The sequence below is a fragment of the Arthrobacter luteolus NBRC 107841 genome (assembly GCF_001552075.1).
Lineage (GTDB): Bacteria > Actinomycetota > Actinomycetes > Actinomycetales > Micrococcaceae > Arthrobacter_B > Arthrobacter_B luteolus.
In genome coordinates this window covers 284,763-340,393 of record NZ_BCQM01000004.1, presented here as the reverse complement: position 1 = coordinate 340,393, position 55,631 = coordinate 284,763, and the positions used below count along the sequence as shown (strand labels likewise).

General features: G+C 66.2%; 59 protein-coding genes and 1 tRNA gene (2 of these 60 cut by a window edge). 15 read left to right on the top strand and 45 right to left on the bottom strand.

The genetic code is table 11. The features are described from left to right. Positions 1-927 carry the 3' end of an alpha-glucan family phosphorylase gene (gene glgP, locus AL3_RS10230; RefSeq protein ID WP_066300178.1) on the top strand. It extends 1,698 nt beyond the left edge of the window, so the window shows 927 of its 2,625 coding nt (coding positions 1,699-2,625); its start codon lies off the left edge, out of view; the stop codon is at positions 925-927. Between the two features lie 66 nt (positions 928-993). Here glgP and glgX read toward each other — a convergent pair whose 3' ends face one another. From glgX to AL3_RS10200, 6 genes are all read right to left on the bottom strand, one after another. After that, the gene (glgX, locus tag AL3_RS10225) at positions 994-3,102 is read right to left on the bottom strand and encodes a glycogen debranching protein GlgX (RefSeq protein WP_066300176.1); all 2,109 of its coding nucleotides are present in this window, start codon (positions 3,100-3,102) and stop codon (positions 994-996) included. A gap of 25 nt (positions 3,103-3,127) precedes the next feature. After that, complete coding sequence (rlmB, locus tag AL3_RS10220; protein ID WP_066300174.1) at positions 3,128-4,114, bottom strand: 23S rRNA (guanosine(2251)-2'-O)-methyltransferase RlmB; 987 nt, start codon at positions 4,112-4,114, stop codon at positions 3,128-3,130. Between the two features lie 98 nt (positions 4,115-4,212). Continuing rightward, positions 4,213-5,655, bottom strand: coding sequence for a cysteine--tRNA ligase (gene cysS, locus AL3_RS10215; RefSeq protein ID WP_066300172.1), 1,443 nt, complete (start codon positions 5,653-5,655; stop codon positions 4,213-4,215). A 43-nt stretch (positions 5,656-5,698) separates the two neighbouring features. Then, complete coding sequence (gene ispF, locus AL3_RS10210; protein ID WP_066300164.1) at positions 5,699-6,196, bottom strand: 2-C-methyl-D-erythritol 2,4-cyclodiphosphate synthase; 498 nt, start codon at positions 6,194-6,196, stop codon at positions 5,699-5,701. 3 nt (positions 6,197-6,199) lie between these two features. Further along, positions 6,200-6,964 carry a 2-C-methyl-D-erythritol 4-phosphate cytidylyltransferase gene (ispD, locus tag AL3_RS10205; RefSeq protein ID WP_066300161.1) on the bottom strand — a complete coding sequence of 255 codons (765 nt, stop codon included), beginning with the start codon at positions 6,962-6,964 and terminating at the stop codon, positions 6,200-6,202. Between the two features lie 97 nt (positions 6,965-7,061). Continuing rightward, on the bottom strand, positions 7,062-7,544 hold the full coding sequence (locus tag AL3_RS10200) for a CarD family transcriptional regulator (protein ID WP_066300159.1): 483 nt from the start codon (positions 7,542-7,544) through the stop codon (positions 7,062-7,064). Between the two features lie 241 nt (positions 7,545-7,785). Here AL3_RS10200 and AL3_RS10195 point away from each other — a divergent pair, with 241 nt between their 5' ends. Then, complete coding sequence (locus AL3_RS10195; RefSeq protein WP_066300157.1) at positions 7,786-8,367, top strand: hypothetical protein; 582 nt, start codon at positions 7,786-7,788, stop codon at positions 8,365-8,367. A gap of 122 nt (positions 8,368-8,489) precedes the next feature. On the opposite strand, the gene AL3_RS10190 is transcribed toward AL3_RS10195, so the two are convergent. Together AL3_RS10190 and AL3_RS10185 are read right to left on the bottom strand one after the other, a co-directional pair. Continuing rightward, complete coding sequence (locus tag AL3_RS10190) at positions 8,490-9,170, bottom strand: response regulator (RefSeq protein WP_066300155.1); 681 nt, start codon at positions 9,168-9,170, stop codon at positions 8,490-8,492. A 4-nt stretch (positions 9,171-9,174) separates the two neighbouring features. Further along, on the bottom strand, positions 9,175-10,368 hold the full coding sequence (locus AL3_RS10185; RefSeq protein ID WP_066300153.1) for a sensor histidine kinase: 1,194 nt from the start codon (positions 10,366-10,368) through the stop codon (positions 9,175-9,177). 174 nt (positions 10,369-10,542) lie between these two features. Between AL3_RS10185 and phoU the strand changes: the two genes are divergently transcribed. Continuing rightward, positions 10,543-11,205, top strand: coding sequence for a phosphate signaling complex protein PhoU (gene phoU / locus AL3_RS10180; RefSeq protein WP_066300149.1), 663 nt, complete (start codon positions 10,543-10,545; stop codon positions 11,203-11,205). Positions 11,206-11,292: 87 nt separating this feature from the next. Here phoU and AL3_RS10175 read toward each other — a convergent pair whose 3' ends face one another. Next, complete coding sequence (locus AL3_RS10175) at positions 11,293-12,048, bottom strand: phosphoglyceromutase (protein WP_066300146.1); 756 nt, start codon at positions 12,046-12,048, stop codon at positions 11,293-11,295. 191 nt (positions 12,049-12,239) lie between these two features. Here AL3_RS10175 and AL3_RS10170 point away from each other — a divergent pair, with 191 nt between their 5' ends. Then, positions 12,240-13,007 carry a methylase gene (locus AL3_RS10170; protein WP_066300144.1) on the top strand — a complete coding sequence of 256 codons (768 nt, stop codon included), beginning with the start codon at positions 12,240-12,242 and terminating at the stop codon, positions 13,005-13,007. Positions 13,008-13,083: 76 nt separating this feature from the next. On the opposite strand, the gene AL3_RS10165 is transcribed toward AL3_RS10170, so the two are convergent. Beyond that, a complete protein-coding gene (locus AL3_RS10165) occupies positions 13,084-13,407 on the bottom strand; it encodes a DUF2516 family protein (RefSeq protein ID WP_066300141.1) in 324 nt (107 codons plus the stop codon). A gap of 9 nt (positions 13,408-13,416) precedes the next feature. Continuing rightward, a complete protein-coding gene (locus AL3_RS10160) occupies positions 13,417-14,571 on the bottom strand; it encodes a trans-sulfuration enzyme family protein (protein ID WP_066300140.1) in 1,155 nt (384 codons plus the stop codon). Between the two features lie 153 nt (positions 14,572-14,724). Here AL3_RS10160 and tmk point away from each other — a divergent pair, with 153 nt between their 5' ends. The 4 genes from tmk (at position 14,725) to AL3_RS10140 (ending at position 18,359) form a co-directional block, all read left to right on the top strand. Further along, positions 14,725-15,360, top strand: coding sequence for a dTMP kinase (gene tmk / locus AL3_RS10155; protein WP_066300271.1), 636 nt, complete (start codon positions 14,725-14,727; stop codon positions 15,358-15,360). Then, complete coding sequence (locus AL3_RS10150) at positions 15,357-16,499, top strand: DNA polymerase III subunit delta' (protein ID WP_066300139.1); 1,143 nt, start codon at positions 15,357-15,359, stop codon at positions 16,497-16,499. Before tmk ends, AL3_RS10150 begins: the two co-directional genes overlap by 4 nt. Before the next feature lie 50 nt (positions 16,500-16,549). Next, positions 16,550-18,121, top strand: coding sequence for an alpha/beta hydrolase (locus AL3_RS10145; protein WP_066300138.1), 1,572 nt, complete (start codon positions 16,550-16,552; stop codon positions 18,119-18,121). 165 nt (positions 18,122-18,286) lie between these two features. Continuing rightward, a tRNA-Thr gene (locus AL3_RS10140) sits at positions 18,287-18,359 on the top strand. Positions 18,360-18,647: 288 nt separating this feature from the next. On the opposite strand, the gene AL3_RS10135 is transcribed toward AL3_RS10140, so the two are convergent. Continuing rightward, complete coding sequence (locus AL3_RS10135; RefSeq protein ID WP_066300132.1) at positions 18,648-19,595, bottom strand: alpha/beta fold hydrolase; 948 nt, start codon at positions 19,593-19,595, stop codon at positions 18,648-18,650. A gap of 432 nt (positions 19,596-20,027) precedes the next feature. Between AL3_RS10135 and AL3_RS10130 the strand changes: the two genes are divergently transcribed. Further along, positions 20,028-21,485, top strand: coding sequence for a benzaldehyde dehydrogenase (locus AL3_RS10130; protein ID WP_066300130.1), 1,458 nt, complete (start codon positions 20,028-20,030; stop codon positions 21,483-21,485). A gap of 233 nt (positions 21,486-21,718) precedes the next feature. Beyond that, a complete protein-coding gene (locus AL3_RS10125) occupies positions 21,719-22,066 on the top strand; it encodes a hypothetical protein (protein ID WP_066300128.1) in 348 nt (115 codons plus the stop codon). Positions 22,067-22,390: 324 nt separating this feature from the next. Here the strand turns inward: AL3_RS10125 and csrA are convergent, their stop codons facing one another. The 25 genes from csrA to AL3_RS10000 all read right to left on the bottom strand — a co-directional run bounded on the left by csrA (position 22,391) and on the right by AL3_RS10000 (position 43,135). After that, on the bottom strand, positions 22,391-22,636 hold the full coding sequence (gene csrA, locus AL3_RS18090; protein ID WP_083521648.1) for a carbon storage regulator CsrA: 246 nt from the start codon (positions 22,634-22,636) through the stop codon (positions 22,391-22,393). 64 nt (positions 22,637-22,700) lie between these two features. Next, entirely contained in the window at positions 22,701-23,681 is a 981-nt protein-coding gene (locus tag AL3_RS10115) for a hypothetical protein (RefSeq protein WP_066300122.1), read from the bottom strand. Next, complete coding sequence (locus tag AL3_RS10110) at positions 23,656-25,710, bottom strand: flagellar biosynthesis protein FlhA (RefSeq protein WP_066300119.1); 2,055 nt, start codon at positions 25,708-25,710, stop codon at positions 23,656-23,658. Before AL3_RS10110 ends, AL3_RS10115 begins: the two co-directional genes overlap by 26 nt. After that, the gene (locus tag AL3_RS10105; protein WP_066300117.1) at positions 25,707-26,840 is read right to left on the bottom strand and encodes an EscU/YscU/HrcU family type III secretion system export apparatus switch protein; all 1,134 of its coding nucleotides are present in this window, start codon (positions 26,838-26,840) and stop codon (positions 25,707-25,709) included. Before AL3_RS10105 ends, AL3_RS10110 begins: the two co-directional genes overlap by 4 nt. Continuing rightward, positions 26,841-27,599 carry a flagellar biosynthetic protein FliR gene (locus AL3_RS10100; RefSeq protein WP_066300115.1) on the bottom strand — a complete coding sequence of 253 codons (759 nt, stop codon included), beginning with the start codon at positions 27,597-27,599 and terminating at the stop codon, positions 26,841-26,843. Position 27,600: 1 nt separating this feature from the next. Then, entirely contained in the window at positions 27,601-27,876 is a 276-nt protein-coding gene (fliQ, locus tag AL3_RS10095; RefSeq protein WP_066300113.1) for a flagellar biosynthesis protein FliQ, read from the bottom strand. Continuing rightward, a complete protein-coding gene (gene fliP / locus AL3_RS10090) occupies positions 27,876-28,766 on the bottom strand; it encodes a flagellar type III secretion system pore protein FliP (protein ID WP_083521647.1) in 891 nt (296 codons plus the stop codon). Before fliP ends, fliQ begins: the two co-directional genes overlap by 1 nt. Then, positions 28,763-29,233: a FliO/MopB family protein gene (locus AL3_RS10085; protein WP_066300111.1), complete on the bottom strand. Its 471-nt coding sequence runs from the start codon at positions 29,231-29,233 to the stop codon at positions 28,763-28,765. Before AL3_RS10085 ends, fliP begins: the two co-directional genes overlap by 4 nt. After that, positions 29,234-29,932 (bottom strand): flagellar motor switch protein FliN, encoded by a 699-nt coding sequence (gene fliN, locus AL3_RS10080; RefSeq protein ID WP_066300109.1) that lies wholly within the window; start codon positions 29,930-29,932, stop codon positions 29,234-29,236. After that, positions 29,929-30,837: a flagellar motor switch protein FliM gene (locus tag AL3_RS10075; protein WP_246168617.1), complete on the bottom strand. Its 909-nt coding sequence runs from the start codon at positions 30,835-30,837 to the stop codon at positions 29,929-29,931. Before AL3_RS10075 ends, fliN begins: the two co-directional genes overlap by 4 nt. A gap of 32 nt (positions 30,838-30,869) precedes the next feature. Continuing rightward, positions 30,870-31,751: an OmpA/MotB family protein gene (locus AL3_RS10070; RefSeq protein WP_255220894.1), complete on the bottom strand. Its 882-nt coding sequence runs from the start codon at positions 31,749-31,751 to the stop codon at positions 30,870-30,872. Beyond that, complete coding sequence (locus AL3_RS10065; protein WP_066300106.1) at positions 31,748-32,533, bottom strand: motility protein A; 786 nt, start codon at positions 32,531-32,533, stop codon at positions 31,748-31,750. Before AL3_RS10065 ends, AL3_RS10070 begins: the two co-directional genes overlap by 4 nt. Further along, positions 32,533-32,850, bottom strand: coding sequence for a flagellar FlbD family protein (locus AL3_RS10060; RefSeq protein ID WP_083521646.1), 318 nt, complete (start codon positions 32,848-32,850; stop codon positions 32,533-32,535). Before AL3_RS10060 ends, AL3_RS10065 begins: the two co-directional genes overlap by 1 nt. A 209-nt stretch (positions 32,851-33,059) precedes the next feature. Next, positions 33,060-34,256 carry a flagellar hook protein FlgE gene (locus tag AL3_RS10055; RefSeq protein ID WP_066300103.1) on the bottom strand — a complete coding sequence of 399 codons (1,197 nt, stop codon included), beginning with the start codon at positions 34,254-34,256 and terminating at the stop codon, positions 33,060-33,062. Positions 34,257-34,346: 90 nt separating this feature from the next. Beyond that, positions 34,347-34,838: a flagellar hook capping FlgD N-terminal domain-containing protein gene (locus tag AL3_RS10050; protein WP_066300100.1), complete on the bottom strand. Its 492-nt coding sequence runs from the start codon at positions 34,836-34,838 to the stop codon at positions 34,347-34,349. A 15-nt stretch (positions 34,839-34,853) separates the two neighbouring features. Further along, positions 34,854-36,212 carry a flagellar hook-length control protein FliK gene (locus tag AL3_RS10045; protein ID WP_066300097.1) on the bottom strand — a complete coding sequence of 453 codons (1,359 nt, stop codon included), beginning with the start codon at positions 36,210-36,212 and terminating at the stop codon, positions 34,854-34,856. Next, the gene (locus AL3_RS10040; RefSeq protein ID WP_083521645.1) at positions 36,209-36,880 is read right to left on the bottom strand and encodes a C40 family peptidase; all 672 of its coding nucleotides are present in this window, start codon (positions 36,878-36,880) and stop codon (positions 36,209-36,211) included. Before AL3_RS10040 ends, AL3_RS10045 begins: the two co-directional genes overlap by 4 nt. Next, the gene (locus AL3_RS10035) at positions 36,877-37,311 is read right to left on the bottom strand and encodes a flagellar FliJ family protein (RefSeq protein WP_066300095.1); all 435 of its coding nucleotides are present in this window, start codon (positions 37,309-37,311) and stop codon (positions 36,877-36,879) included. Before AL3_RS10035 ends, AL3_RS10040 begins: the two co-directional genes overlap by 4 nt. A 2-nt stretch (positions 37,312-37,313) precedes the next feature. Beyond that, entirely contained in the window at positions 37,314-38,750 is a 1,437-nt protein-coding gene (locus AL3_RS10030) for a FliI/YscN family ATPase (RefSeq protein ID WP_083521644.1), read from the bottom strand. Further along, positions 38,747-39,367: a FliH/SctL family protein gene (locus AL3_RS10025; protein WP_083521643.1), complete on the bottom strand. Its 621-nt coding sequence runs from the start codon at positions 39,365-39,367 to the stop codon at positions 38,747-38,749. The genes AL3_RS10030 and AL3_RS10025 overlap by 4 nt, the downstream gene beginning before the upstream one ends. Then, complete coding sequence (gene fliG, locus AL3_RS10020) at positions 39,357-40,355, bottom strand: flagellar motor switch protein FliG (RefSeq protein WP_066300259.1); 999 nt, start codon at positions 40,353-40,355, stop codon at positions 39,357-39,359. The genes AL3_RS10025 and fliG overlap by 11 nt, the downstream gene beginning before the upstream one ends. A 128-nt stretch (positions 40,356-40,483) precedes the next feature. After that, complete coding sequence (fliF, locus tag AL3_RS10015) at positions 40,484-42,091, bottom strand: flagellar basal-body MS-ring/collar protein FliF (RefSeq protein ID WP_066300091.1); 1,608 nt, start codon at positions 42,089-42,091, stop codon at positions 40,484-40,486. Then, on the bottom strand, positions 42,091-42,399 hold the full coding sequence (fliE, locus tag AL3_RS10010; protein WP_066300088.1) for a flagellar hook-basal body complex protein FliE: 309 nt from the start codon (positions 42,397-42,399) through the stop codon (positions 42,091-42,093). The genes fliF and fliE overlap by 1 nt, the downstream gene beginning before the upstream one ends. Further along, complete coding sequence (locus AL3_RS10005; RefSeq protein ID WP_066300085.1) at positions 42,399-42,791, bottom strand: flagellar basal body rod protein FlgC; 393 nt, start codon at positions 42,789-42,791, stop codon at positions 42,399-42,401. Before AL3_RS10005 ends, fliE begins: the two co-directional genes overlap by 1 nt. Further along, positions 42,791-43,135, bottom strand: a complete 345-nt coding sequence (locus AL3_RS10000) for a flagellar basal body rod protein FlgB (protein WP_066300256.1) — start codon at positions 43,133-43,135, stop codon at positions 42,791-42,793. Before AL3_RS10000 ends, AL3_RS10005 begins: the two co-directional genes overlap by 1 nt. A gap of 301 nt (positions 43,136-43,436) precedes the next feature. Here AL3_RS10000 and AL3_RS09995 point away from each other — a divergent pair, with 301 nt between their 5' ends. Next, positions 43,437-45,827 (top strand): ATP-binding cassette domain-containing protein, encoded by a 2,391-nt coding sequence (locus tag AL3_RS09995; protein WP_066300084.1) that lies wholly within the window; start codon positions 43,437-43,439, stop codon positions 45,825-45,827. Between the two features lie 566 nt (positions 45,828-46,393). On the opposite strand, the gene AL3_RS09990 is transcribed toward AL3_RS09995, so the two are convergent. From AL3_RS09990 to AL3_RS09970, 5 genes are all read right to left on the bottom strand, one after another. After that, entirely contained in the window at positions 46,394-46,729 is a 336-nt protein-coding gene (locus tag AL3_RS09990) for a hypothetical protein (protein WP_151723980.1), read from the bottom strand. A 4-nt stretch (positions 46,730-46,733) separates the two neighbouring features. Further along, positions 46,734-47,168 (bottom strand): flagellar export chaperone FliS, encoded by a 435-nt coding sequence (gene fliS, locus AL3_RS09985; protein ID WP_246168618.1) that lies wholly within the window; start codon positions 47,166-47,168, stop codon positions 46,734-46,736. A 2-nt stretch (positions 47,169-47,170) separates the two neighbouring features. Next, a complete protein-coding gene (gene fliD, locus AL3_RS09980) occupies positions 47,171-48,511 on the bottom strand; it encodes a flagellar filament capping protein FliD (RefSeq protein WP_066300080.1) in 1,341 nt (446 codons plus the stop codon). A gap of 192 nt (positions 48,512-48,703) precedes the next feature. Beyond that, positions 48,704-49,528, bottom strand: coding sequence for a flagellin N-terminal helical domain-containing protein (locus AL3_RS09975; RefSeq protein WP_066300077.1), 825 nt, complete (start codon positions 49,526-49,528; stop codon positions 48,704-48,706). Between the two features lie 140 nt (positions 49,529-49,668). After that, positions 49,669-50,517: a sigma-70 family RNA polymerase sigma factor gene (locus AL3_RS09970; protein ID WP_083521642.1), complete on the bottom strand. Its 849-nt coding sequence runs from the start codon at positions 50,515-50,517 to the stop codon at positions 49,669-49,671. A 262-nt stretch (positions 50,518-50,779) separates the two neighbouring features. Here AL3_RS09970 and AL3_RS09965 point away from each other — a divergent pair, with 262 nt between their 5' ends. The 4 genes from AL3_RS09965 to AL3_RS09950 are packed head-to-tail and all read left to right on the top strand — an operon-like array spanning position 50,780 to position 53,983. Next, positions 50,780-51,265, top strand: a complete 486-nt coding sequence (locus AL3_RS09965; RefSeq protein ID WP_066300076.1) for a flagellar protein FlgN — start codon at positions 50,780-50,782, stop codon at positions 51,263-51,265. A 28-nt stretch (positions 51,266-51,293) separates the two neighbouring features. Next, positions 51,294-52,694: a flagellar hook-associated protein FlgK gene (flgK, locus tag AL3_RS09960; protein ID WP_066300074.1), complete on the top strand. Its 1,401-nt coding sequence runs from the start codon at positions 51,294-51,296 to the stop codon at positions 52,692-52,694. Between the two features lie 3 nt (positions 52,695-52,697). Next, entirely contained in the window at positions 52,698-53,588 is an 891-nt protein-coding gene (gene flgL / locus AL3_RS09955; RefSeq protein WP_066300071.1) for a flagellar hook-associated protein FlgL, read from the top strand. Further along, the gene (locus AL3_RS09950) at positions 53,585-53,983 is read left to right on the top strand and encodes a flagellar assembly protein FliW (RefSeq protein ID WP_174522130.1); all 399 of its coding nucleotides are present in this window, start codon (positions 53,585-53,587) and stop codon (positions 53,981-53,983) included. Before flgL ends, AL3_RS09950 begins: the two co-directional genes overlap by 4 nt. 116 nt (positions 53,984-54,099) lie before the next feature. On the opposite strand, the gene AL3_RS09945 is transcribed toward AL3_RS09950, so the two are convergent. The 3 genes from AL3_RS09945 to AL3_RS09935 all read right to left on the bottom strand — a co-directional run. Further along, positions 54,100-54,936 (bottom strand): aldo/keto reductase, encoded by an 837-nt coding sequence (locus AL3_RS09945; RefSeq protein ID WP_066300069.1) that lies wholly within the window; start codon positions 54,934-54,936, stop codon positions 54,100-54,102. Positions 54,937-55,050: 114 nt separating this feature from the next. After that, complete coding sequence (locus AL3_RS09940; protein WP_066300067.1) at positions 55,051-55,524, bottom strand: hypothetical protein; 474 nt, start codon at positions 55,522-55,524, stop codon at positions 55,051-55,053. 13 nt (positions 55,525-55,537) lie between these two features. Next, positions 55,538-55,631, bottom strand: partial view of a bacterial proteasome activator family protein gene (locus tag AL3_RS09935; RefSeq protein ID WP_066300065.1) — the final stretch only. Its footprint extends 653 nt past the window's final position; 94 of the gene's 747 nt are visible here — the last part of the coding sequence; its start codon lies beyond the right edge, outside the window; the stop codon is at positions 55,538-55,540.

The window sequence follows — 55,631 nt, the reverse complement described above, 5'->3', positions numbered from 1 at the left end:
CACCGGATCGTTTTCCTGCCGAACTACGACATCGCCATGGCCCGCACCCTGTTCCCCGGCTGCGACGTTTGGCTGAACAACCCGATCAGGCCATTGGAGGCCTCCGGCACCTCGGGCATGAAGTCCGCGATCAACGGCGGCCTGAACGTCTCGATCATGGACGGCTGGTGGGACGAGATGTACGACGGCGCCAATGGCTGGGCGATTCCCTCGGCGAATCCCCGGGAAGGCACCCAGACCAGGGAAGTGCATACCGCCGACCAGCGCGACGATATTGAAGCCGCTGCCCTCTATGACCTGCTGGAGAACACCGTGACCCCGTTGTTCTACGGCGCGGAGCTGCCGGGCGCTGCCGGCGCGGCCGGGCCCTCCGAAGCACCGGCGGATTCCCTGCCGCACGAATGGCTGGAGATGGTCAAGCACACTCTGGCGGAGCTGGGACCGGAGGTGTCCGCCTCCAGGATGCTGCGGGATTACGTTAACCGGCTTTACCGTCCGGCCTGCCAATCCGGCCGGGCCGCGGCCGCCAACCAGTACCAGGCTGCCAAGGAACTTGCCGCCTGGATCCAGAAGGTGCGGGATGGCTGGTCCGGTGTTTCCGTGGAACACGTGGATTCCATCGGAATCAGCGATGCGCCGCAGATCGGTGACAGCCTTAATATTCAGGCCTATGTGAACCTGGGGTCGCTGAAGCCCACGGATGTGGTGGTGGAAGTCGCCTACGGGAAGGTCTCCGAAACTGACCGGCTCAGCGATTACCAGTTCCAGGATCTTTCCGTCAGTGAGGATCTGGGCTCGGGCAGGTACCTGTACGCGGGCAGCATCCGGATTGAGCAGGCAGGACCATTTGGCTACACGGCGCGGGTCCTGCCGGAGCATCCCGGCCTGGCCTCGAAGGCCGAGCTGGGGCTGGTGGTGAACGCCTGACGGTCCTCCGGCGCTGACCGGCTGGCTGGCTAGCTGGCTGGCTGTCTGTCTGAGTGGGCTGGCTGGCTAGGCGCGGTAAACGCTGATCGAGTCCGCCGCCACCCGGTCCGTCTCGCCGCCGGCCAGCCGCGCGCCGCTGCGGCGGCCGTCCGGGTCGGCCGTGGCAGCCAGGAGTTCGTACAGCCGGCCGTCGTCGGTGTCGACGCCGGTCGCGTGCAGGGTCTCCCGGTCCGGCAGGACCACGTCCACCGGCTCGTTCTGGCCGTTGATAACCACCAGGCCCGCGCGTTCGCCCTTTGCCGAGCCGAGCAGCAGCTGCAGCACCCGGCAGCCGGGATCGTGCCAGTCGGCTGCTGTCATGGGCTCCCCCGTGGCGCTGAACCACAGTAGGAACGCGTCGCGGGAGTCCGAGGGGAAGGCATAAGGCTGCAGGGCCAGGAACTCACGGCGGATGCGCAGCAGCCGCCGTGTGGCTTCCAGCATGCGCCGGGCGTCGTCGTCGAGCTCCCAGGACAGCCAGCTGATCCGGTTGTCCTGGCAGTAGGAATTGTTGTTCCCGTGCTGGCTCCGGCCGGTTTCGTCGCCGGCCGTGATCATGGGGACCCCGACGGAGAACAGCAGGGTTGCCATCAGATTCCGCGCGGTCTGGGCCCGCCGCACCAGAATAGCCGGATCTTCGGAGGGCCCTTCCATACCGTGGTTCCAGCTGCGGTTGTGGTTGGAGCCGTCCCGGTTGTCTTCGCCGTTGGCTTCGTTGTGCTTGTGGTTGTAGGCGGTGAGGTCCGCCATGGTGAACCCGTCGTGGGCCGTCACCAGGTTGACGGAAGACAGCGGTGTGCGGTCGGAGCGGGCGAACAGTTCCGCGGAACCGGACAGTGCGCCGCCGAGCCGGGCGAGGGATCCGGCCGGTTCTCCGGCGGCCAGGGCAGCCTGGTCCACCAGCCAGAAGTCCCGGACGGTATCCCGGAAATGGTCATTCCAGTCGGCCCAGCCCGGCGGGAAGTTCCCGGTCTGCCAGCCATCGGGCCCCAGGTCCCACGGCTCGGCGATCAGTTTGATGCCCTGCATCCCCGGATCGACGGCCAGGGCGACCAGCAGCGGGTGCCTGCGGTCGTAATGGTTCTCGGCGTCGCGGGCCAGCGTTGGAGCCAGGTCGAACCGGAAACCGTCCACATGGAACTCGCTGACCCAGTAGCGCAGGGAGTCCAGCGCCAGCTGGATCACCCGCGGTTCGCTGAAGTCCAGGGTGTTTCCGCACCCGGTGGTATCCAGGTAACGGCCGTCAGCGGTGTGCCGGTAGTAGACCTGGTCCCCGAGCCCGCGCCAGCAGAGGGCCGGTTCGTCCTGCGCGCCTTCCGCCGTGTGGTTGTACACGACGTCGAGGATCACTTCGATGCCTGCCTGGTGCAGGGCCCTCACCATGGCCTTGACTTCGTCCTGCACGGCCTGCGGGCCGGCTGCCTGCGCTGCTGCGGTGGCGTACCCGGCATGCGGGCTGAAGAACCCGAGGGTGTTGTAACCCCAGTAATTGCTCAGCCCCAGGTCCTGCAGGTGCGGCTCATCGATGTGGAAGTGCACCGGAAGCAGCTCGACCGCGCTGATGCCGAGCTCCAGGAGGTAACGGATGACCGCCGGATGGCCCATGCCGGCGTAGGTTCCGCGCAGCTCCTCCGGGAGGCCGGGGTGAAGCATGGTCAGCCCGCGGACATGTGCTTCATAAACGACGGTGTCCCGCCACGGCACATGCGGATGCTGGTCGTTCCCCCAGTCGAAGCCGGACTCCGTGGCGACGGAGAAGTACAGCGGCTGGCCGGTGTCGCCGTAGACCGTGTCGATCCCGCGGCCGTACGGGTCCAGCAGCAGCTGGAACGTACCCGGCTCGGCGGGCAGCGGAGCCCCGTGCTGCCAAAACCCGTAGCGGATTCCAGGCGCGAAACCGTCCACCCGGCCATGGTGGATGCCGGCGGAGCGGCGCTCCAGGAGGGCAGCGGTCCACCGGCCCGGCGTCCGTTCGAACCAGATATCCACCGCGTCCAGGCCGGGAGCGTACACCGAAACGTTGACGGCTCCCGGCACGTCCGGGACACCGGCAACACTGTCGTGCACTCCCAGCGGGAAGGCCCGCGAGATCCGCTCAGACGGAGTCAGTCTGCCCGGCGTGACGAGGTGTGCCATGGTGCCTCCCGGCGTCCCGTTCGGCTTAGGCGGAACGCTGCCGTGAAACTTCGTAGAGGGTAATCCCCACGGCCATGGAAGCGTTCAGGGATTCCATGGCGGAGTCGATGGGGATGGAGACAATCTGGTCGCAGTTTTCCCGGACCAGCCGGGAAAGCCCCTTGCCTTCCGAGCCGACGACGATGCAGACCGGTTCCTTGGCAAGCGCCAGATCGGGCAGGGAAACGTCGCCGTCGCCGTCGAGACCCAGAACGAAGATACCCATCTTCTTGAAAGTCTTCAGCGTGTTGTTCAGGTTGCTGGCGCGTGCCACCGGCACGCGGACAGCCGCACCGGCGCTGGTCTTCCAGGCGGCGGCAGTAACTCCTACCGAACGCCGCTCCGGAACGACCACGCCGTGGGCGCTGAACGCGGATGCGGAACGGATAATGGCACCGAGGTTACGCGGATCGGTGATGCCGTCCAGGGCTACGAACAGCGGGGCATTTTTGATGTGCCCCTTCTTCCAGGCTGCGAGGGTTTCCTCGGCAAGGTCCATGGGATCGGCGTATTCGTACGGCGGGATCTGCAGGACCAGGCCCTGGTGCACGGCCTCGTTGGTCATGCGGTCCAGCTCCGGCTTGTGTGTCTCCATCACCGGCAGCCCGCGCTCGGTGGCCATCTTCAGGGATTCCCGCACCCGGTCATCCATGTCGATCCGCACTGCCACGTGCAGGGCCTTGGCCGGAATACCGGCGCGCAGCGCCTCCACGACGGAGTTGCGCCCGGTGACCACTTCTTCGGCAACCTTGCCCCGGGCCGGAGCGTTCCGGCCACCCGCGCGCTGTCCGCCGTGCTTGGCGGCAGAGCGCTCGGAAAGCTGCTTGTTCTTGTAGGCCTTGTGGTAGGGGCGGTCCTCGGCCTTGGGCGTGGGGCCCTTGCCTTCAAGAGCCTTGCGTCCTAGGCCTCCGGTGCCCTGGCTGGGGCCCTTTTTGGCTTTGCGCATTGCGCCGGGTCGTCCGTTATTGGCCATGGGTTACACCTTAAGTAGAAGAAAGCACTACTTCTAGTTTACGCAGCCCGCTCCCCGGCCGCGTTCCATGCCCAGCGTGCGCCGCCGGAACAGGCCGTCTAGCCCGCGTCCAGGGACCAAAACGCGCCGTCGGGCGTGTCCTCAACCACCACTCCGGCTGCTGCCAGCGCGTCTCGGATGGCATCCGCCCGTGCCCAGTCCCTGGCGCTGCGTGCCTCGCTGCGTTCCCGCAGCCGATCCTGGATCAGGCTGTCCAGCGCCTGGTGCTCAGGGCCGGATGCCCGCGGTCCTGCCTGCACCGCGTCCAGGCCGAGGACTTCTGTCATCGCGCGGACCTGGGCCAGGGCGGTACGGACGGTTTCGAGGTCCGACGCCGCCAGGGCCGTATTGCCGGTGCGCACCGTCTCGTGCAGCACGGCCAGGGCCTGCGGAACATTCAGGTCATCGTCCATGGCTGCGCCGAAAGCTTCCGGCAGATCCGCCGGAGTTCCCTGCACACCCTCGCCCAGTTTGGCTGCGGCCTTGGCGATGAAACCATCGATCCGTTCCACGGCGGAAGCTGCTTCCTGCAGCGAGGTGGGCCGGTAGTCCAGCACGGACCGGTAGTGGGCCTGGCCCAGGTAATACCGGACGACCCGCGGAGAGGCCTCAGCGAGCATCTGCTCAGGGCTGATGGTGTTCCCGATCGATTTGGACATCTTCTCGCCCTCGAAGGTGACCATGCCGTTGTGCATCCAGAAGTTGGCGAAGCCGTCTCCGGCTGCGCGGGACTGCGCCATTTCGTTTTCGTGGTGCGGGAACCGCAGGTCCAGTCCGCCGCCGTGGATATCGAAGCGCGGGCCGAGGTATTTGGTGACCATTGCGGAGCATTCCAGGTGCCAGCCAGGCCGGCCGCGGCCCCAGGGACTGTCCCAGGCGGCTGTTTCGGGGTCGGTGTCCTTGTGGCCCTTCCACAGTGCGAAGTCCCGCGGATCGCGCTTACCCCGGGGATCGGCGTCGGGCGCTGCCTGCATGTCGTCGATGTTCTGCCGGGTCAGCGAGCCGTATTCGGGCCAGGAGCGGACATCGAAGTAGACGTCGCCGGAGCCATCCGGGGCGGGATAGGCGTGGCCGGCCTCGATGAGCCGCTGGATGAGCGTGTGCATTTCCGGAATATGGCCGGTGGCCCGGGGTTCGTAAGTGGGCCGCTGCACGCCCAGGGTGTCGTAGGCGCGGGAGAATTCCTGCTCGTAGCGGTAGGCCAGGGCCCACCACGGTTCGTCCGGAATGACTCCGGGAGCCGGCTCGGCGCCGGCGGATGCCTCCGCCTTGGCAAGGATTTTGTCATCGATGTCGGTGACGTTGCGGACTGTGGTCACGCGGAAGCCGCGGGCCTGGAGCCAGCGGGTGAGCTGGTCGAAGGCAATCGCGGAGCGGATGTGCCCCACATGCGGCAGGCCCTGCACGGTGGCACCGCAGTAGTACAGGCTCACCTGTCCCGGAATCAGCGGTTCGAAGTCCCGGACCTGCGCGGTTGCTGTGTCATAGAATCTCAGGCTCACTGCTCTAGGCTACCGCCTGCCGCTCCCCGCCCCGGCAGCTTCGTTACGGCTGGTCCGCGGCGACGACGGCGGTGGCCACCGCGGCGAGGCCCTCGCCCCGTCCGGTGAAGCCAAGCCCGTCGGTGGTGGTGGCCGAAACGCTGACCGGCGCTCCCGCGGCCTCGCTGAGGACGGCCTCGGCTTCGGCACGCCGGGGACTGAACTTGGGGCGGTTGCCGATCAGCTGCACTGAAATGTTCCCGATCCGGAATCCCGCTGCCCGCACCAGCCGTGCCGCTTCGGCGAGGAGGACAGTTCCCGCCGCTCCGGCATACTCGGGCCGGTCGGTGCCGAAATGGGTGCCGAGGTCCCCGATGCCCGCCGCGGAGAACAGGGCGTCCGCGGCCGCATGCGCCACCACATCTCCGTCCGAATGCCCGGCCAGGCCGCGCTCATTCTCCCAGTGCAGGCCTGCCACCCACAGGGGCCGGGGCGCATCAGCGGGGGCGAAGGCATGGACGTCGGTCCCGATGCCGGTACGGGGAAGGGAAGCGGATCCCATGGGTCAGTCCTCCTGCATGCTGGTGCCGTTGGAAAGCACGGCTTCAGCGAGCAGCAGGTCCAGCGGAGTGGTGATCTTCAGGGACATTTCGGAACCTTCCACCACGTGCACCGTGGCTCCAAGGCTCTCGGCCAGCATCGCGTCGTCGGTGATCGCCGCTGCCCGCTGCTCGTCAAACTCCGCCGCAGCAGCATGCGCCCGGCGCAGCAGCCCGGCGTCGAACCCCTGCGGCGTCTGCACGGCCCGCAGCGAGGAACGATCCGGAGTTCCGGTGACACGGAAGGGCGCAAGCGCCGCTTCATCGCCGTCCGTGGCCTCCACCGACTTGACCGTGTCAACCACGGGCACCGCTGGAATCACGGCCTCCGCTCCGGCAGCCAGGGCTGAGGCCACCCGGTGGAACACCTGCGCCGGGGCCAGGGCCCGGGCGGCATCGTGGACCAGGACGGCGTGAAGATCCTCCGGAAGGGCATTCAGCGCCGCGCGGACAGAATCTGAACGGGTGGCACCGCCGTCAACGACGGTAACGGGACACCCCAGGCGGATGGCGGTGCACAGAGCCCGAAGGGCCGCATCGGCTGCCGGAACCGCAACGCTGATGTGGGACGCGACGCCGGAGGCGTCCACCCCGCGCAGGGCGTGCGCCAGGAGCATCTCGCCTGCGAGGGGAACCTGCGCCTTCGGCATACCGTAGCCAAGGCGCTGGCCGGAGCCGCCGGCGACCAGGATGACGCCCACGCGGTACGGGCCGGGAATGGATTCAGACACATCCCAAGCCTAGTGGCCCGCGGTGCCGCCCGGCGCCGGCAGGGCCGTTAAACGGCGATTGCCGCCCCAATAGGAGCGGCAATCATCAACCGGGTGCCTAGCTGGCCAGGACTTCGTCCAGTACAGCGGCCGCCTGGTCTTCGTCAGTCTTTTCGGCCAGGGCAAGCTCCGAAATGAGAATCTGGCGGGCCTTTGCAAGCATGCGCTTCTCGCCTGCGGAAAGGCCGCGGTCGTGGTCGCGGCGCCACAGGTCGCGGACGACCTCGGCAACCTTGACGACGTCGCCCGAGGCGAGCTTCTCCAGATTTGCCTTGTATCGGCGGGACCAGTTTGTGGGCTCTTCAGTCAGTTCGGCGCGGAGGACATCGAAAACGTGCTCGAGACCTTCCTTGCCCACGACGTCGCGCACCCCAACGAGGTCAACGTTTTCAGCCGGTACTTCAATGGTCAGATCACCCTGTGCCACCTTGAGCTTGAGATACATCTTCTCTTCGCCCTTGATGGTCCGCATCTTGATCTCTTCGATCTTCGCGGCACCGTGGTGAGGGTAAACAACTGTTTCGCCAACCTCAAAAACCATGTGGACTTTCCCCTTTCCCGAACCTCAGTTTAGCATGCAAGCGACACGCCGAGAAGAGTTTGTGCAGGTCAGCGGCACGGGCCTGAAAACTGAGTAGTATTCGGCCTCGCACAGGTGCCGATCTGAGTAGTTCCGGCGGGCCCCCGTTGTCTCTAAATCCATGTTTTAAGGGGAATGCCGATAGGCTATGAAGCAAACGTTCCCCCGGTCCCCCGACCGCCACACTTCAGGAGTTTGTGCTGTGAGATTCACACCCAAGAACCGGACGCGGACCGCTGCCGCCGCCGGTGTTATCGCGCTGTCGCTGCTGGGCGCCACCGGCTGCAGTGCCGTGAACGATCAGGCAACCACCCTGGAGTACTCCCCGTCCGACGGCATCGTCCAGGACATCGGCGATCTGGAACTGCGGAACATCGTGGTGATCAGCGACGGCGACGGCGAGCCCGGCCGCCTGCTGGGCACCGTGGCCAACGCTTCCTCGGACCCCATCAACCTTGAACTGTCGATTGGCGGATCACAGCTCACCTGGAACATCCCGGCCGGCGGCAAGGTTGTCTACGACGACGCTCCCCAGTCCGAGGTCCTCGTCCAGACCGTCAACGTGGTTCCCGGCACCGGTATCCGGGCCGAAGCCACCGCCGGTTCCGAAACCGCAACGCTGAACATTCCCGTTGTTGATGGCCAGGTCCCGTACTACAAGGACTACCTGCCCACGCCGGAGGCCACCCCCACCAGCGAAGCAACCAGCGACGCTTCCGGTGAAGCCACGGCACCCGCTGCAGGCGAGGCAACCGGCACCCCCACCGGCACCGCCGCTCCGTAACCGGGCCGCAAACAAAGAACCAGCAAAAAGCAGGCCCCGTCCGAGGACGGGGCCTGCTTTTGCTTAAGGATCGTTCCCGCACCGGCAGCCAGCCTGCTGAGGCCAGGCGCCGACGGGCCGCCTCAGGCCTCGAACTTGTAGCCGAGCCCGCGGACAGTCACCAGGTGCCGGGGTGCTGAGGGATCGGGCTCGAGCTTTGCCCGCAGGCGTTTGACGTGCACGTCAAGGGTCTTGGTGTCCCCCACGTAGTCGGCGCCCCAGACCCGTTCAATCAGCTGGCCCCGGGTCATGACGCGGCCGGAGTTCCGCAGCAGCATTTCCAGCAGCTCAAACTCCTTCAGCGGCATGGACACCGCCTGGCCGTCCACACTCACCACATGCCGTTCGACGTCCATGCGGACGGGACCAGCCTGCACCGTCGCGGCATTAAAGTCCCCGGCGTCGCTCCGGCGCCGCAGGACTGCCCGGACCCGGGCCAGGAGCTCGCGGGACGAGTACGGCTTCGTCACGTAGTCATCGGCCCCAAGTTCCAGGCCAACCACCTTGTCGATTTCGGCGTCCCGGGCGGTCAGCATGATGATGGGGACGTCCGAACGCTGGCGGAGCTGCCGGCAGACCTCCGTTCCGGACAGGCCCGGAAGCATCAGGTCCAGCAGCACCAGGTCCGCTCCGGAGCGGTCAAATTCCACAACGGCGTCGATGCCGTTGTCCACGACGGCGACGTCGAACCCCTCACGTTCGAGCAGGTAGGACAGCGGGTCGCTAAAGGACTCTTCGTCCTCGACAATCAGGATCCTGCTCAAGCACTTACTCCTTGTTGGCCGGCGCAGGCGCGCCGGTGGTTCGTGGCGGCAGTTCCGCCTGTTCTTCTGGATCGGCGGTGTCCATCTCCGGAAGCCGCACGGTGAAGGTCGACCCCTGGCCCGGCTGGGACCAAAGGCTGATTTCTCCGCCGTGGTTGGAGACAACGTGCTTCACAATGCTCAGTCCCAGGCCGTTGCCGCCCGTATTTCTGGACCGTGCCGAGTCCAGTCGGTAGAACCGTTCGAAGACCCGTTCCTGGTCCTCGGCCGGAATACCCGGGCCCCGGTCAGTGACCGTGATTTGGGCCAGGCCGTCACGGGACCGGATCCCGACGCCCACCTGGCTGCCCTCGGGGGAATAGCGGATCGCGTTATCGATCAGGTTGCGGAACGCGGTGGTGAGCATGGGCCCGTCAGCGTAGACGGGGTTCTCGGCCGTTCCACCCACCACCAGGGTGATGTTCCGGTTCTCCGCCGGGAGCCGGTTGGCCTCCACGGCATGGGAAACAAGTTCGTTGATGTCCACCGGCTCGGCGTGGTCGGCCATGTCTGCGCCCTGCAGCCGGGACAGTTCGATGATGTCCTGCACCAGCGCCGCGAGCCGGACGGCTTCCTTGTTCATCCGCTTGGCGAAGCGCCGGACTGCTTCCTCATCCGCCGCCGCGCCGTCGATTGCCTCGGCCAGCAGCGAAATGGCACCGACCGGCGTCTTCAGTTCATGCGAAACGTTGGCGACGAAGTCGTTGCGCATCTCCTCGGTGCGGGTGGCTTCGGTGCGGTCGTCGGCAAGGATCAGGATGTATTCCTCGGCGATCGGCGCGACCCGCAGCTGGAGTATCAGGCTGCCCTGGCCGAGCAGGCCCCGGTGCAGTTCAACGTTTTTGTCCTCGATCACCCCGTCCCGGCGGACCCGGGCGGTGAGTGCGAGCACCTCGTCCTGCATCAGGGTGTGCCCGCGGACCAGCCCGAAAGCGTAGGCGCCGGGGCTTGCCCGGACCACACCGTCAATACCGTCCACGACGATGTACGCCCGGCCGAGGACGCCAAGGATCTCCGCGGCCCCTTCGGAGAGCGCAGGCTCATCCACTTCGGCCAGGTCGCGGCGGTGCCGCTGGCTGGACATATAGGCGACAACACCGAAGACGCCGACGGCCAAGCCAAGGATGCCGGACAGCAGTCCCAGCAGTACAGGATTCACAGTCCTAGCTTAGGCGGACGGAACGGTGCCGAACTGCGCTCCGGTGGCATTCACCCAAGCGTTAAACTAACGTTCACTTCAAGGGGGCCGTTCGTTCACCGGGTACTGGCAGCATAAACGGAGCCGTACCAGCTGGATGCCGGCTGTATAAATGTTCATCGAAAGGACGCATCAGTGCGCAAGGTTTTCCAGGCCGAGCTTCACCAGATCGGAGAGGAGCTGACCCAGATTTCCCAGCTCGTCACCGAGGCGATGAAGAAGGCCACTCTGGCGTTCGAGACCGCAGACACCGAGCTCGCCCAGGACGTGATCGCCGCCGATGCCCGCATTGATTTCCTGCAGAACGATCTTGACGAGCGGGCTATCGACATCCTGGCCCTTCAGGGCCCGGTTGCCAGCGACCTGCGGATGATTGTCGGGTCCCTGCGGATGAGCGCCTCACTTGAGCGGATGGGCGATCTGGCCCGGCACATCGCCCAGCTCGCCCGCCTGCGCTACCCGGCCAACGTGGCTCCCGATTCCATGGTCGAGACGTTCAAGGAGATGGCGCGCCTGGACATTGCCATCTCTGAACTCCTGACCGAGCTCCTGGAGACCCGCAACCTGGAGCTCAGCAAGGACATCTACGCACACAACACCCGGATCAATGAGCTGCACGTGAGCGTGTTCAAGGCTGTGGCCTCCCCGGAATGGAACAACTCCCCCGTCACCACCGTGGACCTGACGCTGGCCAGCCGCTACTTCGAGCGGTTCGCCGATCACGGTGTGTCGGTGACCCGCAAGGTCAATTACCTCGTGACCGGCGAATGGCAGCCGATTTCCGAGAGCCCGCTCTAAGTCAGCTGACTCCGGCCGGCAGGCCGGCACAGCAGCCAAAAGGCGCCCCTCCCGCGACGGGAGGGGCGCCTTTTGCGTGAAAACTACTTACTTCTTCTGCTTGCCCTGGTTTGCCACGGCCTGGATGGAAGCCGCTGCGGCCTCCGGATCCAGGTAGGTGCCGCCGGCCTTGACCGGGACCAGGTTCTCGTCCAGTTCGTACACCAGCGGGATGCCGGTGGGAATGTTCACGGCGGCGATGTCGGCGTCGGAAATCCCGTCGAGGTGCTTGACCAGGGCACGGAGCGAGTTGCCGTGCGCGGCGATCAGGACCGTCTTACCGGCCTTGATGTCCTGCGTGATCTCCGTTTCCCAGTAGGGCAGGAAGCGTTCCAGGACGTCCTTGAGGCACTCGGTCCGCGGCAGTTCATCGGCGCTGAGGTCCGCGTAGCGCGGGTCGTGCGCCTGGGAGAAGTCGCTGTCATCCGGCAGGGGCGGCGGCGGGGTGTCGTAGGAACGGCGCCAGAGCATGAACTGCTCCTCGCCGTACTCGGCCAGGGTCTGTGCCTTGTCCTTGCCCTGCAGCGCTCCGTAGTGCCGCTCGTTCAGGCGCCAGCTGCGCTTGACGTCAATCCAGATGCGGTCCGCAGCACCCAGTGCAATGTTGGCCGTGTTGATGGCCCGCTGCAGTCTGGAGGTGTAGAGAACATCCGGCAGAATACCGTTCTCCACCAGCAGCTCCCCGCCGCGGAGCGCTTCGGCCCGGCCCAGGTCCGTGAGGTCTACATCCACCCAGCCGGTGAAGAGGTTCTTTTCATTCCATTCACTCTGGCCGTGGCGCAGAAGGATCACTTTGTAGGTCATAAAATCATCGTATCGGAGAGGGCTGGCGGCGGGCAGGGCGGCAGCGTAACCATGGCGGTACAAGGCGTGCGGCGGCTGCTCCGGCCCCCGCGGTACCCGCTCCCGGCGGTTCCCGCTCCCGGCGGTTCGGAGCACACCCCGCGGGCCAGTAACATTGTTTGGTGAATTTTCCCCTCAAACCCGTTGGAAATATGACCCGGGGCACTACGAACCCCAACCGGCTGCGCCGGGTGGACCGCTGGCTGGCCGGTCCGGAAGCGTGGCGTCTGCGCCGGGCGGCCGATCCGCTGGTCATCGACCTTGGCTATGGGGCCACCCCGACGACGGCGGTGGAACTGCACAGCCGGATGGGCAGTGTGCGGCGGGACGTGAACGTGGTCGGCATCGAGATCGACCCGGGCCGGGTGCTGGCGGCGAAGCCGCTTGAACGCTCCGGCCTGAGCTTCCGCCAGGGCGGATTCGAGCTGCCCGTCGACGGACGGCGTCCGGTGATGGTTCGGGCCTTCAACGTGCTGCGCCAGTACAGCGAAGATGAATATGGTGCCCACTGGGACATGGTCCGCAGCCGTCTCGCGGACGGCGGGATTTTCGTTGACGGCACATGTGACGAAATTGGACGGCGTTCCACCTGGGTGGTGCTGGACCCCGCGGGTCCGGTCTCGCTGAGCATCTCGCTGCGGTTCGGCGCGTTTGAGCGGCCCTCCGACGTGGCCGAGCGCCTGCCCAAGGCCCTGATCCACCGCAATGTGCCCGGGGAACGGGTGCATACCTTCCTGCAGGCCATGGACAAGGCCTGGCTGGACGCCGCGCCGATGGCTTCCTACGGCACCCGGCAGCGCTGGATCTCCATGTGCCGGTCCCTGCGCAGCCAGGGCTGGCCGCTGCTGACCGGCCCGGCCCGGTGGCGGCTGGGGGAAATCACGGTCGCCTGGAACGCCGTCGCGCCTTCAGGGTCCTAGCGCGCCTTCAGGGTTCGAGGGCGCCGTCAGGGTCCTAGCGGCAGGCTGCCGCCCGGGGCCCGGAGGTTCCGGACGGCTACCAGGAACCGTAGGCTCCGCCGCGTCCCTTGGACTCGTTCAGTGCCGGGCGGACATCCGCCAGGTAAACCGACGCGGCGACCACGGCTGCCAGTTCAAAGAGCAGCAGGGCCAGCGGGCCGAACAGCAGGACGGAGAGCAGGCCCACCGCGGCGGCGCCGCCGGTGAGGCCCATCCAGAACCCCTTGGTCCGCTTGTAGGCACGCTCGAAATCCGCGGGCTTGCGCCGCGCGCAGTCCGCGAAGGCCCACAGCTCGATTCCCAGGGCCACGAGACCCAGGGCCAGGTAAAGCAGGTTCTGCAGCTCGAAGACTAAGATCACTGAGCCAGCCTACCGCGTCAGCGCCTGCTCAAGGTCGTTCCAGAGGTCCTCGATGTTTTCGATTCCCACCGACAGCCGCAGCAGGTTCTCCGGGACGGATACCGGTTCAGCCGGCTGCCGGCGCCGCCGCTCGATCAGCGATTCCACGCCGCCCAGTGAGGTGGCCGGCAGCCAGAGGTCCACCTTCTCGGTCACGGCGTCCGCCGCCGCTGCCCCGCCGGCGACTTCAATGCAGAGGATCGAGCCGAAGCCGTTCATCTGCGCCGCTGCCCTGGCGTGCCCCGGGTCGCCGGGGAGTCCCGGGTAGCGGACGTTTTCCACGGCGGGATGCTCCTGCAGCCGTATTGCCAGTTCCAGGGCCGTAGCCATCGACCGTTCCACCCGCAGGGCAAGCGTGCGCAGGCCGCGCAGAGCCAGCCACACCTCAAACGGGCCGCCCACAGCCCCGTGCAGCGACCGGTAGGTCAGCAGGCGGGCACGGAGCCCCGGGTCGGAGGTAACCGCCGCACCCAGGACGACGTCGGAATGGCCGGACAGGTATTTGGTCACGGAGTGGACGACGACGTCGGCACCCAGGTCCAACGGCCGGGTCACCAGCGGCGTGGAGAAGGTGTTGTCCGCAACCACGATGGCTCCGGCAGCGTGGGCCGCAGCGCTCACTGCCTGGATGTCGGCGACTTCCAGCATGGGGTTGGTGGGGCTTTCCAGCCACAGCATGGCAGCTCCGTCGAGCGCTTCGATCACCTCGGCGGTGTTGGCGATGTCCACTGTCCGGACGCTGATCCGGCCGTTCTGCGCGTCTTCGGCGGCCAACAGGAGGGAACCCTGGTAGCTGTGCCGCGGCATCACGAGGGTTCCGCCGGTGGGGATCAGGGACAGCGCGGCGATCACCGCGGCCAGTCCGGAGGAGTAGACCAGGGCGGGCAGCCCGGCGTTCTCGAGGGCGCCCAGCGCCTCCTCGAACGGCTCCCAGGTGGGGTTGGCGTACCTGCCGTAAACGCGGTCTCCGTCCCGGGTTTCGCCGGTCCCGTAGAACGTGGAGGTCAGGACTATCGGCGGGTTGACCGCCGCGTCCGCGGTGCGTTCCGGGCGCCCGGCGGACACCACGAGGGTTTCAGCTGACAGGTTCGCCGCATGGCGTTTCGGCTCGGTGGCTGTGCTCATGGGTTTCAGCCTAGACCTGCCCCGCGCCGCACCGCCGAACGTTTCGCTATGCTCCGTCATGTTTCGCCCGGCTCCCTGGCGCACCCCCTGGGACCCGTTGCCAGCGGCCGGCGCGGTGTTCCCAGCCTGACTGGGTAGGCTATGCGGGTGAGTATTTCGAAACCTTCCACCGGCCTCTTTATCGCCTTCGAAGGCGGCGACGGCGCCGGCAAGTCGACACAGGCTTCGCTGCTCACGGAAGCCCTGGAGCAGGCCGGCCGTCGGGTTGTCCGCACCCGCGAGCCCGGCGGAACTCCGGTGGGCGAGAAGCTGCGGGGGCTGGTGCTGGAACACGGCCACGGGGACATTGATCCCCGCACGGAAGCCCTGATCTTTGCGGCGTCCCGCGCCGCCCACGTCCAACAGGTGATCCGGCCGGCGCTGGAACGCGGCGACGTCGTCGTCTGCGATCGCTATATCGATTCCTCCGTCGCTTACCAGGGCGCCGGACGCGCGCTGGGCCAGGACTCCGTCCGGGGAATCAATGAATGGGCCACGGAGGGATTGGTCCCCGACCTCACCGTGCTGCTGGATGTTGATCCCGGCGCGGGCAGGAGCCGCCGAACGGCCTCCGCTGACGCCGAGGACCGGCTGGAATCCGAACCCGACGAATTCCACGGCAGCATCCGGAACGCTTTTTTGACGCTGGCAGAGGAATCCCCCGACCGTTACCTGGTGCTCGATGCCGGGCTCCCGGTTCCCGTGCTGGCCGGAAAAATCCTGGCCCGGATCGGCGGGCTGCTGCCGTGAGCGTCTGGGATGACCTGCAGGGGCAGGCGCCGGTAGTCGAGCAGCTGCGCCGTGCGGCTGCGGAAGAACGCCCTACCCATGCCTGGCTGTTCACCGGCCCGCCCGGATCCGGCCGGTCGAATGCTGCCAGGGCATTTGCCGCCGCCCTGCTGTGTGAAGCTGAGGACCCCTCCGCACGCGGCTGCGGGCAGTGCCGCGCCTGCCGCACCGCGCTGGCCGGTTCCCATGCCGATGTCTCCTCCGTCACCACGGAGAAGGTCACCATCAGCATTGACGAGGCCCGGGAACTGGTGAAGAAGGCGCAGGACAAGCCCTCCACCGGACGCTGGCGGGTGCTGATCGTTGAAGACGCTGACCGGATGCAGGAACGCAGCACCAACGTGCTCCTCAAAGCCATCGAGGAACCGCCGCCGCGGACCATCTGGCTGTTGTGTGCGCCCAGCCCGGGGGATGTGCTGGTGACCATCCGGTCCCGGTGCCGCCCCGTCGGCCTGCGGCTTCCTCCGGCGGCCGACGTCGCTGAACTCCTGGTCCGCCGCGACGGAATCGACCCCACCGTCGCCGAGGAAGCGGCCAGGGCTGCCCAGAGCCACGTTGGTGTGGCGAAGCGGCTTGCCACCGACGAAGGCGCCAGGGCCCGGCGGGAGAAGATCGTGCGCCTTCCCCTGTCCCTGCGCAGCGTTTCGGGTGCCATGAAGGTGGCCGCGGACCTGGTGGCCCTGGCCGAGGCGGAAGCCACCAGCTCCTTTGAACAGCGGAACGCCGAGGAGAAGGCCGCCCTGCTGGCGTCGCTCGGCGCACCGGAGACCGGCACCCTGCCGCCGTCCATGCGCAGCCAGGTCAAACGGCTGGAAGATGACCAGCTGCGCCGGGCCAAGCGGTCCAAGAACGACTACTTCGACCGGGCACTGACGGATCTGCTGTCTTTCTACCGCGATGCCCTGGTGCTTCAGCTGGATTCCGGAACCGATCTGGTCAATGAGGCGCTCCGCCCCGAGCTTGAGGCCTTCGCCGCGCGCGGCACGGCCGAAGCGACCCTGGCGCGCATGGAGGAAATCAACGCAGTCCGGCGCCGCTTGGTCACCACCAACGTCGCCCCGCTGCTCGCCATCGAAGCGATGGCAGTCAGCCTTTTGTGATTCACCCCCGCCACAGCGCCAGAACCCCTATGGACTCAGGAGCCGCACCAATGCCCCCAGTACGACGCCGCCCCCGGACTTACGTCCGCACCCTGCGCCGCGCCGCGGCAGCCGCCGGCTCCGCCGCCGTCGTACTGGCCTCGCTGGTTGCCTGCACACCGGACGATTCGCACGGTCCGGAGGAAGGCACACAGTCCGCGGCACCGGAGGTCATTGGCGATGTCCCTGCGGAACTTGAGGCGTACTACACGCAGGAAGTCGTGTGGGAACCCTGCGAAGAGGACTTCCTCTGCGCCAGCGTTGAGGTGCCCATGGACTACTCCGATCCCGGCGGCAGCAGCATCGGACTCGAAGTGATCCTGGCCGAATCCGGCGGCACACCGGAAGGGACCATCCTGCTGAACCCGGGCGGACCCGGCGGCTCGGGCTATGACACGGTGCTGGAATCCCTGGAAGGGGTCACCACCGACCGGCTGCGCGGCAGCTTCAACGTGCTGGGCTTCGATCCGCGCGGCGTGGGCCGTTCCACCCCGGTGGACTGCCTGAGCGATGCAGAACTCGATGAAGCACGGGCAGAAACGATCGATCCGTCCACGGATGCCGGTTTCGAGGAAGCCCGGGAAAGCGCCCGGACCTACGCCGAACAGTGCGCCAAGGAATCCGGAGACCTCCTGGGCTTCGTGGACACCGAAAGCGCCGCACGGGACATGGACATCCTCCGCGCCGTCGCCAATGATCCGAAACTGAACTATCTGGGCTTCTCCTACGGCACATTCCTGGGCGCGACCTATGCAGAGCTGTTCCCGGAGAACGTTGGGCGGATGGTGCTGGACGGCGGAATCGATCCCTCCGCCAGCAATGAAGAGATCACCCTGGGCCAGGCCCGCGCCTTCGAAACGGCCATCCGGTCCTACGTCGAAGACTGCCAGTCCTCCACCAACTGTCCGCTCGACGGCAGCGTCGACGACGGGGTGCAGACCATCCGCGATCTCATCAGCTCCGTTGAAGCGAGCCCCCTGACCGCGGCGGACGGCCGGCTGGTCAACGCCTCGACATTCGTCAGCGGGTTCATCCTTCCCCTGTACAACGACGCCAACTGGCCGGCGCTGACCCAGGCCCTCAGCTCTGCACTCCGCGGCGACCCCACGACCATGCTGATGCTCGCGGACCTCGGCGCGGAGCGGAACGAGGACGGCACTTACGCCTCCAACTCCTCCGAAGTGTTCAGCGCTGTGAACTGCCTCGACTACCCGATGGAAACCGACCGCGGGGCAATGGCCCTTGATGCCGAGGAACTTGAAGAAGCCTCTCCGACGCTGGGCCGGTTCCTTGCCTACGGCGGCCTGACCTGCGAGGCATGGCCGCACGCCCCGGTCAACGAACCGCACCGGATTACCGCTGAGGGCGCTGCCCCGCTGCTGGTCATCGGCACCACCGGAGACCCCGCCACCCCTTACGAGTGGTCGCAGGCACTGGCAGACCAGCTGGACTCGGCTGTCCTCCTCACCTGGGAGGCTGAGGGCCACACCGCGTACGGCCGCGGAAACCAGTGCATCGCCGATGCTGTGGACAATTACTTCATTGAGGGGACAGTGCCGGAGGACGGTTTGGTCTGTTCCTAGGTTCCGTTCGTGATTCCGGGAATCCATTCGTGGATCTGCCCCTGAAACTGGCCCGGTGCCGCTGGGGCGCATGTGCTTCCCAGCGGCGCTTTTGACCCGGGGTCTCCCGGCGTATAAAGTTATTCCTTGTGGATTCTGGCCGGTAGCCCGGTGCAGAGGAAGCCCGCCTCCTTAGCTCAGTTGGTAGAGCGTCTCACTCGTAATGAGAAGGTCGCCAGTTCGATTCTGGCAGGAGGCTCCCTATCGAAGCCCCCGGAGCCCATGGTTCCGGGGGCTTCGCTGCAGCAGGAGCCCGGCAACATTTGGGAGCAATCATCACCACCCTCACCACCGCCGTCCGGAGGCGCCCCGAATCCGTACGGGCAGCCGGGTACTGCCTCCACATCTTTTTCGGGGTAGGCATCCTGCTGATGCTCAGCGATCCGGTGGCGGGGATCATCGCCGTTATGCCCGTGGTGTTTGGCCTCATCGGAATCTTCCGCCAGCTCGGCGCCGCCCTCAGGCGCCGCCGGGCCCGCTCGACGAACTACCAGCCGTCCAGCACCTGGCGCAGCACCCCGGCAAACGCTTCAGGGTCACCGGCTCCCGGCCCAAATTCCGGCCCCAGGAAACCCCCGTGCCCGCCCGGGAAAGTCACCGGCAGCGTCCCCAGCCGGTCAGCGGTGACAGCAGCGGCGCGCGCCGCCATCGTTCCGGCAGAGGCCTCCCCCATCCCCACGACAATGCTCGCCGGACCGTCCCGGAGCCCGTCGAAGTCCGGCTGAAAAAGCGTGCAGGTCCGCAGGTTCCGGCCGAACAGTGGATCGTCTCTGGTGCCGTCGTCGGTTTCCGGGCCAGCGCCGTCGTCGGTTTCCGGGCCAGCGCCGTCGTCGGTTTCCGGGCCAGCGCCGTCGTCGGTTTCCGTGCCAGCGCCGCCGCCGGCGTCCGCTAGGCCGGACTCGGATTGCCCGGTACCGGCCGGAAACTCCCCTTGCCAGCCCGCATATGCCATGAACCGAGCCATGGCCGCGCCCCGGCCGTGCTCCTGATAGGTCTGCAGTATCGCTTCGATGCCGGCGACGGCCGCCTCCTGGTCCGGGAGGATTCGGGCCAGCGGGGGTTCGTGCACTACGAGGATCCGAACCAGGTCCCCCGCCTTTGCGGCGAAGGCCAGCGCATTGACCGCTCCCCCGCTGCTGGCGAACATATCCACCTGTGTACTGCCGAGCTCCGCGGCCAGCGCCTGGAGATCCTGGGCGTGCAGCTCCGGTGAATACTCTCCATCGGAGGATTCACTCCGTCCCGTGCCCCGGGGGTCATAGGTGACGGTGGTGCGGTCGGTGAACCGGGCGGCCAGCGCGCTGAAACCGCTTGCATCGATTGGTGAGCCGAACAGCAGCAGCGGCGGTTCCACGCTCTTCCTGACCTCCGCGACGTCGTAGGCGATGCGGGCTCCGGGGACCTCCAAGACATGGCTGGCAGAGCGGTGGATCATGGTGCTGCTCTCTTCACGTATCGGGCTTCACGTATCGGGCATATTTCCTGGCTGGTTCCGTGCAGTAGTCCGGGCCAACGATGTGGTGGCAGGCCCGCTTACGGGTCTTCTGCGGACTTCAGGCCCGCCCCCGGCTGGGGACAGCCAACCCTCGGAACGCAGATTTGTCAACGCTCCGGTGCGGCAGGCAGCAAGGTGTTCTCACGCCACCACCTGGGGAAACATGCCGTCCGATGAGCCAGCGCCAGCCGGAACCAAGTAGTTTCGGCTCAAAAACCCGTAAGTTCATTCGAAAATCAGGTAGCCCGCTGTCCCCCAGCAGACCCAGTGCGGTCCACCACCTTGGGGCCCCGGCCGCACCCCCGTGTGTGCCCGGACACTGGCAGGGTGGGATAATCAATGGCCTAGGTAACACCAACAGCGAGGATGACCATGGCTTTGCTCGACCCGTCCATCTGGACAGGCAAGATTTACGTAAACGGCTGGCGCGAAGGCGGTGCGGGTACTTCAGACGCGCTGGAACCGGCCACCGGGAACAAGCTGGGAAGCTACGGCGTGGCCTCCGTGGAAGACGTCCTGTCCGCAGCCCGCACTGCGGCGGAAGCCCAGAAGGAATGGGCTGCCCGCCGGCCTGAGGAACGCGCAGCCGTACTGCGCCGGGCAGGTCTCCTGTGGGAAGAGCACGCCGAGGAAATCGGCACCTGGATTACCCGCGAAGCGGGCAGCATTCCGGCGAAAGCCGCTCTTGAAACGCACAGTGCCGCCAACGAATGCTACGACGCTTCCGCCCTTCCCGCCCTGCCGGCCGGCGAAGTGCTGACCAGCAACTCCAACCGCTGGTCGCTGTCGCGGCGCCGGCCCGCCGGCGTCGTCTCTGTCATCGCGCCGTTCAACTTTCCGCTGATCCTTTCCATCCGGGCAGTCGCTCCGGCCCTTGCCCTGGGGAACGCCGTGCTGCTGAAGCCGGACCCCCGCACGGCTGTCTGCGGCGGTGTCGCCCTGATGCGCGTCTTCGAGGAGGCCGGCCTGCCAGCCGGCCTGCTGTCGCTGCTCCCCGGCGGAGCTGAGATCGGTGCCGCGGTTGTTGAGGCCCCCGAGGTCAGGGTCATCGCGTTCACCGGATCCACCGGCGCCGGACGCAAGATCGGCGAGACCGCCGGCCGCCTGCTCAAGCGCGCCCATCTGGAGCTTGGCGGCAACAACGCCATGATCGTGCTGCCCGGAGCGGACCTGGCGAAGGCCGCGTCGGCGGCAGCTTTCGGTTCCTTTATGCATCAGGGACAGATCTGCATGACCACGGGGCGCCATATTGTCCACGAGGATATCTACGACGAATATGTAGCTGCCCTCACCGAGAAGGCCGAGCACCTTCCGGTGGGAGACCCGGCCGGAGGCCAGGCCGCGCTGGGCCCCATCATCGACGAAAACCAGCTCAAGAAGATCAACGGCATTGTGCAGGACGCCGTCGCTGCCGGCGCCCGCCTCACCGCTGGTGGAACCAGCGAAGCGCTCTTCTACCGGCCCACCGTGCTCGCCGATGTCACCCCGGACAACCCGGCCTGGACCCAGGAGATCTTCGGTCCCGTGGCACCGGTCATGAAGTTCTCCAGCATCGATGAGGCTGTGGAACTGGCCAACGCCAGCGACTATGGACTCTCCCTGTCCATCCTCGGCGACGTCGGAATGGCGATGGCAATCGCCGACCGCGTCGAATCCGGCAAGGTCCACATCAACGAACAGACAGTGAACGACGAATCCAACGCCCCCTTCGGCGGTGTCAAGGATTCCGGCAACGGCGGCCGCGTCGGCGGTGCCGCGGCGAACATGGAATCCTTCACGGAAATCCAGTGGCTCACCATGCGGCCGGAAATCGCTTCCTACCCGTTCTAGCCTTCCCGCAGCAGTGGATAAGCGGCGGCCGCCCGGCAGGGCAGCCGCCGCTTTTTCGCTGGCAGAACACCCCGGCTTAAGCTCAAGAATTCCACAAGAAATTCTTGCGGAAACATTGCGTTAACCGCGGGTCGAACTTGAGCGTTTGCCTAGGCAACGCTCTGTATCGTCCTACCCATCAGGCAAAAAGGTCCGAAGAAGTCCACACGGATCGAGACGACATTGGGGGAAACATGAACAGCTGGAACGCAGACACCGAAGTCCTGGTCAAGCGCTACACGGACACCCAGCGGGACAACCATGTTGCAGCCCTGTGCGCCGAATGCCGCCGCCGCCTCGTCCCCGAATGGGCCAATGACAAGCGTGCCACCGACCGGACCGGCTACTGGGTCATCCGCGGCTACCGCTACCCCGGAGTCCGCTGCTCCACCCACGAGCGCCGGCTCCTGCAGGACTACTACGGCACCCGGAACGACAAGGGCCAGGTTGTTCGGCACGTTGCCGGCTCCCGCGGCAAGACCACAGCTCCTGCACGCCGCACCCTGCGCCTCTTCGGCAGCAAGGTCCGCTCGGGCAGCTAACCAAGTCTTTCCCCAAGAAAGAAACCGCAGTATCCCCCAAGGAAAAATACTGCAAAGACGAGCCGCACAGTTGCATGTGCAGTGCTGACCGCCCGTCCGCGGAACGCACGTGGCTCGCCGCCCCGGTATCCACCCCAATGGATGCCGGGGTTTGGCTTTAACGGCCGGGGTTTGGGCAGCGCCGGACCGGCGCGGGCATCACCGCACTGCAATAGCTGCAGCGGACACGGCTGCAGGGCATGGCTGCAGGAAATTATGATGCCGCAGGAAAACAGGATGCTGCAGGAAATTCAGTTCCTGGCCAGCCGGGACCTTCGCCGAATGCTATTCGGCGTCCGGCCGGCGCACGCTGAGCAATGCCTTGATCCGCTCTTCCGCGTCGGGGACGTCGGCGGTGGCTGCCACATTGGCTTCTTCCACGGCGCGCACGACTTCGTTGCGCTGGATTCTTACTCCGCGCGGGGCATCAATGCCGATGCGGACACCGTCACCGCGTGAATCGAGCACGGTAATGACAATGTCATCCCCAATCAGGATCTGTTCTCCTGATTTCCGCGTTAACACGAGCATTTAGTCACTCTATCGCAAGCACCCGCCACACCGGCCGCCCAGGCGGGCCCCAATCCCGGATTTATCACAGCACCGCGGAGGGCGCTTCGGCGCCGTCGAGCCAGCCGACGGGAACACCCAGGCTGTTGACTGTCTGCGGTGTCGCGGTGCCCTCCAGGCCCTCGACGGCGGCAGCATGGACGACGGCGGCGCTGCGCACAGCTCCAACCCAGGCCGATGTGTCCTCGGGCTTCCGCCCCGCGTCCACGGCGACCCACAACTGATCCGGGGCCAGGGCAGCGATCAGCGTGGTGTGCCGTGCCAGTTCGCTGGTGCCCCTGCCGATCCCGTAGGCCAGGAAGACCGGGTGCCCGGCCAGGACGCCGGCGGCCCGGGCGGTTGCCACCGCCCGCCGGTCACCCGCGCGGCCCACACCGCCGCCGTCGACCCCGCCCGCGGCCCGCAGCGCCTGTGCGCTGAAACCGGCGGCGGCAGCCATCGATTCACACACCAGCATGGCGTCCTGCCCCAGCCCCACCACGATCACGAGGTCTCCTGCTCCGGCCAGCGGCACAGGCACTTCCATCCGCCCTGCCCGCGCGGGTGCTCCGCCGTCCGGGCCGGCCGGGGCCAGCTGCGGGAAAGCGAACGGAACAGGCGTGCGCGCGGAGTCCCGCGGCTGCAGCGGTTCCGGGGATCTGGCGGGAGCCCCCGTGTTCTGCGAGAGGTCCTCCATCAGCTCGGCAAACGCGTTGCTGCCCGTGGACACATCGGGCAGTGCCCGGGCCCCGGGCCGCTGGCTGCTTTCGGCCTCCTCGGCCATCGCCAGCAGCGCGCCGATCCCGGCCCGGCTGGGCAGGTCGGCTTCCACGGGAGCAGCCCGTCGTCCGCGCGCCGGCATTTCCACCGTGACCTCGTAGTGGTGCCGGGCCAGGAACCCGCCGATACCACCCACGCTCACTTTTTCGGCGGCGATGATGCGGGCCCGCGGCCCGTGCTCCGCGAGGACTTTCGCCTTCAGCGCGTCAAGGGACGGACCCTCAAGCTGAAATCGTCTCAGTTCCACGGATTACTCCTACAGTTTCAATGGACACGTTCGCTGCCGTGGCTTCCTGGTAGGAGAGCACGGGCAGGCCGTTGGCCTGGGCTGACACGAGGCGTCGGATGGCGGGCCGGAGCGCCGGAGCACACACCAGGACAGCGGTGTGACCTGAGTTCTCCACAGTGGCAACAGTAGTCTTAAGTGAGGAGATAATGTTCTCGATCCTGGCGGGGTCCAGCAGGATCTGGGTGCCCTGGTCCGAGGGCCGGAGCGATTCCAGCATGGACTGCTCCAACGCGGGATCAATCATAATGACGCGCAGCACGCTGCCGGTGACATACTGGGCGGCCAGCGCCGGTCCGAGGGCCTGCCGCGCAGCCTCGATCAGTCCTTCCGGATCGGGGGAAACCTTGGCCTTAAGCAGCAGGGACTCGTAGATGCGCGGCAGGTCATTGATCGGAATCTGCTCCGCCAGGAGACCCTGGAGCACGCGCTGCACCTCGGCCAGGGAGAGCACGTTCGGCACCAGTTCATCCACGGCGGACGGGTTGACCTGCTTAACGCCTTCGGTCAGGACCCGGACGTCCTCCCGGGTGAGCAGCCGGGCCGCGTTGGCCGTGATGATCGCCGAAAGATGCGTGACCAGCACCGATACCCGGTCAATCACGGTGGCTCCGGCCATTTCCGCCGCATGCCGCATTTCTGCGGGCACCCATTTGCCGGCCAGTCCGAAGACGGGTTCCACCGTCGCCATTCCGGGCAGCCCGTCCAGGAAATCCCCGAGAGCCAGGACCTTGCCCGCGGGCGCTTCCCCGCGGCCGGCTTCCACACCGGCAATGCGGATCACGTAGGTGGAGGCGGGCAGGTCCACACTGTCCCGCGTACGGACCGGCGGAACAACGACGCCGAGTTCCAGGGCAATCTTCCGGCGCAGCGCCCGGACCCGGGCCAGGAGATCGTCTGAACCGCCGGTGACAATGTCCACCAGGTCCGGTGAGAGCATCACTTCCAGGGCGTGGACCCGCATCTGCTCGATCAGGTCCTCCGTGGTGTCCGAGGCCGGGGCGCCGGTGAGCTGCGCGACGGCGCTGGACTCCGCGGCCTGGGCCTCGGCCGCCTCCCGGGCCTTGACCCGCTGGCTGGCGAAGATCAGCAGCGCACCGATAACGATGAACGGGATCTTGGGCATCCCCGGAATCAGGGCCATCACAATCGCGGCAGCACCGGCGATCATCAGCGCCATCCGGGACTGTCCCAGTTCCGCCGAGGCAGTGGACGCCATGTCCGATTCGGCGTTGGAGCGGGTGACGATCATGCCGGTGGAAACGGCCATCAGCAGGGCGGGGATCTGCGTGACCAGACCATCGCCGATGGTGAGCAGGGTGTACGTATCGATGGCCTCGCCAACACCCATACCGCGCTGCAGCATGCCGATGGCGATGCCGCCCACAATGTTGATGATGATGATGATCAGGCCGGCGATCGCATCGCCCTTCACAAACTTGGATGCACCGTCCATGGCGCCGTAGAAGTCAGCTTCAGCCGAGACCTCGGCCCGCCGTTCCCGGGCCTGGATATCGGTGATCAGGCCGGCGTTGAGATCCGCGTCGATCGCCATCTGCTTGCCCGGCATGGCATCCAGGGTGAACCGTGCACCAACTTCGGCCACACGTTCAGCACCCTTGGTGACCACCACGAACTGGATCACCACCAGGATCAGGAAGATCACCGCTCCGATGATCAGGGATCCGCCGACGGCGACATGCCCGAAGGCCTCGATCACCTGGCCGGCGTAGCCCTCGCCGAGCACCAGCCGGGTGGAGGCAACGTTCAGGCCGAGCCGGAAGAGGGTGGCGACCAGCAGCATCGAGGGGAACACGGAGAAGTCCAGCGGCTTCTTCACGAACATGGTGGTCAGCAGGATCACCAGCGCCAGCAGGATGTTGATGATGATCAGCACGTCCAGCAGCGGAGCTGGCACGGGGACCACCAGCAGCAGGATAATACCGATCACGCCCACGGGAATGGCGAGCTTCAGGAGGTTGCGGTTCACGGCGCGGCCTTACGGTGTTGTGGGACGGTTGCGGGGACGGTGGCGCCGGGTTCCGGTGCCATGGTGTGGACCCCCGCGGCGGCGCCGCGGTTCTTCAGGGCCATCACGAACGCCAGGACGCGGGCCACGGCGTTATAGAGTTCGAGCGGAATTTCCTGCCCCAGTTCGCAGGCCCCGTGCAGGGCCCGTGCGAGGGGGACGTCCCGGACCATGGGAACGCCCTTGGCCTCGGCTTCCTCACGGATACGCGCGGCGATCACACCGGCGCCCTTGGCCACGACGCGGGGAGCCGACTTTCCCGGCTCATATTTCAGGGCCACCGCCACGTGCGTAGGGTTCAGCAGCACGACGTCGGAATCACCGACGGCGGCCATCATGCGGTTCCGGCTCATCGCCAGTTGGCGGGAGCGGCGCTGGGACTTGATCAGCGGGTCGCCGTCGGTGTTCTTGTTTTCATCCTTGACCTCTTTTTTGGTCATGCGCGTTTTCTTCCGGTTCCGGCGCATCACCACCATGATGTCCGCGGCGGCCAGGGCCAGCCCGGCGGCGACGGCGAACTGCAGCAGGGTGGCGACTCCCCCGCCCGCCTCAACCAGCAGTGCGTTGATGGACATCCCGCCGGCTGTCATCAGGACCGGCATCAGGTTCTGGATAACGGCATAAAGCACCAGTCCAACCACGGCCGTCTTCAGCAGGGCTTTAACCCCGTTCCAGATGGCCTGCATGCCAAAGACCCGTTTCATGCCCTTAACCGGGTCGAACTGTTCGTACTTGCCCTTGAACTTCTTGAAGTGGATCCCGCCCTGCAGGGCGGCGGTGGCCAGCACTGCCGCAACCACCACGGAGAGCATCGGGCCCAGCACGTAAGACAGGGAGCCCAGTCCTTCCTGCAGCATCTGCAGTGCGGCCAGCGGACTCGGGGCCGCGGCAATGGCATCCACACCCATGAGGGTTTCGGCGCCCTTATCCGCGCCGCGGCTGATGGTCAGGGGCATCATCGCGGCGGCTGCACCCACCCCCACCCAGGCGGTGAGGTCATCGGACCGGGAGAGCTGACCCTTTTCCCGGACCTCCTTCATCCGTTTGGGGGTGGCGGCTTCGGACCGTTCCCCGGAGTCCTGGTCCGCCATTTAGCCCACCCCCGCCAGGGTGCGCACAATCTGCTGGACGAGCGCCGAGACAACACGGGGCAGGGCAACAAACACCACCGACACCAGCGTCAGCGTCAGCAAAATCTTCAGCGGGAACCCGAGCGCAAAGGCGTTCAGGGCAGGGGCCACCCGGGTGAGCAGCCCCAGTCCGGCGTCGGCCAGGAACAATACCACCAGCAGCGGTCCGGCGATCTGCACGGAGGCAACGAACATCTGGCTGACCGCGGAGATCATTGCCTGCGCCGGGTCGGAGAGGTCTATCCCGCCGGCCAGCGGCAGGGCGGTGAAGCTGCGTGCCAGCCCGGCGATGATGAGCTGGTAGCCGTCGGAGGCAAACAGCAGGGCCAGTGCCGTGATCTGGAACATCCGGGTGAACTGGGCACCGTTGACCATGGACTGCGGGTCGAACCCCTGGGCCAGCGAAAAACCGCCGAACAGGTCGATCAGCTGCCCGGCGGACTGCACCGCGGAGAACACGATCAGGACCAGGAACCCCAGCACGGCGCCGACCACGAATTCCAGGACCAGGCTGGTGATGTAGGCGGCGGTGCCCAGGTTGGTGTACCCCTCTGAAACCTGGGGCGACACGGCCAGTGCCAGGCCGATGGCCAGCATGGCCTTTACCCGGCCGGGAAAGGCATTGTAGGAAAAGGGCGGGGCGATGATCAGGAAGGCAACCATCCGAACGCCCGCGAGCATCACCGCTTCCAGCCATGCCTGGTCGATGGTGATCGACATGTCATCCCCCGCCGAGCAGGGATGGAATCTTCTCGAACAGCTGCTGTGTGAAGGTCACCATTTCGGTGATCATCCAGTGCCCGCACACCAGCAGGGCGATGCACACTGCCAGAGCCTTCGGCACAAAGGACAGAGTGACTTCCTGGATCTGGGTGATCGACTGCACCAGCGAGACGGAGAACCCGACCACCAGCGCGGTCAGCAGCACCGGTGCGGCAAGTTTGGCCGCAACCCACAGCCCCTGGAGCCCGATGTCCAGGACGGCATTGGTATCCATCAGCCTCCGCCCTGATAACTGTTGACCAGCGAGGTGATGATCAGGCCCCAGCCGTCCACCAACACAAACAGCAGGATTTTGAAGGGCAGGGAAATCATGACCGGCGGGAGCATCATCATGCCCATGGACATCAGTGCCGCGGCCACCACCAGGTCGATGACCAGGAACGGAATGAAGATGACAAAGCCGATGATGAACGCTGCCCGCAGCTCGGAGATCATAAAGGCCGGGATCAGGGTCAGCAGCGGAACGGTCTCCGGGCTTTCCGGGTTCGGCTGGCCCGCTGCCCGGGTCATCAGCGCAATGTCCTCTTCACGGGTATGGGCCAGCATGAACTGCTGCAGCGGCCCGGCGCCGGTGCCGAGGGCGTCGTTAAAGGTGAACTCGCCGTTCAGGTAGGGCTGCACGGCCAGCGTGTTTATCTCCGTCAGGACCGGAGCCATGATGAACAGGGAGAGGAACAGCGCCAGCCCGGCCAGGACCTGGTTCGGCGGAATGGAGGGCAGCGAGAGCGCGTTGCGGGTCATCGCCAGCACCACGAAGATCTTCGTGAAGGACGTCATCATCAGCAGCAGGGCCGGTGCCACCGAGAGCAGCGTAATGCCGATGAGCGTGACGACGGCGGTGGAGGGGGTTCCGTCCAGGCCGTTGATGTCCACGGAAAAACCGCCGGTGTCCTCCGGGGCGTTGGGATCGCCGGGCGCGGTGGGAGCTGTTGGGGGTGCCGGGTCGAACGTAGTCGCGTGCCCGGCGGCTGCGCCGGCCAGCATCAGCAGGACGGTGGCGGCAAGGACCAGGACGGCGCCGAGGATGAACCTGTGCAGCCGGCCGCCGGCGGCGGACGGCGGCAGTGCCTGCTGTGCGCCCGCGGGTGTGGTCACAGTGCTCATTCCCGGCGTCCGCGGCGGAGGAACGCAGCGCTCTGGCGCCAGGTATCGGGTGAAAGGATCGACCCGTTAAGCACTGATGTGCCCTCGGCCGGACCGCTGCGGCGGGTGTCCCGCCGGCGCGGCAGGCCGCCGTCGGGCGCCGGTCCGGATTCCTGCGCAGCGCGGGAGGCATCGTGGAGCGAAGCCGCGAAGACGGTGTCCGGGGCCTCTTCCTCCACTGCCTCGGAAGTGTGCAGGACGTTGACGGACGCTTCCGTGACGCCGAGCAGGAAACGCTGCCCGCCGGTCTCGAGGACAACAACGGAAGCCTTGGGGCTGATGACCTGACGGCTGAGGACGCGGATAGGAGCCTCCGGACCGCTGGAGACGCGGCCTCGGATGAGCCGGCGCTGGAGCCACCACAGGAGCCCCAGAACCACACCGAGCGATACCAGGACCCGCAGCGCCAGGACTGCGGAATCGTCCATTTAGCCCAGTCCCTCAGCTACGTCCAGGATCTTGGTGATGCGCACGGCATAGTCCTGGTCCACAACAACGATCTCGCCGTTGGCGATCAGGCGGCCGTTGAGCAGGATGTCGGCGGGGGCGCCGGCTGAGCGGTCCAGTTCCACCACGCGGCCCGGTTCCAGGTTCAGGACGTCGCGGACCGCCATACGGGTCCGGCCGATCTCCACGGTCAGGGCCATTTCCACGTTGTTGATGCGCCCGAGCTTGCCCACAACCGACTGCTCGGTGCCGGTGCCGGCGGCGCTGCCGGAGCGCAGCCGGACCGCGAACCAGCCGGCGGTGCCTTCCGGGCCACGGAGCTCGAAGACTGAGGAATCCATGTGGCCGAACAGGGACGAAGCGTCATCCGTCCGCGCGTCACCGAGCACGCCGGCGCCCAGGGTGGAGCTCGCGGCTTCCAGCGCCGGGCGCAGGACATCCGCGGCGGAGATCGCCGGGGAGTCGGTGCCGGCAACATCGGAGACGGTCGCGGCGGACAGCAGCACCACAGCGAGGTCAGCGGAAACGGATCCGACGAAGGAGGCCGTGACGGCCTGCCCCATCTGATCCAGCGGCAGGCCCAGCACCGAATGCGGGACCGGCTGCAGCGGGGTGGGAGTGGGCAGCAGCCGGACGAGGGCAGCGGCAGCTTCGGTGTACTGGGCCAGTGTGGTGCTCATGAGTTGTTCTCCTCGGTGCTTACGATGACTCCGGCCAGGCGGGAACCGCTGGCCCCCACCGCGGCTTGGGCCAGCGTCTGGCCATCGACCGTGACGTTCAGCGGCCGGTGCTGCGGGTGTTCAAGATTCAGGACGTCGCCCACGGCAAGGTTCAGGACCATGCCCGGCAACACGCGGATCGGCGTCAGCTGCAGTGAAACGTCCACCGGCAGGTTGGCCAGTTGTTCGGTGATCAGCTCGGCCGGAGTGGCGTCGGAGGTGTTGGGCCGGACCGGGCCGAGCTGGGGCAGGATGGCCTCCGCGGGCAGGGCAACCGTGGCCGGGGCCGATGCGTCCCCAACCACCATGTCGAAGCGGGCCACGATCATCGGCACCGTCGATCCAGCCGCCTGGGCGAACTGCGAGTTGTACTGGATGGACGACGGCGAGAGCGGTGCTGCCAGCAGGCTGCCGAGGGCGTAGTGCAGGTCCTCGAGCGCCTCATCCATGATCCGGCTCAGGAGTGCCTGCTCGATGTGGGTGAGTTTGCGCTCCGGTGTCGGCTCGTTGCCGGTCCCGCCAAGCATGTGCCGCACCCAGGACAGCGCGGCTGCCATCGGGAACTGGATCACTGCTTTGGCCGAAATGTTGGGCATGGAGAACAGCACCATCCCGGTGTGTTCCGGCAGGGCGGCCACATACTCGTCGTAGGTCATGGTCTGGACCTGTTCGGAGGTGACCTGGGAGAGAACCCGGACCTTGGCGGTCAGCTGGGTACCCCACTGCCGGCCGAAGGTTTCGAAGGCCATCTCCAGGACCCGGGCGTGCTCGCGGGCAAGCGTCGTCGGACGGCGGAAGTCATAAACTTCGACCAGCCGGGAGGCTTTTGGGGGCGCGCCAAGAGGCGAATGTTGCTGGACCGTCACAGGGAAAACTATCGGCTGCGGCGGCCCCGCCGTTAGTGGTTGGAGGCGGGCAAAACTTCCTCGTCCCGGCTGGCCTCGGTGGCTGGTTCGGCGGACGGCTCCGGGAAGATGATCTGGCCGTCGACGATCGCGGGCATCAGCTGCCGGACAGCTTCGGACTGCCCCGAAAGCACCACAATGTCCACACGCCGGTTCTGGGCCCGTTCCTCGGCCGTGGCACCGGCCGTCAGCGGCCGGGATTCGCCGTAGCCCACAGCCTTGATGCGGCTGAAGTCGATGCCGCCGGGATCCATCAGGTAGCGCAGCACGTGGACTGACCGTGAGGAGGAGAGCTCCCAGTCCAGGGCGGAATCAGTGAACTGGCGGACCTGGGCGGTGTGGCCTTCCACCGAAATGTCGTAGGCGGTGGGCTCCAGGATCGGGCCGATCACGTTCAGCACGCCGCGGGCCTGCGTGGTCAGGTCCGCAAGGTCCGGTTCGAAGAACATTTCCGAGCTGACCAGGCGGATGGTCAGCCCTCGCTCGTCAATTTCAAAGCGGACATCATCCTGCAGGCCCTTGGTCTCCAGGCCATCCTGCAGCTGGTCCCGCAGCGCAGTGAGGTCCTTGACCTCCAGAGCTGCCTGCATTGCAAGGTCGGCGTCGGGATCCACGACCTCTTCGTTGTCGACCATGGACGGCGGAACAACCACGCCTTTGGCGGTGTCCACCGTGTTGCTTTCCTCCATGCCGAAGCCGGTGGCCAGGGAGGCCTTGAGCTGCTCGAACTTGGCCTGGTCCACGGTGGACATGGCGAAGAGCACGATAAACATGCACATCAGCACGGTGACCATGTCCATGTAGGACGCCATCCAGCGCTCATCCGGGTGCTCGTCCGGCTCCTCCTTGCGCCGGCGGCGGTTGGGGGCGCTCACGCTGCTTCGCTGGTCTCGCGGGCCGGGGCGGTCAGTTCATGGGCAGGAACCATGGCGCGCAGGCGTTCGCCCAGCAGCCGTGGCTGGCTGCCGGCCTGGAGGGCCAGGACACCCTCCATCAGCAGGGTCATCTGTTCCAGTTCCAGCTCGCTGAGGCGTTTGAGCCGCTGGCTGATGGGCAGCCAGATGAAGTTCGCCGACAGCAGTCCCCACAGGGTCGCGACGAACGCCGTGGCAATCATCGGGCCAAGCGTGGCGGGGGTGGAGAGGTTCTCCAGCACGTGGGTCAGGGACACCACGGTGCCGATAATGCCGATGGTCGGCGCGTAGCCGCCCAGGCTGTTGAAGAATTTGGTCGCCACTTTGTCGCTGGAGGCCTTGGTGTTGATCTCGTCTTCCAGCAGGGTCCGCAGCTCTTCGCCGTCGGTGCCGTCAGCGATGTTCTGGAGAGCCACCTTCAGGAAGGGATCGTTCACTTCCGCGGCGTCGGCTTCCAGGGAGAGCAGGCCTTCGGAGCGCGCCTTTTCGGCGAGCGAAACCACCCTGTCGATGGTTTCCTGCGGGCGCGGCTTCTTGCCCATAAAGGCCCGGGGCAGGGCCTTGAAGGAGAAAATGAAGTCCTTCAGGGTGCCTCCGGCCAGGCCCACCGCGATGGTCGCACCAAAGACCAGGATCATGGGTGCGGGCAGCAGGATGGAGGTGAGGTGCGCGCCTTCGAGGGTGATCATGGCGTAGAGCGACCCGAAGGCGAGCACTAAGCCGATTATTGTGGCCGGATCCATTATTTGTTCCTCGGACGAAGGGGCACGGTCTTGGTACTGCTTTCACTGATGGCCGCCGTCCCCCCGGCGCCGGCATCCGGAACCAGTCCGAGCCCGGTTCCCGGCCGGAGCGGGACCTGTGGCAGGTCCCTGGCCATGGAAATTACGCGGGCGCGGAACTGGGCTATCAGAGCTATCACTTCGTCCATGGACTCCGTGACGATGTACTTTGCCCCGTCCACCATGACCAGCGTGGTGTCCGGGTTCGAGTGGACGCGCTCAATCAGGTCAGGGTTGATCGCAAACTGAGCATCGTTCAGTCGCGTAAGAACAATCATTGGCCCGTCCCCTGTTGCGGCGTCCGGCTTGCATAAGCCGTCACCCTTACTTTCGGCAGACGCCCGGTATCGGTAAGGAAAGGGCAGGCCGGCACCGCCTTCGTTGGTCGCCGCCGCTGTTGGCCGGCGCCGTCGTTGGCCAACGCCGTCGTTAACCGCCAAGGAGGCCGCGCACCGAAGTGCGCGGCCTCCTTGGCAGGTGGTCCGGTTTAGCGCTTGAGGTTGGTCAGTTCCTGGAGCACTTCGTCCGAGGTGGTGATGATTCGGGCGTTGGCCTGGAACCCGCGCTGGGCCACGATCAGGTTGGTGAATTCCTGGGAGAGGTCCACGTTGGACATTTCCAGGGAGCCGGCTACAGCGTTGCCCATGCCGGGATCACCCGGGCCGCCCAGGACCGGGTTGCCGGAGTTGACGGTGGCGGTGAAGCCGGAGTTGCCGGCCTTCTCCAGGCCTGCGGGGTTGGTGAAGGTGGCGACGGCGATGCGGGCCAGGGCCTGCTTGGCACCGTTGGTGAAGGAACCGATCAGGGTGCCGTCCTTGGAGATGGAGAAGGACTCCAGGGTTCCGGCGGCACGGCCGTTCTGCCCGGTGACCGAGGCCGTGCTGACGCCGGCGTAGCTGGTCAGCCCGGCCAGGTTCACGGCAACGCCGTTGACGGTCAGGCTGGCCGGGTTGCCCGCGTTCTGGACACCGTTGGTGAAGCCGAGCGACGCCGTGGTGGCGCCCGGAGCCGAAACGTCCCAGCCGGTGGCCGTGCGGGTGAAGGTCAGCGAGACCACCGTGGCAACACCGTTGGCGTCGTAGACGTCCATGTCACGGACGATGGTGCCGGCAGCTACCGGCGGCACGGCAGCCGGATCGGCGGGCTTGGTTTCCGAGGGCAGGTTTCCGCCCATGGTGGCAGTGGTCGTGGCGATGGCCGGGGCGATCGCGCCGTCCGGGAGGACCACGTTGCCAACGGCTCCGCCGGTGTTGATAACACCGTTGACGCCGGTCCAGCCCTGGACGATCTTGCCGTCCGTGGTGACCAGGCGGCCGGCGGCATCAAGGTCGAAAGACCCGGCCCGGGTGTAGGTGGTCTCGGTGCCCTGCTTGGTGACGAAGTAGCCGTCTCCGGAGATCATCAGGTCCGTCGCGCGGCCGGTGGCCTGGGCGGAGCCCTGGGTGAAGTTGGTGGTGATGCCGGAGACCAGGACGCCGAGGCCAACCTGTGCCGGGTTGCCGCCGCCGTTGTTGGCGCCGGGAGCCGTGGCGCCCTGCGTCAGCTGCGAGAGGGTGTCCTGGAACTGGACGGCATTGGCCTTGTAGCCGACGGTGTTCACGTTGGCGATGTTGTTGCCGGTGACGTCGAGCATCGTCTGGTGCGCACGGAGACCGGAAATTCCGGAGTACAGGGAGCGGAGCATGGGATACGCCTTTCAGCTGAAGGTTGTGGAGACCGTTTGCGAAGTATGGGAAGTAGGAGAAGAAAAGGAAGGGCAGCGAAAGCGCCCCGGTTACGCCGTTGTGCCCGGCGTTCCGGTTCCGGAGCCGGAACCGCTGCCAGAGCCGGAATCGTCACCGGGATCCGGGGTGGTCTTCGGTGCCACCACACCGGAGATCGCATCCAGCAGGACGTCCACGCCATCCACGCTGACCGTTGGCACCCCGTACTTATAGGAGACAGCGGTGGCGGTTCCGCTGACCGATTCCCCGGCCTCGTTGGTGTACGTCACCGTCTGGCCGATCAGGCCGGCAGCGGCCATGCGCATCTGCAGGGAGAAATTCTCCTCGCTCATGGTCGCCATGTTGGTGAGCTGTTCCATGGTGGCCAGATTGGTGGTTTGGCTGATCATTTCGTTGGTGTCCATGGGCGAACTCGGGTCCTGGTTGCGCAGCTGGGTGACCAGCAGAGTGAGGAACAATTCACTGTCCATGACCTGCTTTGGCACCCGGGTGGGCTGTTCGGTGGTGGCCGCGTTAGGCGCTGAAACTGCTTCTACCGGCATGGGTGGATCTCCTTCTCAGGCCAGGATGTCGAGGGTTGTTACCGAGCCGTGGGCCACGGGACGGAAGGCTTGCTGCAAGGGCACCGGAGCGGCCTCCGGGTCCGCGCCGGGTGCGGCACCGGTAGGGCCGCTGCCGGGCAGCTCCTGGCCCGGTCCGCCGCGGCTGTCCGGGCCGGTGCCGGGCTGGTCCTGCGTTGACAGGGAAAGCGAGGTGCTCAGTCCGGAACCTGACAGGTCCCGGCGCAGATCGGTAAGGATGCTCCGCAGCGCTTCCCGCCCGGCGTCGTTGGGAGCGAAGAGCTCCACCCGGATTCCGTCCGCGCTGACGTGGGCGCGGACAGTTACGGGACCCAGGTTCTCCGGAGTGACGCTCAGCGTCATCACGTGGTCCCCCGGCGCTGCCGAGCTGAGACTGAAGAGGGGCTGCGCCACCTGGGTGAGCAGCGGAGCCGGCTGGGCAACCGGTGTCTGAGCCGGTGCGGCCGCCATCGGCTGTACCGGGGAGGGCTGGACCTGCAGCGCCGGAACGGCTGCGGCCGGTGTATGTGCCGCGGGTGCGGCCACCGCAGCTGCGGGGTCAGGGTCCGCTGCCGGCGCCGCCGGAGCGGCGCTTGTGGAGGCGGTGGCTCCCTGCAGGGTGCCGGAGGCCGGGCCGGTTGCAGCGGCCAGGGATGATTCACCGGAGGCGGCTGCGGCCTGCACCAGTGCGGGCGCGGACGCGGTGGCCCCTGCGGTGCTGGCCCCTGCGGTGCTGGTTCCGGCCTGCGGTACCGCACCGGCAGGACGTTCGTCGCCCGGCACCGGGTCCGGGTTTTCCGGATCCGCGGCGGCTGCCATACCTTCCGAGGCTGCCGCCAGGGCAGCGGCCGCTCCGGCCTGGGGTCCGGCCGCCGCAGTTCCCTGCGGGGCGTGCAGTGCCACGGACGGCGGAACGGGCACCGGCGCGGTTCCGGAAAGGGGTGTGGCTGCGGCCGGTGTGCTGCCAGCCGCCTGGGCCGTGGCGGTTCCGGACAGCTCTGCGGCTCCGGGCAGCTGGGCGGTTCCATCGCCCAGGATCCCGCCGGCTGCGGCCGGGTTAAGCCCGCCCGGCTCTGCCCCGGGAGACCCCGGCAGCGGTGCCGGGACGGCAGCGGAAGCCGGGAAGCTGAACCCGGGAACAGCCGGAACGCTCTCTGCGGGGGCTTCCGCTGTCTCTGGGCTTTCCACCGGTGCTTCGATGGGCGTTTCCGCTGCCGGACCCGTGGCCTCGCCGGCCAAGGCTGCCTGGAGTGCGGATCCGAACCCCGTGCCGCCGTCGTCCGGTGTGCCGGCAGAAGGCCGTCCGCCTGCGGGGGCGGCCGGGCGGGCGGTCAGGAAAGCTGCGGGGATGCTCATGCCGTCCCTCCCAGCAGGGAAGCCTGCATGGCCCGGGCCGAGGCAACCAGGTCCGTGACCGCGGTGCTGGTGAGAGCCGATGCTGCCTGCGGCGACGCCGCGGTTTCCGTCGGGAGGATGCGGCGGATGGTGGTGATGTTGGCGTCGGTTTCCCAGGCGTCGCGGATCTGGATCGTCTGGCCGGGCTGCGGTGCGTCCACGGCTTTGCCGTTGCCAAGGTAGATAGCGACGTGCCCGCCGTCGTGGCTGAAGAGGAGGTCACCGGGCTGGGCTTCGGCCAGTGAATTGACCTTGGTGCCGCTGTTCATCTGGTCCCAGGTGACGCGGGGCAGGCTGTAGCCGAGGTCTTTGAAAACGTTCTGCACGAAGGAGGAGCAGTCCAGCCCCACGGCCGGGTCATTGCCGCCCCAGATGTAGGGCAGGCCAACGTACTTGTCCACGGAAGCCATCAGCGCTTCGTTCGTTGCCCCGCCGGTCCCGGCGGACGCTGTTCCGGTCACGGCGGAAAGCGCTGCTGCGAAACCGCTGCTGCTTCCGGCGACCGCGGTGCCCGTCGTGGACGAACCGGTGCCGGCAGCGGCAGCCGCGGCCGCCGGAGCCGTTCCGGAGAGCGCGTCGATCGTGGAGCGGATCTCCTGGATCCGGCCAATCGCATCGGTCATGCTCATCTGTTGGCTTCTTTCTGCCGGCGGTGCCAGGTGGTGCCGGCAAGTTCGTCCAGGACGGCCTGTTCGGTGCGGAGATCCTCCACGGCCAGGGCATCCGAATGCTTGGTCTCGAGTTTTTCCAGGCCCACCGAGCGAGCCCGGGCAGCGTGGAACTCGGCCTGGGCGGTGTTCACGGCCGTGCTGTCCAGCGCCTCTGCCGCCAGCAGGTCTGCCAGCATGCTCCGTGAGGAGGCGCGGGCCGCGGCGATGGCGGTCAGGGTGGCGGCGTCGGCTGCCTCCAGCGGTGAGGCGGCCAGCGCGTCATAGGCTTCGCTGCGCGCGCCGGCGCTCTGGCGGAGCTTCGCGTTTGCCGCCGCGAGCGACCCGGCGGCGCTGTCCTGCTGGAGCCGGCGGAGCCTTAGCAGTCCGGCGAGCGGAAAGTCCCGTCCCATCGTTATACCCCCAGATTCTGTGTGAGCCGATGCAGCTGGTCCCAGGCGGACGCGGCCGGTGTCTGTTCATCCATGCGCTGCTGCAGGAAAGCGTTAATGGCGTCTTCGTGGTCAACCGCGGCGTCCACCAGCGGATTGGATCCGCGCTGGTAGGCCCCGACGTCGATGAGGTCCTGGGCGGACCGGCGGGCTGCCAGCACCCGGCGCAGGCCGGAAGAGGCCTGGCTGCGGTCCTTGGGGTTAACCCGTGACGCGACGCGGGAAATCGAGCCGAGCGCATCGACGGAAGGGAAGTGGCCGGCGACGGCGAGCTTGCGGTCCAGCACCACATGGCCGTCCAGGATCGACCGGGCGGAGTCCGCGATGGGCTCGTTGTGGTCATCGCCGTCCACCAGCACGGTGTACATACCGGTCACGGAACCGGTCTTGTCCGTTCCCGCACGTTCGAGCAGCTGGGCCAGCAGGGAGAAGGTCGAGGGCGGGTAGCCGCGGGTCGCCGGCGGCTCGCCGACGGAGAGCCCGATTTCCCGCTGGGCCATGGCCACCCGGGTCAGCGAGTCCATCATGAGCATCACGTCGGCGCCCTGGTCGCGGAAGGATTCGGCGATGCGGGTGGCAACAAAGGCGGCGCGCAGGCGCATCAGCGCCGGCTCGTCGGAGGTTGAAACAACCACGATGGAGCGGGCCAGGCCTTCTGCGCCCAGATCGTCCTCCAGGAATTCACGGACCTCACGGCCGCGCTCCCCCACCAGGGCGATCACCGACACCTCTGCGTCCGTTCCGCGGGCGATCATGGACAGCAGCGAGGACTTGCCCACGCCGGAGCCAGCGAAGAGGCCCATGCGCTGGCCCTTGCCAACAGTGGTGAGTGTGTCCAGGACCCGCACGCCCAGCTGGAGGGGCTCGGTGATCCGGGAGCGCTGCATCGCCGGCGGGGTGTCGTGGTCCAGGGGAACGTACTGCTCCACCTGCAGCGGCCCTTTGCCGTCGATCGGCCGGCCGAGTCCGTCAATGACCCGCCCGAAAAGCCCGGCGCCGGTGGGAACGCGCATCGGCATGCCCTTGGACCGTGCGGGGCTGCCCGCGGTGAGCCCGGCGAGGCGGCCGAAGGGCATGCAGCGGACGCCGTCCCGCGTCGCGGCAACAACCTCGGCGTCGACGGCGGTTTCCGGGGTGCCCAGGCTGACCAGGTCCCCGACGGCGCAATCCAGGCCGGTCACCTCGACGCTGAGTCCGACGACGGTGGAGACTTTGCCGACCCGCTGCGGACGGGCCGCGGCCAGGGCCTGGCCGAAGGCTTCCGGGTTGGGCCGCCAGCTCACCGGCTGCGTCACCCGCTGCTGGTCCCAGCGCCGTTCGCGGCGGCTCACCGGCGCTTCTCCGGGTGAGGTGTCCAGGGCGGGAGCCGCCGTCGATGCGGGCGATGCGGTGAGGGTCATGCCCGTTCCCCCAGCAGGGCAGCCTTGGCACGGGCCAGGGCGGAAGCGAGCGTGGCGTCCAGGAAGCCGTCAGGGAACTCCGTCACCGCGTCTCCGCGCTGCAGGCCGGGATCCGGGGTGAACATCACCGCCGCATTGTTCAGCGTGTCATTGTCCAGGACCGCCAGGTCAGCCGGGTGCATCCGCACGGTGTGCACCAGGCGTGTATCGACTCCGGCCAGTGCCCGGTCCAGGGCGGCGCGGGCGGAGGACTCGCCGTTGGCCAGTTCGCGGCCCAGCAGTGCTTCGGCCAGTTCCAGCGCAGCGGCGGCCAGGGAATCCTGGACTTCAGCAACATGCGGAACGGTGAGCTGGGCCAGGCTTTGTTCCGCGGCGTTGAGCAGCTGCAGTGCGTGGTCGGCGCGGGCGCGGAGGGCAGCCGTCTCGGCGTCGAACCGGGTTTTCAGTTCCGTCCGCAGCCGCGCGGTCTCGGCTGCTGCGGCATGCATTCCCGCTGCGTAGCCTGCGGCATGGCCCTGTGCTTTTCCGAGCTCGGCGGCACGTTCCACACCATGGCCGCCGCCCAGGGCGGGGTAGGCCATGCGTGAGAACGTACGTTCCGGGGACTCAGTAGACATACTCTTCCTCGTCCGCGTGGTGGATGGTGATCGCACCCTGGGCCTCCAGGTCGCGGATCGCCCGGACGATCGTGGCGCGGGCCTCCTCCACCTGGGACAGGCGGGCCGGACCCGACGCGGCGATTTCGTCGTCGAGAATCTCCCGGTTGCGCTCGGAGACGTTGCCGCGGATGGTTTCCAGCACCGTCTCGTTGGCGCCCTTCATGGCCAGGGCCAGCACGGCGACGTCGATGCCGCGCAGCACCAGCTGCACGTCGCGGCGTTCGAGCTTGGTGAGGTCGGCGAAGGTCAGCATGCGCGAACGCACTTCCTCTGCCAGTTCCGGATCGCGGGCGTCCAGGGCGTCCAGCAGGGCCCGCTCGGTGGCGGCGTCGGCCCGGTTGATGATGTCAACCAGCGGCTGGATGCCGCCGATCTGGTCGGCTGCCTCGCGGGCAGCGCCGACGGCCGTGGCACGGGCCTTGAGCGTTTCCGCGACAATCCGGATTGCTTCCGGCGTGGCACGGGACATGTTGGCGATGCACTGCGCGACCTCGGTGCGCAGCTCCTCGGGGAAACCGCCGATCACGGCGGAGGCCCGCTGCGGACGCATGTGCGCCAGGACCAGGGCGATGGTCTGCGGCAGTTCGTTTTCGAGGAGGCTGACAATCTGGACGGCCTCGGCGCGTTCGAGGAACTCGAAGGACTTGCCCGCCATGGAGGAGGCGAGCCGGTCCATCACGCCGGAGGCGCGTTCGGTGCCGAAGGAAGCCTCGAGCAGGCCCATGGCGACGTCGCGGCCGCCGTGGGCGCGGCGCCGGCCGTCCACCGTCATGTCGTAGAACTCGTTGATGACGCTTTCGACGACGGCGACGTCCACCCGGCGCAGGTTCACGATCTCGGCGGCGAGTTCCTGGGCCTCAGCCTCAGTGAACTGCTGCAGCACGGTGGCCGCACGCGAGGTTTCGAGCTGCATCAGGACGACGGCGGCCTTCTGCATGCCGCTCATCTTGGGCAGGGCAGGGCTGGGTGCCTGCGGCCGCAGGGCCGGAACTGCCGCCGTCGGGGCCTCCGGCGCACTCAGCCTGGTGTCCGGTTCCGGAACGGTGGCCAGTGCGGTTCCCGATGTCTGCTCGCTCATACCCGCTGCCCCTCGTCCATGAAGTTACGCAGGTAATCCGCGGTGCGCACCGGGTCCTGAAGGGCCAGGTGGTCAAGTTCTTCGAGTTTGCGTTCGGAATCAGCGGCGTTAGCCACGATGCGGAGCGACGCCGTGTCCACGGACGGTTCCAGGGCCTTCTTGACCGGCTCCTGGGCCAGCATGGCCAGCCCGGCGGGCGGGGCCAGCGGATCAAGTTCGGGCAGGATGCCGATGTCCACGGCCTGGCGGTTCTGCCGGCGGGAGCGCAGGGCGTAGGCGACCAGGGCCAGGATAACGGCCAGGACAATGCCCGCGGCCAGGATGCCGGTGCGCAGGAGTTCAGCGCGCCGTTCGGCTTCCTCGGCGGCCTCGGCCGCGGCAAGGGCTTCCTGCGCTGCCTCGGCTCCGCTGGCGTTGAAGGCAACCATTTCCACGGTCAGTTCATCCCCGCGGGCCTCATTGATGCCCGCGGCGTTGGCCACCAGGGCGCGGAGATCCGCAACGTTCATACCTGCGGCGGTGGCGGAGTTCAGGGCCACGGAGATGGTCTGGCGGTTCAGGGCACCGGCAGGGATTTCCCGGGTTTCGGTGATCTTGTTGACGGCATTGTTCTTGGTGCTGGACTCGGAGGTGTAGTTCCCGTCGTCGGTTCCGCCGTCCGGCACCGCGATGTTGTCCGGTCCCAGGATGCCGGCGGCGGTGTTGCCGTTGCTGCCGGTGTATTCCTCGGTGGTGGTGGCTTCGTTCAGCGCCGGGTTGCCCTGCGGGTTGGTGAAGGTTTCCTCCACCCGGTTGGCGGATTCGTAACTCATGTCCGCGGCCACGGCCACGGTCGCGTTGCCGGGGCCCACCACCTGGTCCAGCATGCCCTGGACGGAGGCGGCGATCCGCTGTTCGTAGTCCGTGGCCTGCTTATCTGCCGTTCCGGTGGCCCCCACGCCGACGGCGGAGAGGACAGTGCCGGAGGCATCGATGACGGCGACGTTGGTCGCCTTCATCCCGTCGATTGCGGCGGAGGTGAGGTGGACGATCGCCTGGACCTGATCTCCGGTGAGCGTGACCCCGTTCTCCGTCTCGATGAACACGGAGGCCGTGGGATCCACCTTTTCCGAAACAAAGACCGTCTCTTCGGGGAGGGCAAGCTGCACGGACGCGGTTTTTACGCCGTTGAGCGCACCCACGGTTTTCGCGAGTTCGCCTTCGAGCGCACGCTTGTAGGTCACGGACTGCTGAAACTCGGAGGATGTCACGCCCATGTTGTCCAGCAGCGAATAACCTCCGGTGGAGGAGGCGGGCAGCCCGGCGCCGGCGGCCTTGAGCCGCTGGTTATAAACCTGCTGTTCCGGCACCATGATGGTGCCGCCGCCCGCAGTGATCTCATAGGGCACGCCGTCAGCCTGCAGCTGCTCCACGATGGTGTTGGCGTCAGAGGCCTGCAGCCCGGAGAACAGCGGAGTGTAGGAAGGCTTGGTGGCCCAGCTGGCCAGGGCAAAGATCCCCAGGGCCAGGACGGCGATGCCAATCAGCGCCAGCGTTTTCTGCGCCAGGGTGAACTGGCCAATGGTTTTTCCCAGACGGCCAAAGGCCGCGTTCACCTGCGTCATCAGGCCTGCATCCGCATGATTTCGTTGAACGCATCAACGCTCTTGTTACGCACGGCGGCCACGAGTTCGAGCGTGACGGAGGCACGGGTAGAGGCAATCGAGGCCGCATGGATGTCGTCCAGGTCCCCGGTTACGGCCTGCACGGCAAGTTCCTTGGAAACGGAGGAAAGCTGCTGGACGTTGTCCACCGCTCCGGCGAGGGAGGTGGCGAAGCCTGAACCGTCCGTGGCCGGTGCGGACGCGGCCGTGTTCTCCAGGTACGCGGTGGGCAGTGTGCCGGAAACGGCGCCGATGGCGGGAATGGGCATCAGGAGCGTCCAATCTGGAGTGCAGCTTCGTAGGTGGCTTTGGCCCGGTCAACGACGGCGGCGTTGGCTTCGTAGCCGCGCTGCGCCATGATCAGGGCGCTCATCTGCTCGGACATGTCGATGTCCGGGTAGCGGACGTAGCCTTCGGCATCGGCGAGGGCGTGGTTGGGCTCGTAGACCATGCGCCCTTCGGCGCTGCCGTACTCCACACCGGAAACATAGACGCCGGTGTTCTCGGCGCCTTCCTGGGCCAGCACATAACGGGCCTGGAACGCCGAGCCGTCGGTGCTGGAGGCGTTGTTCATGTTCGCCAGGTTGTCCGAGACGGCGTCGAGCCATTTGCGGTGGACGGTGAGGGCGGAGCCTGCAATCCCGATAGCGTCGAAAGTCATTACTGGCTCCTCATTGCGGTTCGGAGGGAGTTGGCCTCTCCCCCGACTGCCTGGGCGGCGAATTGGAATCGCAGCACGGTGTCGATATTGGAAAGTGTCTCGGTGTCCAGGTTGACGTTGGAACCGTCCAGCCGGGTGGGCTCCAGCGACCGGGCGGTGGTGGCATCGGTGAAACTGGCGCTGCCGGCCTTAACCGACTTGGCAAGTGCGTCTTCGAAGCTGACGCGCTGGGCGTGGTAGCCGGGCGTGTTCACGTTGGCGATGTTGTTCGCGATGGCACGCTGGCGCAGGGAGAGGCCGTTAAGGGCACTCTGGAGTGCAACCGAAGACACGGAATCGAACACAGGGAAAACCCGCTTCATATGGGGGGACAGAGCGGCCGATCCGTGGCCTGTTGCAGTGAGCTATCCATGCTCACTGGTGGCTATCGGCGGATTACTCGAATATGTAAGTACTTTCCCCGCGCCTCTAAGTAGTTTTCAATCAGCAACCAGGTAGGAAAAGTGAGCAGGTTTGAAGAAGCCTGTCTGAGCCCGCCGCAGGTAACGTGGCAGGACGGCTTGGATTTGCGCGCCGCACCTGCTGAAGCACTCGGTTAAGTCCGAATGAATCCGAATAACATCAGTCCGAATTAAGGGAGTAACCATGAGCACGGCCACGGACCGGTCCACACAGTCGCCGGAAGTACCTCCCGCGGACCGCCATGACCTCATCAGGGTGCTGGGCGCACGGGAGAACAATCTCAAGGACATCAACGTCGAGATTCCCAAACGCCGGCTGACCGTTTTCACCGGGGTTTCCGGTTCCGGCAAGAGCTCCCTGGTTTTCGCCACCATCGCCGCGGACTCCCAGCGGATGATCAATGAGACGTACAGCGCCTTCCTCCAGGGATTCATGCCTTCGCTGTCCCGCCCCGACGTGGACAAGCTGGAGGGGCTCACCACGGCGATCATCGTGGACCAGGAGCGGATGGGCGCCAATCCGCGCTCCACGGTGGGGACCGCGACGGATGCCAACGCCATGCTGCGCATCCTGTTCAGCCGGCTCGGCGACCCGCATATCGGCTCCCCCAACGCGTACTCCTTCAACGTCCCTTCGGTGAAGGCCAGCGGTGCGATCACCGTGGAACGCGGCGGTAAGACCAAGGCTGAGAAGGCCACCTTCAACCGCCTCGGCGGGATGTGCCCGCGCTGCGAGGGGATGGGCTCGGTCAGCGACTTCGACCTCACCGCCCTGTACGACGATTCCAAGTCCATCCTGGAGGGTGCGCTGACCATCCCCGGCTACAGCATGGACGGCTGGTACGGGCGGATTTTCAGCAACACCGGGTTGTTCGACGCCGCGAAACCGATCAGCCGGTTCACGAAGAAGGAGCTGCACGCCCTTCTTTACCAGGAGCCGACCAAACTCAAGGTGGAAGGCATCAACGTCACCTTCGAGGGCCTGATCCCGAAGATCCAGAAGTCCATGCTGTCCAAGGACCGCGAAGCGATGCAGCCGCACATCCGTGCCTTCGTGGAGCGGGCCATCACGTTCTCCACCTGCCCGGACTGCGGCGGCACCCGTCTGGCGCCGGAAGCGCTCTCCTCCCGGATCAAGGGCAGGAACATCGCTGATCTGTGCTCCCTGCAGATCAGCGATCTCGCCGAGTGGGTCCGGGATCTGGACGAGCCGTCGGTCGCGCCCCTGCTCGCCGGTCTGCAGCACCTGCTGGATTCCTTCACGGAGATCGGCCTCGGCTATCTCTCCCTGGAGCGCCCCGCAGGAACGCTCTCCGGCGGCGAGTCGCAGCGCACCAAGATGATCCGGCATCTCGGTTCCTCCCTCACCGACGTCACCTATGTTTTTGACGAACCCACCATCGGGCTGCATCCCCACGACATCCAGCGGATGAACCAGCTGCTGCTGCAGCTGCGGGACAAGGGCAACACGGTCCTGGTGGTGGAGCATAAACCGGAAATGATCGCGATTGCGGACCATGTGGTTGATCTGGGCCCCGGTGCCGGCACCGGGGGCGGGGAAATCTGCTTCGAGGGCACCGTGGAGGGCCTGCGCGCCTCGGACACTGTGACCGGGCGGCACCTGGATGACCGGGCCCAGTTGAAGGAGAAGGTGCGGCAGGCTTCCGGCGCCTTGGAGGTCCGCGGCGCCGCCACCAACAACCTCCAGGATGTCGACGTCGATATTCCGCTCGGCGTGTTCTGCGCGCTGACGGGTGTTGCGGGGTCCGGCAAGAGTTCCCTCATCCGCGGTTCGGTGGCGGGACGGGAGGGCGTCGTCGTCATTGACCAGAGCGGAATCAAAGGCTCCCGCCGCAGCAACCCGGCCACCTACACGGGCCTGCTGGAGCCAATCCGCAAGGCCTTCGCCAAGGCGAACAGCGTGAAGCCGGCCCTGTTCAGTTCCAACTCCGAAGGTGCCTGCCCGGTGTGCAACGGGGCCGGAGTGATTTATACCGACCTTGGTGTGATGGCCACGGTGGAATCCACCTGCGAGGAATGCCAGGGCAAGCGGTTCCAGGCCCAGGTGCTGGAGTACACGCTGGGCGGGCGGAACATCGCCGAGGTGCTCGCCATGTCCGTCACCGAGGCGGAGGAATTCTTCAGCGAAGGCGAAGCCCGGACTCCGGCGGCGCACAAGGTGCTTTCCCGGCTGGCCGACGTGGGGCTGGGCTATCTGAGCCTGGGCCAGCCGCTCACCACGCTGTCGGGCGGTGAACGGCAGCGCCTGAAGCTCGCCTCGCAGATGGCGGAGAAGGGGGACGTCTATGTGCTGGACGAACCCACCACCGGACTGCACCTGGCCGACGTCGAGCAGCTGCTGGGGCTGCTGGACCGGCTGGTCGAATCCGGTAAATCGGTGATCGTGATCGAACACCACCAGGCCGTGATGGCGCACGCTGACTGGATCATCGACATGGGTCCGGGTGCCGGGCACGACGGCGGCCGGATTGTGTTCGAGGGAACGCCGGCTGATCTGGTGGCATCGCGGGCCACCCTCACCGGGGAGCATCTGGCCGCCTACGTGGGGGCCTGAGCCGGCAGGGCGGGTCCTGCGTTCAGGAGGGACCCGGTCGGTTTCTGGCGGGCCGTGATCCGGAAGCCTTGCCGATTCCCGCCCACCGGGCTGTAATCCGGCCGATCCGGGACTTTACTGGTTCCCGCAGCGGCCCTGATCCAGGCTGCACCAGGTCAAGTGTGTACCGCGCTAGCCGTTTTGACCGAGCCATTCTTGGCTAAGCCACAGCCGGTCAGGGAGCGTTACGGCCGAACCCGGTGTGTCCTCCGCTTTGGGAAAACCCATCCATTGTGTGCACCGTTTCCCTCCGCTATGGGAAAATCCGCCGTTGTGTGGCACCGTTTCCCTCCGCTTTGGAAAAACTCCGCCGTTATGGGGTTTCCCTCCGCTGCGCGGGCGGCGGAAAATCCCATAACGGTCGATTTAACCCCTAACGGAGGCTTTTAGGGGTCACCTCCATACCGGTGCCACGAGGCCCATGGATACGCCCGGTCGCCTGTGCCTCCGCCCGAATCACCAATCGCCGCGGGCTACACGCCCGGCCACTGTGTATCCAACCAGGGCACCGGCAAACTCGCCGGGTGCTAGCCCGCGACGTCCAGGTAGACGGCGCCGCCGGAGGAGGCCGTCGGTACGCTGCGGATGAGTTCTGCCTGCTGACGGATCATCCGCGACTCGCTGCGCAGCTGCTGGTAAGCGCGCTGCTGCGCCATGGCGAGCAGCCGTGCCCGCGCAGCGAACTGCACCGGCATCGGGCCAAGGTCGTGCGGCGGATGCCAGGCGCTGGCGACGCTGCGGGCCTGTTCCTGGACGGTGCTCCCGTCCATGAAGGCCTCAAGGTTGTCTTCCAGCTGGGTCAGGATTTCGTCCCAGCGCTCCAGGTTTTCTGAGTCCGGCTCAGCCGCGTCAGACGACTCCATGGGTTCAGCCGACACCGAGGGTGCCGCCTGTACCGGTCGGGGCGGCGCCGGGCGCCTGGGTGGGGAGCTGGGCAGCGGCCTCATGCCAGGCTGCGCGGAGCGGTTCCATCAGGTTGATGCACTCGCGGGTCATTGCCGCACTGTGCTGGAGGTTGGCTTCCACCAGCGCCTTCATCACATAGCCGTAAATGGCCTGGAGGTTCTCGCCGCCCTCCCACTCGTCGACCTTGAGGGTTCCGCTGAGTTCGGCAACGATCGCCTGGGCATGCACCAGCTGCTCCGAGGCAGCCGGCCAGTTTCCGGCCTGCTGGGCTGCTTCGGCGCGGTTCAGGTCCAGCAGCATCCGGTCGTAGAGCATGGTGAGCAGCCGAACGGGAGAGGCGGACATCACCGCATCCCGGATGTACTCAGCCCGCTTGGCCTGCAGTCCGTAGCTCACGGTCACTTGCTGCCTGAGTTGGAGCCGTTAAGCGAGGCGAGCTGCCCGGTCAGCCATTCCTGCTGCGTTTGCAGCTGGCTGAGCTTGACCTCCAGATTGCCCCAGATCAATTTCAGCGTGGATTCACGGCTGGCCAGGCGGCGGTCCCACCCTTCAATTTGGGTGTTGAGGTCCTTGATCACGGATTCCTGGCCGGTGATCCGCTGGGTGATCAAACCGTCGTATTTGTCCGAAGCCACCTTGCCGGCTGCTGCGACCCGCCCGGCAATCGTCTGCAGCGTTTCCTGCGTCTTGATTGGATCAGCTTCCATCGCTGCGGCGAACTTCTCCGCATCGAACTCAACGGTGCCTTCCTTGGTGATGACAACGCCGATTTCAGAGGGTGAGCGGCCATCGATCGGTGAGGTCGCCGCGTCCATAACCTGCCGCTTGATATCCCGGATCCCGGCGTCGCCCGTGAACAATCCGCCGGTCGCGCTGGTGTTTCCGGAACTGGTGGTGACGGTGACGGCGCTGTTCTTATCGATGAACGCAAAGACATCGGCCAAGGAAGCGACCATGTCGGAGGCTACTTTGGAGATGGCTTCGTCGTCCCTGGCAACCGTCAGGGTGAGAGCCGTGTTGGCGGGTGTATTAGCAGCCAGGGTCACGTCAACACCGGGCATGATGCCCTTGAAGGTGTTGGTGCCGGACGTCAGTTCCTGTGCGGCAGGGGTACCCGCCCAAAGGGTGAGCTTGGCGTCCTGCGCGGGCTTGAGGACATCCGCGTCAGTTCCGTCAATGCTTGCCGTGAACGCACCCTCGGCGCCGGTCTTTGTGGCGGTGAACTGCACCCGGTACTGCTGGACACCGTCCACGATGCCGGTGGGAATCTTCACACCGGTCACCCCGAGGTTGGCCTTGTTGACCTCGCTGATGACCTCATCCATGGATTTGTCCGTGGTATCGAAGGAGGTTGTGGTGCCGTTGGCTGAGATGGACAGGGCACTGTTGGACGGCCAGGCCGCCATCGCTGCGGAAAGCGAGATCTGCGCCGTGGCTGTCTGGGTAACCGAGATATCGAGTGAACCTGCTGCTGCCCCGGCGCCTACCGTTGCGGTGACCTTGTCCGAACTGCTGGTCGCCGTGAAAAGATCGGTCCCGGCGGGCTTGGCCGTTTTGGCCGCGGCCTCGGCCAGGGAAGCGATCTTGGTGTTCAGCGACTGCAGGGCAGTGGTAAACAGCTGGGTCGTTGTGACCTTGTTCTTGAGCAGCAGCTGGGGCCGGGCTTCGATGTCCATAAGCTGCTTGATCATCTCGGTGGTTTTGATACCGCTGATGATCCCGTCGATGCCTAGCGCCATGCCGATGCTCCTAAAAGGTATCCCTCCGGTGCCACCGGAAAGGCTTGATAAAACGCTTCAGGCAGGGAATGGGCTGACGGGAAAAGTGTGAGGTCCAAGTCATTCTTTTCCCGTCAGCGGCCATTCACCTGCCGGTTAAGCGGTTACTGCTGGGTGCGGTGCCGCCGGAGCTGCCCCGCGATGAAACCGTTATTACTGCAGGAGCTGCATAACGCCGGAGTTCATCTGGTTAGCCTGGGCCAGCATTGCGGTTGCGGCGCTGGAGAGGATCTGGGACTTGGTGAAGCTGCCCATTTCCGCTGCCATGTCCGTGTCGCGGATGCGGGAGTTGGCTGCCGAGAGGTTCTCGACGGAAACCGCGATGGAGCGAGCGGTGGATTCCAGGCGGTTCTGCTGGGCACCAAGGGATGCACGCTGAGTGGAGATAGCGGCGATCGCGGTATCCATGGCCACAACTGATGCTGCGGCAGCGTCCGAATCGGTAACCGATGCGGCCGTAACAGCACCGACTACGGCGGTCATGGCCGTGAAGGCAACTTCGAGCTGATCTTCAGCGACAACGCCGCCGGCGCCAATCTGAACGGTGATGTTGGTGTCAGCGTTCAGCAGCTTGATGCCGTTGAAGTTGGTGGAGGCCTGGATACGGCCAAGCTCGGCGCCCAGGGCGTCGATTTCACCCTTGATGGCTTCACGGGACTTGACGTTGTTGGAATCGTTACCACCCTGAACGGCGAGGTCGCGCACGCGGTTCAGGATGTTGTGGACCTCGGTCAGGGCGCCTTCAGCGGTCTGGATCAGGCTGATGCCGTCCTGAGCGTTGCGGCCTGCCTGGGTCAGACCGGAGATCTGGTTCTTCAGACCTTCGGAGATGGCCAGGCCGGCAGCGTCGTCAGCTGCACGGTTGATACGCAGGCCGCTGGAGAGACGCTCCACCGACTTGGACTGAGCAGCCTGGTTCAGGTTCAGGTTGCGCATTGCGTTCAGCGACGAGGTGTTTGTTGCGATTGTGAAACCCATGGTGAATTCCTCCGTGATTGGGCGATAACTACAAGGCCCGTCCGTGGGCCTCTACCCGTAGTTATCGGCCCTCACGGGTCAGGTGTTAGGAATCCGGGAAAGTTTTTTCCAGCCATTTGAGACCTGGAACACAGCAGTTATTAGGACACGGCGGTGTTCAGGACACCATGCCCGCCCGGGGCAGAGAATCCGGTGGGATGGAAATGCGGGTCCTGCCGGGTGAGCCCGCCGGCCGTCCATTCCGCCACCGAGGAGAGGTAGGCGTTCCGCCGGGCCGGGGAAATCCGGGACTCAATCGGTGCCGGTGCCCCCGTGTCCGAGTAGTGGGTGCCCAGACCGTCGCGCAGCAGCCGGACTGCTTCGGCGCGCTGCTGGGAAACCGCGGAGTGGGTGGCCCCCAGCTCGGCGGCCAGCTCCTTGACGGACCGGTCGTGGAAGTACACCTGCTCCACGATGTAGCGCATTTTTTCCGGCAGGGCAGCGACGGCGGCCCGCAGATACTTCATGCTTTCGGCATTCAGTACTGACCCTTCAGGCGAAGGCAGCTCACTCACCAGGGAGTCCGAGGCGGCGTCGTCCAGGTGGGACACGGTGCGCGACGCGTCGGCGAGGGCATCCTCGGCCGTACTGCGGTCAACACCCAGGGCAGAAGCGATCTCGTCGACCTTCGGGCTCCGTCCGAGCGCCCCAGTCAGAGCTTCCTTTACTGCCAGTGTTTCCTTGATGCGCTTCCGTGCCGTCCTGGTGGCCCAGTCACTGGAGCGCATCTCGTCGGCAAATGCCCCAACGATGCGCCGGCGCGCGTACGCACCGAAGGGCACACCCAGCTCTGCATTGAACGAGTCAGCAGAGGTGATCAGGGCGATTGCTCCAACCGATGCCAGATCATCCCGGGAGAGATGTGTCACCTTGGCACACACCTCTGAGACCAGATATCCGACCAGCGGTAAGTTCTCCACAACCAGCAGGTTGCGTTCTTCACGATTCAAAATATGGACCCCCAAGTCCTTGTTCCCCAACAAAATACGCTTGCCGCTAGGACGGAGGCTGAGACCCCCGGGAGATTCCATACTTTGGCGTAATACGTGCAACATACCACTAACATTGATGGTGCAACCGCCGATAGGTGTGTCTGACGGATTAAAAGTTTTTCGGCCTGTGAAGGCGGGTGTCTTGAAACCGTTGCAGGATGTGATTCCGCATCCATCGGAAGACAAAACACTCGCGTAGACCGCAGGAGGTGAGCTAGACATGGGTACCCAGAAATTGTCCGCATTACTCTGGGAAGAACGGGAACTGTTGGAGCTCCTGACCTTCAAGCTCGAGGAAGAACAGCTGCTCCTGACCTCCGGGAAAACGCGCTGGCTCCAGCACGCCACCCGGGAAGTGGAGCAGGTCCTTGATCGCCTGCGGATCGCGAATCTGGCCAGGACGGTGGCCGTTTCCGAACTCGCGGAGGAATGGGGCATAGCCGAAGATGCAACTCTTCGGCAGATTATCGCCGCAGCACCTCCAGGACCGTGGACTGAGATTTTCACGGCCCATTTGCAGGCAATGACGGAACTGACCGTGAGGATCCGCGACCTGCGGGACACGAACGAGCAGTTCCTCCGTACGGCTGCGCGTTCCGCCCAGGAAACCCTCGCGGGCCTGGGCACGGAGAGCAAAACGTACACCTCCAGCGGCAACTCTGCCGGGCCGGGAAGCAGCGCCCGCATAGTGGACAAGCAACTCTAGAGACCGTGAACAAAGGAATCGTCACGCCATGAGCACCTTCAGCGGCCTTAACACCGCTTACTCCGGTCTGAGCGCGGCCCGCAAGGGCCTCGACATCGTTGGGCAAAACATCGCCAACGTCAACACACCGGGATACACCCGCCAGCGGGTCACCACCTCCGCCATGGGCGGCGCGTCCATCGCCGGCAGGTTTTCCACCGGACCGGCTGTGGGCCAGGGCGTCTCAGTTGACGGGATCGCCCGGCTCGGCAGCATGCAGCTGGATACCCGTGTACGGGCGACCGCCGCAGCCTCCGGGTTTTCCGCAGTGCGTGCCAATGCCCTGTCCAGCCTGGAAACCAGCCTGAACGAACCGGGGAAGAACGGCATTTCCACGTCCCTGACCGAGTTCTGGGCCGCTTGGCAGGGTGTGGCTAACAAACCCGGGGACGAAGCCGCGGCCACCGGGCTCATCGGGCAGGCCACCATCCTCGCCCAGCAGATCTCCACCGGGTATGAGGCAGTGGAGGAGCAGTGGACCGGTGCGTATAAGCAGCTCAAGGACATGGAGGCGGAGCTGAATGGCACCGCCTCGCAGATCGCGTCCCTGAATGCGCAGATCCGGACCACTCTGGCCTCCGGCGGGTCGGCTAATGAACTGATCGACCAGCGGAACGCCCTGACCACCACGATCGCCGCTCTGGCGGGCGGAACGGTCCGCGAATCCGACAACGGCATGGTCGACGTCCTGATTGACGGCAACGCCATTGTCTCCGGGGATATCGTCCGGCCTGTCCAGGTTGCCGGCGGGGTTGCCATGGGCGGCGAAGCGCCGCGCTTGGAGTGGAGCCACCGCCCAGGGACCAACATGGCAGTCAGCGGCGAAATCGCCGGAGCGCTCAGCATCTTGGCACCGGCCGGCGACGGCGGCGTGCTGGCATCCGCGGCGGAAGGCTACAACAACTTCGCCAAGGCCCTGGCTACCGCGGTGAACGGTGTGCATAACGGCGGCACCAACACCGCCGGAACGGTGCTGGGTGATTTCTTCAGCCACACCACCGATCCCGCTGCCCTTTCGCTGAAGGTCATTCCGACCAATGCCGGAGGCGTCGCCACCGGTGCAGCCGGCCAGGGATCGAAAGACAACTCCGTGGCCGACGCCATCGCGCAGCTGGGTACCGGGAAAAACTCTCCCGACTCGGTCTGGGCCGGCTTTGTCAGCGGCATTGGCGCCAGCTCCCGCGTGGAGATGCAGCAGGCGGAACTCGCCGGCGTGGCAGCCTCCTCCGCCGTCGGAATGCAGCTCTCCAACTCTTCGGTGGACCTGGATGAAGAGAATCTGAATCTGCTCGCTTATCAGCATGCCTACCAGGGCGCTGCGCGGGTCATGACAGCCATCGACGAAATGCTCGACACCCTGATTAACCGCACCGGCATTGTGGGAAGGTAACCCGTGATTTCCCGTACCTCCAATCTGTTGATGACGCGCAACGCCCAGCAGAACCTGCAGGCGAACATCTCCCGGCTGGCCAAGCTCCAGGAGCAGGCGCAGACCTCAGCCGCCATCACCCGGCCGTCGGACAATCCTTCCGGCACCGCCGACGCGCTGAAGGTCCGCGGCGAAATCCGCGCCAACACTCAGTACAAGAGCAACATCGCGGACGCGAACAGCTGGCTCGCCACCGTCGACGCCGCCATGTCCCGCACCGCGGACATTCTCACCCGGATCAAGGACCTGGCCATCACCGCGTCCACCTCGACGACCACCCCGGCGAGCAAGGCCGCGATCGCCACGGAAATTGAGGGGCTGAAGTCGGATCTGCTGGCGCAGGCCAACACCTCCTACCTGGGCCGGAACATTTTTGCCGGGAACTCCGATGCGGGGGCCGCTGTCACGGTGGATACCTCGGTTGATCCGGCGGTTTATACGTTCACCGGTGCCGGCGACGGGCCGGTGACCCGCCGGCTGGATGCAAATACCACCGTGCGGGTCGATGCCAGCGCAGATGCTGTCTTCGGAGACGTCTTCACCAAGCTCGATTCCCTGGTCGCGGACCTGCGGACCAACGGAAACATCAGCGGACACCTGTCCGGCATCGATGCGAGCAGGGACACCGTGCTCTCGCAGCAGACCGACGTCGGCATCCGCCATGCCCGCGTCATGAAAGCAGAGGAAACCAACATGGAGCAGTCCGTGAGCCTGGAATCCCGGCGCTCCGGCATCGAAGATCTGGACACGGCAACGGTCATTATGGATCTGAAGCTGCAGGAACTGGCCTACCAGTCCTCGCTGGCTGTCACCGCCAAGGTCCTGCAGCCCACGCTGATGGACTTCCTGCGATGAGCACCGTGACGCCGGTGGTTTTCCTTACCCCTCCCCCTGGACTGGAACCCATCACGGCCTTCGACCTGGCTGACGTGGACGGCGCCACCGGGCTGTACTCCCTGACCGGTGCGGACGTTTCCGCTGGACAGCGCCGCTTCTACGCGATCGACGCCTCCGTGTACCTGCCCGATTACAACCCGGAGATCGCCGACGAGCAGGCAGCCCAGCTGGGCCTCCAGGATCCGGCCGATGCCCGTGTCCTGGTGGTCGCCAACCCGTCCGACGGCGGCACCACCGTGAACCTGCTGGCCCCGGTCATCATCAACACCCGGACCTGGCAGTGCGCACAGGTCATCCTGGAAGGCGGCGACTGGCCGCTCCGGGCGCCGCTGGAAGCCGTCGCAGCAGCCTGAGCCTCGCTCTCCTGACGTAAGAGACCCCCTGACATAAGAAAGGGCGGCCTTCCCCTCCGGGAAGGCCGCCCTTGTCTGTGGTGGATCTACCGCTGTGCCCTCAGGCTCGCGGCTGTTTAGGCGAAGTCGGACGTTGCCGGATCGGCGCCGAAGCGGGTGCCGTTATCCAGGGCGTTGATCGCCTCGATGTCCTCGTCCGAGAGCTTGAGGCCCAGGGCAGCCCAGTTCTCCTGGATCCGCGATTCGGTCACGGACTTCGGGATCACGATGTTGCCGAGCGCCAGGTGCCAGGCGATGACCACCTGGGCGGCGGTGGCGCCGTCGTACTTCGCTGCGATGTCCTGCAGGACCTGGTCATCCAGCAGGCCCTGGCCGGAGCCGAGCGGGGAATAGGACTCGTGGCGGATGCCGTGCTTGGCCTCGAACTCACGCAGTTCCTTCTGGGCCAGGTACGGGTGGGTTTCCACCTGGTTCAGGACCGGAACAACGCCGGTGGCGTCGATGATTTCCTGCAGCGCCTCGACCGTGAAGTTGCAGACGCCGATGGACTTGACCCGGCCGGACTTCTGCAGCTCGATCAGAGCCTTCCAGGTCTCAACGTACTTGCCCTGCTTCGGCTGCAGCCAGTGGATCAGGTACAGGTCCAGGGTCTGAAGGCCCAGACGTTCCATGGACGCGTCGAACGCGGCCAGGGTTTCCTCGAAGCCCTGATCAGCGTTCCAGACCTTGGTGGTGATGAACAGGTCTTCGCGCGGCAGGCCGGAGGCGGCAATGGCGCGGCCGACGCCGGCTTCGTTGCCGTAGATCTTGGCGGTGTCGATGTGCCGGTAGCCGGCCTCGAATGCCATGCCCACGGTCTTTTCCGCGAGTTCGTCTTCAACCCGCCAGACGCCGTAGCCGAGCTGGGGGATGGTGTTGCCGTCGATGAACGTCACAAGTGGGGATGTAGTCATGGTCACCATCCTGCCAACACTTCGGCGCCGCGCTGACCAAACGGAGCCGAAGTTTGCTGGACGCGAAATTCCGGTACCGCGGTCCGGGGCCCGGAAGGGGACGTTCCAGGTCCGCTAAACCGGTGACCCGTCCGGCTGGTCCGTGGCAAGGACACGTTCTGCCTCAGCGATGTCCTGTTCCACGAGCTGTGCCCGGCGGCGGACATTTTCGACGCCGGAGGAAGCGATCCCCCAGCGTTCCCCTTCCAGCCGTGACATGGCCGCCGCTTCCGCGGTGGCTGCCAGTGAGTTGCCGGACCGGGACAGGGCACGGTGGACACCGGTCATCCGGCCCGGAATGTCCTGGCCGGTGCTGGGGCACTGCCCCTGGGCTGTGGCGCAGACGGCCCGGACCCGCGGCAGGAGGCTGGAGAGTTCGTTGGCGACGAGGGCCAGCTCGTTATAGAGCGCGTCGTCTTCGACGCCCTCCAGCATCTGGTGGTAGCGGTCCAGCCCGCGGGTGAAGCGGTCGTGGGCGCGCCGCCACACACCCATGCCGAGTTCGACGTCGTCCTTGCGCCCTTGCCGGGCTGCTGCGAAAAGTGCCATCTTGCGGGAAATTCTACAGATACTGTCCGGGACCCGCGTGGGGCTCGATCCGGCTGGCCGGGCCGGGGGCCTGCCGCTGCTGGCCTGGGGCGGCACCGGCGCGGCGT

Excerpts from the sequence above, each read along its gene's own strand:
- AL3_RS09950 (WP_174522130.1), top strand. The coding sequence starts at position 53,585 with ATGAGCACCGTGACGCCGGTGGTTTTCCTTACCCCTCCCCCTGGACTG.
- AL3_RS10040 (WP_083521645.1), bottom strand. The coding sequence starts at position 36,880 with ATGAGCATGACCGATGCGATTGGCCGGATCCAGGAGATCCGCTCCACG.
- AL3_RS10135 (WP_066300132.1), bottom strand. The coding sequence starts at position 19,595 with ATGATCCACCGCTCTGCCAGCCATGTCTTGGAGGTCCCCGGAGCCCGC.
- rlmB (WP_066300174.1), bottom strand. The coding sequence starts at position 4,114 with ATGGCCAATAACGGACGACCCGGCGCAATGCGCAAAGCCAAAAAGGGC.
- AL3_RS09995 (WP_066300084.1), top strand. The coding sequence starts at position 43,437 with ATGAGCACGGCCACGGACCGGTCCACACAGTCGCCGGAAGTACCTCCC.
- fliF (WP_066300091.1), bottom strand. The coding sequence starts at position 42,091 with ATGACGCAGGTGAACGCGGCCTTTGGCCGTCTGGGAAAAACCATTGGC.
- AL3_RS09965 (WP_066300076.1), top strand. The coding sequence starts at position 50,780 with ATGGGTACCCAGAAATTGTCCGCATTACTCTGGGAAGAACGGGAACTG.
- AL3_RS09945 (WP_066300069.1), bottom strand. The coding sequence starts at position 54,936 with ATGACTACATCCCCACTTGTGACGTTCATCGACGGCAACACCATCCCC.
- AL3_RS10005 (WP_066300085.1), bottom strand. The coding sequence starts at position 42,791 with ATGACTTTCGACGCTATCGGGATTGCAGGCTCCGCCCTCACCGTCCAC.
- AL3_RS10105 (WP_066300117.1), bottom strand. The coding sequence starts at position 26,840 with ATGGCGGACCAGGACTCCGGGGAACGGTCCGAAGCCGCCACCCCCAAA.
- AL3_RS10130 (WP_066300130.1), top strand. The coding sequence starts at position 20,028 with ATGGCTTTGCTCGACCCGTCCATCTGGACAGGCAAGATTTACGTAAAC.
- fliP (WP_083521647.1), bottom strand. The coding sequence starts at position 28,766 with ATGAGCACTGTGACCACACCCGCGGGCGCACAGCAGGCACTGCCGCCG.
- AL3_RS09990 (WP_151723980.1), bottom strand. The coding sequence starts at position 46,729 with ATGGAGTCGTCTGACGCGGCTGAGCCGGACTCAGAAAACCTGGAGCGC.
- AL3_RS10035 (WP_066300095.1), bottom strand. The coding sequence starts at position 37,311 with ATGGGACGGGACTTTCCGCTCGCCGGACTGCTAAGGCTCCGCCGGCTC.
- fliQ (WP_066300113.1), bottom strand. The coding sequence starts at position 27,876 with ATGGATACCAATGCCGTCCTGGACATCGGGCTCCAGGGGCTGTGGGTT.
- AL3_RS10145 (WP_066300138.1), top strand. The coding sequence starts at position 16,550 with ATGCCCCCAGTACGACGCCGCCCCCGGACTTACGTCCGCACCCTGCGC.
- flgK (WP_066300074.1), top strand. The coding sequence starts at position 51,294 with ATGAGCACCTTCAGCGGCCTTAACACCGCTTACTCCGGTCTGAGCGCG.
- AL3_RS10030 (WP_083521644.1), bottom strand. The coding sequence starts at position 38,750 with ATGACCCTCACCGCATCGCCCGCATCGACGGCGGCTCCCGCCCTGGAC.
- AL3_RS10170 (WP_066300144.1), top strand. The coding sequence starts at position 12,240 with ATGACCCGGGGCACTACGAACCCCAACCGGCTGCGCCGGGTGGACCGC.
- glgX (WP_066300176.1), bottom strand. The coding sequence starts at position 3,102 with ATGGCACACCTCGTCACGCCGGGCAGACTGACTCCGTCTGAGCGGATC.
- AL3_RS10065 (WP_066300106.1), bottom strand. The coding sequence starts at position 32,533 with ATGGATCCGGCCACAATAATCGGCTTAGTGCTCGCCTTCGGGTCGCTC.
- AL3_RS10175 (WP_066300146.1), bottom strand. The coding sequence starts at position 12,048 with ATGACCTACAAAGTGATCCTTCTGCGCCACGGCCAGAGTGAATGGAAT.
- AL3_RS09975 (WP_066300077.1), bottom strand. The coding sequence starts at position 49,528 with ATGGGTTTCACAATCGCAACAAACACCTCGTCGCTGAACGCAATGCGC.
- AL3_RS10160 (WP_066300140.1), bottom strand. The coding sequence starts at position 14,571 with ATGAGCACAGCCACCGAGCCGAAACGCCATGCGGCGAACCTGTCAGCT.
- AL3_RS10055 (WP_066300103.1), bottom strand. The coding sequence starts at position 34,256 with ATGCTCCGCTCCCTGTACTCCGGAATTTCCGGTCTCCGTGCGCACCAG.
- fliN (WP_066300109.1), bottom strand. The coding sequence starts at position 29,932 with ATGAGCACCACACTGGCCCAGTACACCGAAGCTGCCGCTGCCCTCGTC.
- AL3_RS10125 (WP_066300128.1), top strand. The coding sequence starts at position 21,719 with ATGAACAGCTGGAACGCAGACACCGAAGTCCTGGTCAAGCGCTACACG.
- csrA (WP_083521648.1), bottom strand. The coding sequence starts at position 22,636 with ATGCTCGTGTTAACGCGGAAATCAGGAGAACAGATCCTGATTGGGGAT.
- AL3_RS10045 (WP_066300097.1), bottom strand. The coding sequence starts at position 36,212 with ATGAGCATCCCCGCAGCTTTCCTGACCGCCCGCCCGGCCGCCCCCGCA.
- AL3_RS10060 (WP_083521646.1), bottom strand. The coding sequence starts at position 32,850 with ATGATTGTTCTTACGCGACTGAACGATGCTCAGTTTGCGATCAACCCT.
- AL3_RS10050 (WP_066300100.1), bottom strand. The coding sequence starts at position 34,838 with ATGCCGGTAGAAGCAGTTTCAGCGCCTAACGCGGCCACCACCGAACAG.
- fliE (WP_066300088.1), bottom strand. The coding sequence starts at position 42,399 with ATGCCCATTCCCGCCATCGGCGCCGTTTCCGGCACACTGCCCACCGCG.
- AL3_RS09940 (WP_066300067.1), bottom strand. The coding sequence starts at position 55,524 with ATGGCACTTTTCGCAGCAGCCCGGCAAGGGCGCAAGGACGACGTCGAA.
- AL3_RS10200 (WP_066300159.1), bottom strand. The coding sequence starts at position 7,544 with ATGGTTTTTGAGGTTGGCGAAACAGTTGTTTACCCTCACCACGGTGCC.
- fliG (WP_066300259.1), bottom strand. The coding sequence starts at position 40,355 with ATGAGCGGCATGCAGAAGGCCGCCGTCGTCCTGATGCAGCTCGAAACC.
- AL3_RS10100 (WP_066300115.1), bottom strand. The coding sequence starts at position 27,599 with ATGTCGATCACCATCGACCAGGCATGGCTGGAAGCGGTGATGCTCGCG.
- AL3_RS10025 (WP_083521643.1), bottom strand. The coding sequence starts at position 39,367 with ATGTCTACTGAGTCCCCGGAACGTACGTTCTCACGCATGGCCTACCCC.
- AL3_RS10085 (WP_066300111.1), bottom strand. The coding sequence starts at position 29,233 with ATGGACGATTCCGCAGTCCTGGCGCTGCGGGTCCTGGTATCGCTCGGT.
- ispF (WP_066300164.1), bottom strand. The coding sequence starts at position 6,196 with ATGGGATCCGCTTCCCTTCCCCGTACCGGCATCGGGACCGACGTCCAT.
- fliD (WP_066300080.1), bottom strand. The coding sequence starts at position 48,511 with ATGGCGCTAGGCATCGACGGGATCATCAGCGGTATCAAAACCACCGAG.